Genomic DNA, 53260 nt, shown 5'->3' with positions numbered 1-53260 from the left:
GTTGTCGGCCTCTTCCAGCAGTTCCGGCACGCCGCGGCGGAAACCGGAGACGCCCACGGGCAGAACCTGGCCATACTCGGCCAGCAGGCCGCGGGCCTGGTTGATGACTTCGGTGCGCTGTTTCTTGACCTGCTCGCGCACCCGATGCAGCGCTTGAATATCCTGTTGCTCGAAGCTTTTGATCGCCACCGGGCGAATCTTGGCCTGGGTGCCAGCCACGGCGATGGCCAATGCGTCGTTGGCATCGTTCTTGTTGCCGGTGTTGAACGGCTTGACCTGATGCGGCGCCAGCAACGTTACCGACCGGTTCTCGCGCTGCAGCTGGCGCGCCCAGTGGTGGCTGCTGCCACAGGCTTCGATATAGATGCGCTTGGCGTCGAGATTAAGCACCGTGACCAGAAACTGACGCCGGCGCACCCGTTTGCGGTAGACGACCTCATGGGCAGCGTTGAGACCGCACAGCTCGAAGACGTTCTTTGCGATGTCGATACCCAGTTCCGTAATCTGTTGCATGGATCCGCTCCTTTTCGACTGTTGTCAGAATCATCAGTCTGGCGCATTGACGCCGATTAGGAGGAGCGGATCCATCTCATCCACCTACAAGACTACAGGACCTGGATCCGGCGTAGGTTGGATTAGCGAAGCGTAATCCAACAAGGAACGACGCCCGGTGAACCAATGCGGTGAACGCGCATTGCAATCGCGTCGGTCGAAGCAGGGCGGCGCCCGCACCCTCAATCATCGACGAGCCGATCGACCTTGGCGGCGAAAATGAAATCGTTGTCGGACAGGCCGTCGATGGCGTGGGTGGTGAGCTCGACTATGCAGTGGTTGTAGCCGAAGGCGATCTCCGGGTGGTGCATCTCGCGGTGGGCGATATAGGCCACCGCGTTCACGAACGCCTGGGTTTTGCCGTAATTCTTGAACTTGAATACGGCAGCGATATGTTTGCCGTCGCGGACCGCCCATCGGTCGGCCAGCTGTGACAATGCCTTGGCGATCGCATCCTCGTCGAGGCGGGGCGTATTGCCGTCGCAGGCCTGGCAATGTTGTGCGCTGAGCTGGGGCATGACATCGGTTCCTATCGCAAATAACGCGTTTCAGGCTATCAGTTCGAACGCGCATCGCGGGGCTTTTGCGCTTGTGGGCGACGCCCCGCACAATGGCGCTTTGTCCGGAATACGCCGCTGCAATGAACTACGCTGACGACAACCTCATCTGGATCGATCTGGAGATGACCGGTCTCGATCCGCAGGCTGATCGCATTATCGAAATCGCCACGCTCGTGACCGATAAGGATCTCAACGTGCTGGCGGAGGGGCCGGTGCGCGCGGTTCACCAGAACGACGCGTTGTTGGACAGCATGGATGCCTGGAATACACGCCAGCATAATCAGTCCGGTCTGGTGGAGCGCGTGCGCAACAGCACCGTCGACGAGGCTGCCGCCCAGCAGGAAACCCTGGACTTTCTGGCGGAATACGTTCCGGCCGGTGCGTCGCCGATGTGCGGCAACAGCATCTGTCAGGATCGGCGCTTTCTTGCCCGCTATATGCCTGAACTGGAAGCCTTCTTCCACTATCGACATATCGATGTGAGCACCCTCAAGGAGCTGGCCAAACGCTGGGCGCCGGAGGTCGCGAAGGGTTTCAAGAAACAGGCGACCCATCTGGCGATGGACGATATTCGTGATTCGCTGGCCGAACTGGCGTACTACCGCGAAACGCTGCTCAAGATCTAGCAGATGGTGGTTGCGTCACCTGAATGCGTCGTCAGTAGTTGACGCGGCCATCAGCTGCGTGTACAAAGAATGCAAGGAAACGAATTGCACGCCAGCCCTCAAGGGCATCGAAAATAACAGGCGGCAGGCGCTTTCGGAGGCAGAACCACGGTCCCAGACCCGACGATTACTAAAACAATTTTCCCGCCGATGTCCGCTTAGACGGGCAACCAACAATCACAATGTGCGGGGATGACGACTAGAGGCTCCTTCGGGAGCCTTTTTTTTGGTGCGCGCCAGGACTATCGGCTGTCGTTCTTGATTTCGTCGAAGGCGGCGAGGGCTTCGCGCCGCGAGGCTTTCAGGTCCACGATGGGTTGCGGATAGTCCTCGCCCAAGGTGACGTTCGCCGCTTTGAGCGCCTTGGCAGGTGCGTTCCAGGGTTCGTGGATGTGGCGGTTTTCCAGCTCGGCCAGTTCCGGCACCCAGCGGCGCACGTAGTCGCCCTTCGCATCGAAGCGCTCGCCCTGGCGAGCCGGATTGAAGATCCGGAAAAACGGTGCGGCATCCGCACCGCAGCCGGCCGCCCATTGCCAGCCGAGGGTGTTGTTGGCCAGATCCGCGTCGACGAGCGTATCCCAGAACCAGCGCTCGCCGTGCTGCCAGGCCACGCGCAGATTCTTGGTCAGAAATGACGCCACCGTCATGCGCAGGCGATTGTGCATATAGCCGGTTTCCCATAACTCGCGCATGCCCGCATCGACCATGGGAATACCGGTACGCCCTTGCTGCCAGCACGCCAGCCCCTCGTCATCGCCGGACCAGGGGAACGCCTTGAAGCGTGGGTCGAGCGGCTCATCGGGTGTGGTCGGAAAGTGATAGAGCACATGGTGCGAAAACTCGCGCCAACCGATTTCGCTCAAGAAGCTGTCGGCGTGGGCACGCAGCGTTTTCGTCTCGCGGTGGTCGTCGATCCATTCTTCCACCCGATGCACAATCTGGCGCGGGCCGATTTCGCCCCAGTGCAGATGCGGCGAAAGATAGGATGTGCCGTAGCGTGCGGGCGCGTCGCGCGTCTCGTCATATTCGCCCAATACATCTTTAACGAATGTTTCGAGCCGTTCGTGGGCGCCGTTTTCGCCGGGCGACCAGGTCGCGCGGATACCGCGATCCCATTCGATCTTCGGACGCAGCCCAAGCGCGGCCACCGATTCCGAGCCGATGCGCGACCACACCGCGGGCAGGGTGTCGGGCGCGGCCAATGGGGTGTCCACGGGCCGGTTCTTGATGGCTTTCCAGAACGGCGTGAAGACCTTGTACGGGCCGCCCTGTTTTGTCTCCACCGTCCACGGCTCGTGGAGCAGATGCGCCTTGAAGCTCGCCGTTTGAATATCGCGGTCTTCCAGATGCTGCTTCACCTGTTTATCGCGGGCGATGGTGTGCGGGTCATAAAGGCGGTTCCAGTACACCGCCGTCGCGCCGCTTTCGGCGATGAGCGTATCGAGCACCTCGGTCGTATCGCCGCTGCGAATCACCAGCCGCGAACCCAGCGCCTCCAAAGCATCGGCAAGCGCGGTGAGCGATTCATGCAGCCAGACACGTTGCGCAGCACCCGGCGCCCAGTCGCCGAGCTCGTGCGGCGCATGGATATAAACCGGCACGATCGAATCGAACTCGCCGTCGAGCGCGGCGCGCAGGGCCGGATTGTCGGCCAGACGCAAATCGCGCCGAAACCAGAGGATCACCCGTTCTTTCATAGTCTTGCTCGATTCGAATAGCAAAGTGCGCCGAGGCACGTGCGCCGATAGTACGGTAGCCAAGCAACATACGATGCGCCGGTCGGTCGCAGCGAATACCCAAGCGCCACCATCAGCCTAGTAGGGTGGCTTAGGTCGCAGGCCGTCAGCCAACATGGCACATGCACCGCGGCCGTTTGAAGGCTGGCGGGTACGCGCGGGAACACGGGCTTCGTTCTTTGTTGGGTTACGCTGCGCTAACCCAACCTACGGGCGAGTGGTTCCGCCGAAGCCACAAACAATGTAATACCGCGAAAAGCTCAATCGGGCGATAGACGCGCCGATATCGAGCGTAGAGCCTCGAGCGCTACGGGCTATGCGCTATCGTCGCAACTATCAAACGGGTGGCTGCTTTTTCTTCACCGTTGTAACCGCGGAACGCCGGCCGTGGCTGGCCGAGCCCGTCGATATCGGCGTGCTGCGCCAGGCCATGCGACGCATAAAAATGCGGTACCCGTTCGCGATCGACGCTATCGTCATTCTGCCCGATCACCTGCATACGGTATGGACGCTCCCACCCGACGATGCCGACTTTTCGCTACGCTGGCGTTTGATCAAAAGTGATGTGGCACGCCACAGCCGGCACCCCAAGCCGCTATGGCAACGGCGTTTCTGGGAACACACCATCCGCGATGCCGACGATTATGCGCAGCATCTGGATTACATTCATTACAACCCGGTCAAGCATGGATATGTCGATACGCCCGGCGCATGGCCGTATTCGAGCTTCCACCGGGCCGTGCGGCAAGGGCGTTATCCGCCGGATTGGGGGCAGACACCGCCGGCCGTGTCGCCGGCCATCGGCCATGAATGAGAGGGGCCGTGCAACGCGCGGTGGCGTCGCCTCGTGTTGGCCAGGCTTCGTTCTTTGTTGGGTTACGCTTCGCTAACCCAACCTACGGGTCTACGGGGCGCGAGGCGGCGCGGGAGCCGCGTAGGTTGGCTTAGGCCGCCAGGCCGTAAGCCAACATGGACGGGGCGGTGTGGCCGTTTGAAGTCTGGCAGGTATGCCTGGGCACATAGGCTCCGTTCTGTTGGGTTACGCTGCGCTAACCCAACCTACGGGCTACGCGGCTGCGCGATCAGCGTTTTACGTTGGCTCAAACGCGTTCGCCTTTTTCGATTCTCGCCTTCAAAGCCTTCGCCTGATCGCGAATGGCGGTCATGAGCTCGGCATCCTGGCGTTTTTTCTCGAGGTTTTTTATCTGGAAGACCATGCGGTGATTGTCTTCGAAAACATCGGCATGGCGGTCGAGAAAATCCCAATACAGCGTGGTGACGGGGCAGGCGTCGTCGCCGGTGGCCTTACGATAATCGAACCGGCAATTCTTGCAGTAATTGCTCATTTTGTTGATGTAATTGCCCGACGCGCAATAGGGTTTTGTGCCGAGTACGCCACCGTCGCCGAACTGGCTCATGCCGAGCGCGTTGGGCAGGCTGACCCAATCGATGGCGTCCAGATACATCGCCATATGCCAGTCGTGAAAGGCGTGCGGATGCACGCCGGCGTTGAGCGCGAACAGCCCCAATACCATCAGCCGCTGAATGTGGTGGGCATAGCCGTTTTCCAGAACGTTGGCCATGGCATCGGCCACACAGGCCATATCGGTATCGCCGTCCCAGTAGCTTTGCGGCACGGGCAGCTGGGCGCGTAGGACATTGCGTCGGATATAGCCGGGCATCTGTTGCCAGTACACGCCACGCACGAATTCGCGCCACCCCAGAATCTGGCGTACGAAGCCTTCCACGCTTTCGATTGGCGCATCGCCGTCGTGATATGCCGAGACGGCGGCCTCCACGCATTCACGCGGGCCGATCAAATGCAGGTTCAAGGCCGCGGACAGGCGCGAGTGGTAGCCAAAACGCAGGTCGGTCCATAGCGCATCCTGATAGGCGCCAAAGCGAGCCAGGCGATGGTCGACGAAATCGCGCAGGGCGGTGCGTGCTTCGGCATGCGTCACGGGTAGATCGAAGCCATCGATATCGCCGGGGTGATCGGCATAGCGTGCCTCGACCATATCGATCACTGCCTGCGTGGTGTCGTCGGGCCGAAAGCCGCGTACATGGGGGAGCTCGCCTGGGCCATTCCGGCCGAAGGATTGGCGGTTGCTTTTGTCGAAATTCCAGTCGCCGCCGGCGGGTTTGCCGTTGACCATGAGCACGTCGTGCGTACGTCGCATTTCGCGATAGAAATCTTCAAGCACCAGCGACGAGCGCGAGCCCGCCCACTCATCGAATGTATCGAGCGAACAATAAAAGTGGCGATCGGGGCGCACCTGCAGATTGAGCCCGTGTGTCTCGGCGCATTCCGAGAGCATGTCGTGGACGCGGTAATCGCCGCATTCGGTCATCACCAGCCGCTCGGGCGCGAGTTCGCGAATACGCGCGGTGAGGATGGCCGCGAAATCCGGCCCGCTGTCGTGCCGACGATCGGCAGCGAGCGCGTGGTAATACACCGGCCATTCCCGTTCGCGCAACGCATCCCGGAAATGGCGCATGGCGGCAAAGAAGAGCACCAGGCGCTTCTTGTGGCACCACACGTGGGTAGCCTCGGTGTCGTTTTCCGCCATCCAGATCGCATCGCGTTCCGGGTCGAAACCATCGAAGGCGGACAGGTCGAGATCGAGCTGATCGCCGAGCACGAGGATGAGGTTTCGGAGTTTGGCCATGGCAGCAGCGCGTTGGAAAATGGGCGGCGACCGCCGCAGCGGTTTGCTCGGTCTACGTGCGCAATGCACGCACGGATGAAAATGGCCGGGCGACCGGTGTCGGATATCGGCGGATTCGCACGGTTCTTTGTTGGATTACGCTGCGCTAACCCTATATGGCTTAGGCCTCCAGGTACGCGCGTCACACCGGCTATGTTGGATTGCGCTCCGCTCATCGAACCTATGCGGATGGTGTAAGCGACGAACCATGCTTGCTGGACCCAATATGGCAAAGGCGTCGTTGTTGCTTTTGGTCACGAAGGGTAAGTCGCGGTCGATTTAAAAATGCCATAATCGATCCATGACCTACTCCACCGATCACACGCTTCGCGATATTGGCGCTTATTTAGCGCAGCAGCGCGATATTCGGTTGGGTCTGGTTTTTGGCTCCCTTGCAAGCGGTCGGGCGACCGAAAGCAGCGACCTCGATCTGGCGGTACTCGCGGACCGGCCATTGGATAGCACACGCCGTAGCACGATGATGAGCGAGCTGAGCCAACGTTTTGGGCGGCCGGTCGACTTGGTTGACCTGGCAAGTGCAGGCGTGCCAAGCGTGCGCAGCGCGATTTTGGGCGGCAAGGTGGTATACGCGGTCGACGATGACGTCTACCCCAGCCAGATCACCCGGATGCTGTTCGATAGCGCCGATTTCTTGCCATATCGAGAACGCATTTTGAAGGCGCGTAGAGACGAATGGCTGGGCATATCCTGAACGAAAAGCTCGAATCCCTGCGGCGCTGTGTAGCGCGTATTGAAGAAAAACGTGCGCCTAGCGTCGAGGCGTTGTTATTCGACGCTGATCGGCAGGACATCCTGGCGATCAACATTACTCGGGCCGTACAGATATGCGTGGACATGGCGGCGCACGTCGTCGCCTGCAACGACGAGCCTGCGCCGGCGACGATGGGTGAGGCGTTTGATGGCTTGCACCATCTGGGCATCATTGACGCCGCCTCATGCAGCACCCTAAAGGCGGCCGTGGGCTTTCGCAATGTGGCTGTCCATAGCTATCAGGCGATTGATTGGGAAATCGTGCACGCAATCGCTTGGCATCGGCTCGAAGAATTTCGTGCTTTTGCTATAGCGATACGCAACTATCTCGAATCGGCCCGCGACTTTGACGAGCGCTGATGTGAGCTTGGGCGACGTCGGCATCCAAGTCGATATGGGCCTAACTTTCGCTGTCGGATCACGCGCCGCTAATCCACCCACGGGCGCGCGGATCGGTGCAAGCCTCGGCGCTTGGCCATTGGGCGAATGTCGCGCCTGCGGCACAATACGGCCTCACCCTCATTCGAATGCGCCTTCGGGCCGCGCCGCGGGAGACAGGCCAACGTGTACAGCCGAACCGATACCGACGAAATGCAACAGGCCGCCGCCATGCTCGGCCAGGCGCGGCGGGTGCTCGTGATCACCGGCGCCGGTATGTCGGCAGATTCGGGCCTGCCCACCTATCGCGGCGTGGGTGGGCTGTACGATCGCGAACTCACCGCGGATGGGATCTCGATCGAGCAGGCGCTGTCGGGGGATACTTTCGAGCGTGACCCCGGTTTGTCCTGGAAATATATCGCCGAGATCGAACGTGCCTGCCGCGGGGCGCGGCCCAACGACGGCCATCGCGCGCTGGCAGCCATGGCGCGGCGCTTCGAACGTTTTTGTGTGCTCACGCAGAATGTGGATGGCTTTCATCAAAGCGCGGGAAGTCGTGACGTCATTGAAATGCATGGCGCGATCCACCGCCTGAAATGCACCCGTTGTCACTGGCACACAGCGGTCGAAGACTACGCCCGGCTCGATACCTTGCCGCCGGCCTGTCCGGACTGTGGCGCCGTGGTGCGACCGGACGTTGTGCTCTTTGGCGAAATGCTGCCCGAGCGCGCCGTGGCCCGCTATGACCAGGCCCTGGGCGAAGGCTTCGATCTGGTCATGGTCGTGGGCACGAGCGCGGTGTTTCCCTATATCGCCGCGCCGGTGCAACAGGCGGCCATGGAACGCCGCGCCACCCTGGAAATCAACCCGCAGCGCACGGATATTTCCGACTATTGCGATGTCCGCCTGCAGACCGGCGCGGCCGCGACCCTCGTAGCGCTCGAACAGGCGCTGCAGGCCGCCGCATGAGGCATGCGTGTCGCCTCATCCGCACGTTTGTCTGAAACCGGGCATTTTTGAATCCATCGTTCCGTGCCCACCGCATGCCCGTCGCAATACACGGCGACAACGTGCCGGCGGCGCCCGCTGTGCCGTACGTGTTGATTTGCGTTACGTTACGCAGGGCCGGGTAAGGCATGGGGATGTATGTTTTGTGCGACACGCGACGATAAAAGCCCGCTTGTCGCACGCCGCAGCCAGCAATCAGGACATCCAATGACGCAAAGCAAAAGCTCGAACATCGTTTGGCACGAAGGTACGGTCAGCCGTAAGCACCGCGAACTGCTCAATCAGCACCGGGGCTTTACCATTTGGTTTACGGGCCTGTCCGGCTCCGGCAAGTCCACGCTCTCGGTCGCGCTCGAAGAACGGCTGTATCAGATGGGCTGTCGCACGTACCGCCTGGACGGCGACAACGTACGCACCGGCCTTAACCGGGACCTGGCATTCAGCCCCGAAGATCGTATCGAGAATATTCGCCGCATTGGCGAGGTCGCCAAGCTCTTTCGCGATGCCGGCATTATCAACCTCACCGCGTTCATCTCGCCCTACCGGCAAGACCGGGACATGGCGCGCAACCTCTCCCAGCGCGACGAAAACGATTTTCTGGAAGTATTCGTCGACGCGCCGCTGGATGTGTGCGAACAGCGCGACCCCAAGGGCCTGTACAAGAAAGCCCGCGCCGGCAGCATCCCCAACTTTACCGGCATTAGCGCCCCGTACGAAGCGCCCGAATACCCGGAAATTCATGTGCGCACGGACGAAACCAGCATAGCGCAGGGCGTCGAACAGATCGTGGCGTACCTGATCGAACACGGCTATATCGAAGCCGGCCTCGCCGACACAGCGCGCGCTACATAGCCCCGTAGCCGTAGGTTGGGTTAGCGCAGCGTAACCCAACAAAGAACGAAGCCTCGTGAGCCGATCCCAACCCGCAAAGCATCAACCGGCCACAACGGCGGCACCATGTTGGCTTACGGCCTTCGGCCTAAGCCAATCGAAGCGGCTGTATGCCGGACCGGCACCCGCGATGGTAACCTAGCTAAATGGCGCGCTTTGATTGGAATGTCGAAAAGAACGAATGGCTGGTGAAGTGTCGCGGTATCTCTTTCGAGAGAGTGGTTTTCTTGATTGAGCAGGGCGGTCTGCTCGATGTCGTGGCGCATCACAATCCGGCGAAATATCCGGCCCAAAAAATTTTCATCGTAGAAATAGACGACTACGCTTGGCTGGTGCCGTTTGTCGAGTCGAGTGAAGGTTGTTTTCTGAAAACGATCATCCCGAGTCGGAAAGCGACCAAGCAGTATCTAGAGGTGTCTGATGAATAACGAATCGGCCCTGACGGACGAAGAAAAGCAAATACTCGAATCTTACGAGCGAGGCGAGTTCGAGTCGGTATTGACCGCTGAAATGCGGCAAGGCTATGTGAGTGCAGCACGGCGCGCGTTTAAAAAAGACAAGCGTGTGAATATACGAATGTCTGGAAAAGATCTTGAGTTATTACAAGCGCGCGCGCTTCGCGAGGGCGTCCCCTACCAGACACTCATATCGAGCATCGTTCATAAGTTCGTTACCGGCCGCCTCACCGACCAAGACGCGCCCTAACAGGGGCATGTGACGTGGCCGTAGGTTGGTTAGCGCCGCGTAACCCAACAAAGAACGAAGCCCCGTGAGCCGGTTCCAACCCGCAAAGTGTCAACCGGCCACAACGCGGCCCCACGTTGGCTTACGGCCTTCGGCCGAAGCCAACCTACGCGGCCAACGCAAACGAAGGCGGTCAACGCCGTCAGGTAACATCTGAGACATCGGCTCGACATGATCTGTTGTCGTAAATAACGCGAACCAAGAGAGCGCATGCGTCTGACTGATGACCAGCGAAACGCTATTCGCGAAGAAGTAACGCGGGTATTCGGGCCGAACGCCCGCGTTCGGCTGTTCGGTTCGCGCGTAGACGACGCGGCCCGCGGCGGGGACATTGATCTGTACATCGAAAGTGAGGGCAACGCGGCTGACCTGCTTGACCAGGAATTACGGCTTCACGCGCGTTTGCTAAGACGGCTGGGCGAACGGCGAATCGATATCGTCGTCCATGATGGCCGCCATCCCTTACGTTCTATCGATGCCGAAGCACGTCGAACCGGGGTACCGCTGTAAACCCAGACAGACGGCTCCGGCTGGCACAATTCATCGCGCTCGTGGACAAAGAAGATCATCACCTGGTCGGCGTGCGGCAGCGTTTACTCGGCGATGACTGCGCCGTGGGGACGGCGCGCTTGAAGGAACTGCTGACATCGGAATAGGGGGTAGGTGGATTAGCGCAGCATAATCCAACAAGGAACGCAGCCCGCAAAGGCAATCGGGCTACCGCGATTAGAATTGCCCATGCGGCGCGCCCACGTTGGCTCACGGCCTGCCGGCACTTTATTTGGTGCGGCGCACGGCATCCAGGGCTAAGTACGTGAGAAACCCGGCGCCTGCGACTAGGACTATCGCCATTAAAACTTCCATAGCTATAACTCCGAAATTTCTCTGATTTTGACTCCAATCTGGCGGTGAAGCGCAGTGCATCCGGCGGCAATTGACGCCAGTGCTATGAAGCCACCGAGCAATAAGAACCAGCTTGCTGTATGTGCGCTCGTCAGAAGCCAGCCGATCAAGCTAATGCCTGTAACGATCATGATCCCGAGCCATAGCTTGAGATAGGCGAGCTCTTCTTTAAGGCCGTCTAGCTTAGACATGTCGCAAGAACCTATGTTTGCAATTACATACTAGCAGTTGAGGGTGACTATCAAGCCGAACCCGAGGATGGGTTAGCCAAGAGTAACGCAACAAAGAATCCAGCCCGCAGAATTCCCTCCAATCCACGCGCCAAAGAACCGCACAGCCGCCGCTTCGCGCACCCCAAACCCGAACAACGCCACCCCCCCCGCTAGGGAAGCTCTGCATGACCTCTCGCGGTACGCGTGCGAGTCCTCACGGACGGTGCGGCAAGGCGTCCAAGCGCAGCGCCTGCCTGGTTGGCAGGTCAAGCTTGGCAACGAAGCCGCGGCGTCTGTGAGGCCGAACCCCCTCGGGGCCTGGGCTTTGCGCGCGCTTGATCGGCGTCAGTGTTCGCTACCGTGCAACTTTTTATTGGTTTGGGCACGCTACGCGCTCACTTGTCTGTCAATCGCGCGCAAAGCACGCTGGCGCGACCGTGACAGGTTGTGCAGTGCTTCCCTAACCCACCCACCCGAAACTTTCCCATACATCGGCCGATACCCACGCTGCGTTCATATCCGCATGCGGGCGCGTCGTGCTAGGCTTCGCCGCTATCGAAATCCGCTGCAATCGATCAACCGAATGTTCCCAACCATGATGCGATCGCTGTTTTCCGGTCTGCTTGTGTTCGTGCTTGCCGGCTGTGCGCTCGGCCCGGGCCGGGGCGGCCCCAAGGTGGACGTGATTGGCGAAAGCCAGTATTGCGGAACCACCTCGCAAGACTCCGACGCGCTGTATTTCGGCAACGCCAACGCCTTCGGTAACTGGATCGACTATCGCAGCATCGGCGAATTCAGCCCGGACATGGCAGCGCCCAACGGCGTGATCGTCGTGGAAATGGGCCAGCGCCCGACTGGTGGTTATACGGTCTCGCTCGACAGGAGCCGCACGGCCATCGAAAACGATACCCTCACCATCGGCATGGACTGGAAGGCCCCGCGTCTGGACGCGGCGGTTAGCCAGGCGCTCGTCGCCTCCTGTGTGGCCCTTCGCCCGCCGGCCGGCGACTACAACAAGGTGCGTGTGGTCGACCAGCTCGGCAACCTGCGCGGCGAGGCGCGCGTCAGCCGCTAACGCACATGCGTATCGTATAGCCGGCCCAGGCTACGTTGACGGCATAAACGAGCCACAGGCACCGCAACCGCCAGCCGTCTACCCCGCGCAGTCACCACCGAAAGCAGTCGAGTATGCAAATCCAGAGCGTTCTTTGTGTGTGCACCGGTAACATCTGCCGCAGCCCGCTCGCGGAAGGGCTGATTCGGCGCGATGCCCCGGCGATGAAGGTCGCCTCGGCGGGCATCGGCGCGGTCGTCGGCGGCAAGATGCCGGAAGCCGCGGCCGCGATTGCCACGCGCGAAGGCCTGGCGCTGGATGCCCATCGGGGCCAGCAGGTCACCCGTCCCATGCTGCAGGCCTTCGAACTGGTGCTGGTCATGGAGGCTGCTCAGAAAGACTGGCTTTGCGGCCAGTTCCCGGAAAGCCGGGGGCGCGTGTTTCTCACATCGCATTGGACCGGCGGCGAGGACATTATTGACCCCTATCGTCTAAGTGACGATGTATTCGAAAGCGCCTATGCTGAAATCGAAAAAGGGGTTTCGGCATGGCTGGCGCGGCTGCAGCCAGCAACGGCCGCGAACCATGGTGCGGGCTAGCCCCGTATTGAACGGTTCGCCGTCGAAAAGCCGATCGCAAAGATGCCGAATTTTTTGGGGTGGAATTACCATAGATCGCGTAAACTGCCACGGTCGGGCCCGTACGGCAGCGTGCACGCTGTCGACGGTATAACGAATTCAGGGGAATGAGCATGACGAACTTGGGTAAGGGGGGCGTGTTGCAGCACGCGCGTCATGGCGTGGCACGCTGCGCGGTCGTCGGCCTGCTGATGGCCGGTGTGCTGGGCGTGGGCGGTTGCGCGCTGCCCGGCTATAGCTCCGATGCCATGGACAGCGGCAGCTGGTACGACTTCGGCGGCAACGACAACGCCGCCACCTACGACGAAGAGCTATCCAAGCAGGATATCGACTACGAGCCGCGTGTGCTGCAAATCACGCCCTGGCTCATTCGCCACCAGCAGGAAATCGCGGCTTCGCGCCCGCTCGGCGAAGCGCAGCAACGCGTATCCGCCGCGCCGGAAGAAACCGTCAATTACACCATCGGCCCCGGTGACGTGCTGCAGGTGATCGTCTTCGGCCATCCGGAACTCACCAACCCCGCCGGCGTCACCAATAACGAAGGCATCCAGGGCCAGCTGGTCAGCGCCGACGGCAATATCTTCTACCCCTATGTAGGCGAAGTGAACGTCGAAGGCATGACGCTCAAGCAGTTGCGCCAGCGTATCGCCAAGGGCCTGTCGCAATACATTCGCGAGCCGCAGGTGGACGTGCGTGTGCGCGAATATCGCAGCCAGCGGATTTATATTTCCGGCGATATCGCCAAGCCCTGCACCGTGCCGTTTACCGACGTCACCATCACCGTGCTCGAAGCACTGGATCAATGCGACTCGCTGGCCACGAAAGAGGGCGGCGGCGTGGGCGTGCAGAACGTCATCCTCATTCGTGATGGCGAATCCACGCCCCTGGATTTGAACGAAATCTACGCCAGCGGCCGGCCCGTGCCCCTGCGCCCGGGCGATCGCCTGCTCATCGACGACAGCGCCAACCGCATCTTCATGGTGGGCGAATTCAGCAAGCAGACAGCTCTGCCGTACTCTACTGGCGGGATGTCACTCAGCGACGCCATTGCCGATGCGGGCGGTGTAAGCCTGAATAGCGCTGATACCAGCGCCATTTATGTCATCCGCGGCTTTGTCGATAGTCAGCCCACGCGCGACGGCGGCGTGCAAACGGTGCTGCGCCCGAACGTCTACAAGCTGGATGCCAGTAACGTCAGTGGGCTGTTACTCGCCAACCAGTTCAAGCTGCAACCGCGGGACGTGGTCTTCGCCGCGCCGGCGAACTTCGTGAACTTCAACCGCGCGCTGGCGCTCATTCTTCCCTCGATTAACGCGCTGTCGCAGAGTTACTACCTCTATGACCGCATTAGTCGGGACAACAACTAGACGAGAAGATTTTGGTATCAGCAGAGGATAAGCAGGGCAGTAAGTCCGCCGACGACGAAAAAGAGATCGATCTGCGTGAATATATCGGCATCGTCCTCGATGGCTGGCCGTGGATCGCCGCGTTCGCCATTCTCGGTCTGCTGATTGCCACGTACTTCGCCTGGAAAACACCACCGGTGTATCAGGCCACGTCGCTCATGCGTGTCGAGCAAAGCCAGAACATGGCGCCGCAGGCGTTCATGGAACAGCAGATCACCGGCGGCCGTTCCAATATCAGGGCCGTAAGCGCCGAGGCGGCCGTCATCCGCTCGCGCTCGGTCGTGGGCGATGCGGTGGACGATCTGCATCTGCGTGTGCGGGCCGCGCCGGACTATTTCCCCGTCATTGGCGAGCCGATCGCCCGGTTTGTAACAGCCAACTTCAAGGGCCGTTTCGAGATCCCGTTTGCCAGCGGCTATGCCTGGGGCAACGAATCCGTCAACGTCACGCGTATCGAGATGCCGGATGCTGTCAATTCAGCATCGTTTCAACTCGTGGCGAACGGCGAGAACCAGTTCACGCTGTACAACCGCGATGGGCAGCAGGTACTCAAGGGCCGCGTCGGCACGACCGCCTCGGGCCAGGCGCCGGGCATCGGCCCGATCAAGATCTTCGTGGAGGCGCTGAACGCCCGGCCCGGCACGCATTTTAGTGTCCGGTACGTGCCGCGCCCGGCCGCGATTGGCAGCCTTCAGTCCAAGTTGACCATCTCGGAACAGCCGCAGGGCTCCGGCCTGCTCAACCTCACGCTGTTAGGCAGTTCGCCGGCCGAGGCGGAGCGCCGGCTGGATTCGGTCATGACCTCCTACATTGAACAGAATGTGGAAAAGCAGTCGGAACAAGCCCAGCGCCGTCTGGACTTTCTCAAGGAGCAACTGCCGCAGCTCAAGGAAGAACGCGACCTCGCAGAAAACAAGCTGCGCGACTACCAGACGGAAAGTGGCACGCTTGACTTGAGCGCCGAGGCCCAGTCCGTATTTCAGCGCCTGACCAATCTGGACCAGCAGATCGCGCAAACGGAACTGCAGCGCCAGGAACTGCTGCAGGAATACACCCAGCGCGCTCCGCAGGTCCAGGCCGCCAACGACAAGCGCGCCAGCCTCGTGCGTCAGCGCAACGAACTCCAGCAACAGCTAAAGACCCTGCCCAAAGCCGAGTCTCAGCTGCTGCAGCTGCGCCGCGATGTGGAGGTCAATAACCAGCTCTACACACAGCTACTGAATACTTCCCAGGGCCTTGAAATTACCAAGGCCGGTATCACCGGCGTGTCCCATATCGTCGATAGTGCATACGCCAGCAATGGTAAGATCGCACCGAAGCGGCAGCTATGGCTGCTTATCGGCCTTCTGGCCGGTATCGTCGTCGCAATCCTCCTGGTACTTACGCGGGCACTACTACGCGTAACTGTGGACGACCCGACCGAGATCGAGTCCAAATACGGGCTGCCGGTCTACGCCACGGTACCGTTCTCCAGTTGGGAGTCGACGATCAAACGCCGCAAGCGCGGCTTCAATTTATTGGCCGTACACCGCCCGGACGACCCCACTGTAGAAAGCATCCGCAGCCTGCGCACCAGTCTGCAATTCGCCATGATCGAGGGGGACACCAAGTACATCGCCATAACCGGCCCGACGCCGGCCTGCGGCAAGAGCTTTATCGCCGCCAACACAGCCGCGCTCATTGCCCAGGCCGGAGCGCGTGTACTCCTGGTGGATGGCGATCTACGCCGCGGCCAGCTGTTCCGCGCGTTTGGCCTGGAGCAGGGGCCGGGCTTTTCGGAAGTGCTTTCGGGCGACATGACCGTCGACGGTGCAATCCAGAAGTCCGAGGTCGAGAATCTTGATGTTCTCACGACAGGTAAACGCCCGCCGAACCCGGCGGAACTGCTCATCTCGCGCCATTTCGACGAGATGAAAACAAAGCTGGAAAGCAAGTACGACTACGTGCTGTTCGACTTGCCGCCGGTGCTCAACGTCACGGACGCTAACATCGTAGCCAATCACGTTGCAGCGACCTTCCTCGTCGTCCGTAGCGAACACAGCACGGGCCACGAAGTCGACCAGGCGGTTCGTCGTATGCATCGCGACGATTTGAAACTTACGGGCGCTATCTTCAACGGTCTGCGGATTGATCGACGTCGATATGGTTACAGTAAGTATGGTTACTACGCCTATCAATACTAGCGCTAAGGGTTTGCACTCCGCTTAAGTAGGTCGGTTTAGGCTAAAGCCGTAAACTGACATGCTGATAACTGCCGCGAACTGACCGTTCATCCAATCCAAAAAGCTCCATCCAAAACCGCATGTTTCGACCCCTCCGCCAAATGCTAGCCTTGTTCTCGCCCGCCGAACGCGTGCGCTTCGCCGGCGTGCTGGCGGCCATGTTCACCATGGGCATCATGCAAATGGCCGGCGTCGGCGTGATCCTGCCTTTCGTCTCGTTGCTGTCGAACCCGGAACACGTTCACACCAACGCCGCGCTCGACTGGCTCTATACCGTGCTGGGTTTCGCGTCGGTCAATGGCTTTCTAATCCTCATCGGCAGCGTACTACTCGCGATCCTTGTTCTTAGTAATGTTGTCACTGCGCTTACCATCTGGTTGATGACGCGTTTTTCCTGGGGCGTACAGCGACGTATCTCGGCGCGCCTGCTGGAAGGCTACCTGAACCAGCCCTACGAGACTTTCCTCAACCGCAATTCCGCGGAGACCGGCAAGAACATCCTCATCGAATCCCAGCAGTTCGCTAACGGCGTCCTCATGCCAGCGCTTAAGGCGCTGGCCTTTGGTATCACCGCGGCGATGATCGTCGGTTTTCTCTTCTGGCTGGAACCGCTACTGGCGTTAGCCGTAACACTCATCTTCGGCTGCGCTTATCTGCTGGTTTATCTTACTATTCGACGCGTGTTGCTGCGTACCGGACGAACACGAATGGCAGCGAACACCGAGCGGTTCAAGGCCGTGGGTGAGGCGTTTGGCAGCGTCAAGGAAGTGAAGGTGCTTAATCGGGAAGCCCACTTCATCCATCGCTACGACCCTGCCGCAAGGACATTTGCCAACGCCATGGCCAAAAGTCAAGTGTTGGCTCAAGTCCCGCGCTATGCCATCGAAGGCTTGGCGTTCGGCATTGTCATGGCTGCCATGCTTTACCTGCTGGCCAGTGGCCAGGGGCTGCAATCAGCACTACCGCTGGCCAGCGCGTTTGTTGTGGCCGGCTATCGCCTGTTGCCGGCGCTGCAGAATATCTATCAAGGCTTTGCGCAGTGGCGGTTCAATCAATCCGTGCTGGACACTCTGCAGAAGGACTTGACCGCGCATCAGCCGCCTGCGCAAGCGGCTAGCGGACCTTCGCAGACGCTGCCCGAATCCAATGTCGCTACCAGCCCTCACGAACCGGTAAAACTGGTCTTCGACCAAACAATCCAGTTGCGTAATCTTACTTATCACTATCCCAATACCAGCGCGCCGTCGCTCGACGCCATCACCCTGACTATCCCGTGCAACAGTTTTGTCGCGCTCACTGGCCAAACCGGCGCCGGCAAGACAACCCTGGCCGATATCATTCTGGGCCTGCTTGAACCCAGCGCCGGCGAAATACTTATCGACGGCACCGTGCTGACTGGAAAAAATCGCAGCCAGTGGCAGGCCAATCTCGGCTATGTCCCGCAAGATATTTACCTGACCGATAGCACCATCTCCAGCAACATTGCCTATGGTCTTGCGGAAGCCGAAATCGACCATAGCGCCGTCGAACGCGCCGCGCGCATCGCAAATATCCACGAGTTTATTACTAACAAGTTGCCGGACGGCTACGACACCATCGTCGGAGAACGCGGGGTTCGCGTTTCCGGCGGTCAACGTCAGCGCATCGGTATTGCCCGCGCGTTGTATCACGATCCGGCCGTTATCGTGCTGGATGAGGCCACGTCCGCGCTGGACAACGAAACCGAGCTTCGTATCGTCAACGAACTCGATGCCATGCGCGGCGGTCGTACGCTCATTGTCATTGCCCATCGCCTGACCACGGTTCAGAAATGTCACGAAGTATTCATGCTCCACGACGGCCGAATCGCCGCCCGCGGCAGTTACGACGAGCTTATTCGGCAGAGCGCGGAATTCGGGAATCTTGCGCAGGCTGATAATTCTGCAGCAGTGGCTCGTTAGAATCTTCGGCGTGATTGATTCATGCACAATGCAAGACCTGACCCCGTCGGTTTCTGACCCCGTCGGTTTCCGCGGAAAGTGGCTTAGACACGGGGCGAACGAGAATTAGCGAGCAGGTTTATTGATGCCTATTTTTACGAAAGGTAATAAAAGCGTTCTTTTTATTCACATACCTAAGTCGGCAGGATCGAGTGTTGAAAAAATCGCGGCTTATGCCGGCTGGACTGAGAGCTTCTCGATTCGTGGGCGGTCGCTGCGAGAGATACCATATTGCAGAGCTAGCTTTCAGCATTTGCATGCGGCACCGTTAGGCGAACTATTCAGATTCGATAAATTCGACGCTGTTTTTACAATAGTTAGAAATCCTTTCGACCGCGTTAAGTCGGAATACTACTGGCAGCGAGTTCAAGGGTTGACACACCTCAGTGTTGCGGAGTGGGTTGGTGATAGGTTTTCAAGGTATCAGGATAATCCCTTTCTATGCGACAACCATATCCGGCCACAGATTGAGTTTGTACCCAACGGGGTACATGTAGATATTTTCAAACTTGAAGATAAAGGGGTGGAAGGCGCGTGCCAAATCTTCGGTTCGCGTCGTGCCGGCGGCCTGGGTAATTTGAAAAATCTCAAGCACGCTTTGACACGTCGTCGGCCGAGAGAGACCTTCGAGAAAAAGTCTTGCAAGAACTCGGCGACTGAGGCTGATTTTGAAAAATGCTATAAGGACATAGTCAAGTTTTACCGGTCAGACTTTGATGCGTTTTCATATCAAGTTCGGGAGATTTAGTACGAAACTAATCAAGCGATAAGTGCAATGACTAGTTGCGCCCGAGAGTGTCTAACTCGTCGCTTTGGGTCACCCTTGCTGCTTGCGAACGACTACTACTCACGGACCAAAGAATACTATGCGATTGTGGTTTCGACTCGCCGCTTGGTTCTGAAGTCGTTAAGTTTCTTAATCTAACCTATTATGTTTGTGCGGCCTCGCCTAAGCTCTGGCTGAGCCGCGTTTGCTACGAAACGATCTTCTCGGCGGTAGAAAAAAGAAGTGCTGTTGTGGTGAACCGTTCAGTTTTGACCGATCCGCACAAGAATAACGCTCTTTTTCGTTTTTCGGAGTAAGTTTAACTGCGGCGAGTTTGTTGGCCTCGTGCCAAGCACTTGCCTTACGGAGGGCATGTCTCAGCCGTCGGCCTCTCGAAATCATCGGCCGAGCCGCTTCGGCCAGCGAGTAACGTTGTGAATATTCTGATGGTCATTATAGGTGGCACAAGTCGGCAGATCGTCACTTAAACATCTAGGCGGATTATCTAGGATCTAGGTGACCGAATCCCGCGTAATCTGTATTCTGAGCTAATCTGGTCAAAGACGTCTGTAATTTTATAAATAATAGTTGGTTGTTTATCACAGTTCTGGAATGAGCAGCATGATATCGATCGCGATGGCAACTTTTAACGGGCAACGCTATCTCTATAACCAGTTGGATAGTCTCGCTCGACAGACTTTGAAGCCGAAGGAGGTAGTAATCTGCGATGATGGCTCAACCGACCGCACATTAGAAATCGTAGAAGATTTTAAGAGGAAATCGGAATTTAAGGTTCGTGTATATCAAAATGAAAAACGTCTTGGTTACGCGGATAATTTCCTTAAGGCGGCAAGTCTGTGTACAGGGGACTGGATCGGGTTTTGCGATCAAGATGACGTTTGGGCGCTAGAGAAACTGGAAATCGTTTCCGAGTACATTCGGAAAAACCCGTCGGCAGTGCTGATCGCACATCCGGCCGAGTTGGTCAACTACGATTTGACGCGCACAGGAGATTTTGCCTGGGCATCGGAGTATGTTGTTTACCCACGATTGACAATGCCGTTTTTTCAGAGCGGTATGGGGTGTGGTCAGGTTTTCAGGGCGTTTTTAGTCAAGGATGTGCCGTACAGCCGTCGTTTTCCAGCTAGCCGCAAAACTAACGATGTTGTACCTCACGACGATTGGATATTGAGGCTGTCGCAGTGTATTGGCTCGGCTTGCTATATTCCTGAGGCGCTGGTCAAAAGGCGCCGTCATTCAGAATCGGCGACAGCAGAGAATAAGCCGCCGGCGTCGGCTCAACCCGGAAAAGGTTATTTAAAAGGGAGGCTTCGGAAGAGAATCTCCGCTGACGTCTTGCTCTACCACTCGAAGTTTTTGCAGAACCGAGCTATCGCCCTTGGTCTGCTTTTAGATGCGTCTTCTCCGGCACTTCTCGAGGAGCTGCGTTCGGCGAAATGCTATTACGAGAGATCAGCGACTATTATGGCGGAGCGCGCTAATCTACGCCGCTCGAAACTTCATCGGCGAGTCGCCATACTCCTACGACTCGTATTGAGTCGTGAGTACTGGCGAGCTGGGACGGCTATCGGGGGGTGGCGATCCGCCGGACGCGATGCACTTGAGGTGTTCACGTGGCGAAGGTAACGCGGGATCACTTATGTAAATTACTTTTGGCCGCCAAGGGGTTATGACAACAGGTGCTTTTTGGCGTCAAGTTCGTCGGGGCAATTACGATTGAGGAAATAGCGTGTTGCCGAGGGCGTGATGGTCAAGCCTAGGTAATTAGTTGGGCTCACTGCCGAGTGAAGTTTGTAGAGGTTAGCGATGCTATTTCGCTGCTGAAAAAAACGATACGGTTCAAGCGCGAACGTCACGTCGGCATGTCGTTGTCTGAGCGCTGCGGCGTCGAGCCCAAGGCCGCGTACTCGTGTTTCGGCCTGCTAGAGATGACCGAAGCGCTAAGTCCACGAGGCCGCGATCTTCCAGGCCTGCTGGACTTGGGTTGCTCTCACAATTGGGCCTGCTGGAATCTCGATCGCGATGAGCTAAATGTATATTAGCAACATGGGGACGTGCACAGCCGTATAGATAGTTGCGCAGTCGGGCGGGTGCGAAGTCTCGTCAACCGAGTTGCCGCGTTGTCTTGACGCGGTCCACGATGAGCTAGAGGCTCGGCGCGTGGGCCGGCCCCAGTACCAGAGCGCGCTAAAAGCGTATTGTCGAGAACACGTAAGAGCAAGCGTTACCTGCTGGTGTCTCGGTCGCGGTGATTCACGATTATGTGCTTTAGTGTGCTTTTCTTAATATTTGTCAAGAGTGGAATATAGTTACCACGATGATCCATAACAAGCTAGTTAGCGTGATTATACCGACGTATAACAGAGCAGCTTTGCTCCGGCGGGCATTAAACTCCGTTTTCAATCAAACTTATCGGCCGATCGAGGTCGTAATTGTAGATGACGGTTCTACTGACGATACGACTCGCATCGTCGAAGATTGGCGGCTTGGTAAAGAAAATAGTGATTTCACCGTAATATTCATTTCCCAGCGCAATAAAGGCGCTCCAGCAGCGCGAAACTTAGGTTATACGAGTTCGCGCGGCGATTATATCCAATTTTTCGATTCCGATGACGTCCTGGTAGAGGAGAAAATTGAAGCCCAAGTGCTCGCTTTGCAATTACATAAAAGTGCTTCTTTTGCGTGGTCGGGATGTGTCACTCAGCGCGGGGCGCCGCGTACGCATTTGTTTCGCGTGGGCCCTGAGAGATGGAAATTTTCGCGAACGAAGCCTACTGAGGGTTTCCGTGTTCCGATTGCTACTGGGATTTTTAGACGAGGTGCGTGTGATCAAATTGGCTTATGGACAGAGTCGTTACGGCGTCACCAGGATTGGGAGTATGGTGTACGGTACTTAGCCTCGGGCGCTAAATCGGTTTCTAGCGATCAGGTTGGTTATATCACTATGGCGCATAACGGCGGCCGAATTGATGATCTGGATTCTAATACATTTGACAGAATTGGATATCTAGAGGCCGCGTGCTCTTCGGCCGAGGAGAAGTCAAATGGGCCGGGGTGTTCGGCGGCAAAAATTAGAATTGCTCAATATTATTCTGTTGCGATGATTCAATCGCTTCTATCAGGCCACCGGTTATCTGCCCGCCGGTTTCTCACTAAGATACGACGACTGCTGCCCGTAAAAACAGTGGTTCGAGCGAAAAACGAGCTGCTATATATTGGAGTTGTATTGCTCGGGGCCAGATTCTGCCGCTTTGTCGTGCGACATTTTGTTTCTAACGGTAGCCGCATTTTCCTTAAAAAGTTCGACAGTTAGGTTGTCGTTCTTTTTAACGTACCGAATGAACGGGTCAAACTCGTATTCCAACTTCGCTTTAGTGACACCCGACGGGCGTTAGATGCGTGATTGCCGTCAGATCTTTGTTTTTGTGCGCGAGTAAGGTCGTTATGGATACGCGGTTAGACTTTAGATTAAAAGTCACTTCGATAAGAGTTCCAGTATTTTGATGCGACCCTTTTCCTCTGAAGAAGTTATCAGGTCATGTTTAACCCTCTAGGTTTGCACGTATTCAGGGAATTACGCTGATGTCGAGACGTGATGATGCGCCTGATGGCGTGGTAATTCATGTGCTTACGTCACTCCATTTTGGGGGTGTTGAGAAGCATATGGAAATACTGGCGCGAAATGCGTTCTTGAGTGTGTATGATCATCGATTCTGCGCAATTGGGGAGGGGAGCCACGTAGCAGCTAGATTAGAAAGCATTCCGGTTCGAGTGACTTGCCTCAGGCTTTCATGCAAGATCCCCAACCCGCGCGCGGTATATCAGCTATGGCGAATGTTTAAACGGGAGAGTCCCTTAATAGTGCATACGCACGGTGCCGAAGCGAATTTCCACGCCCTTATTGCGGCATGGTTCGCCAAGGTTCCGGTTCGGGTTGGAGAAGAGATTGGTATCCCGAGGCATGGAAGGCGTGCTAGATGGGTATTTAAACAGGTATTTCGCTGTGCACACAGAGTCGTAGGTATATCAAACGCGGTGGTCAACTGGCTGGTAGTTCATGATGAGGTTCCCAGTGAGAAGGCTGTGCGTATTTATAACCCAGTTGAATTCCCTCCTCATATGCCTGGCCAATCTAACCATAGAGATGGACGCTTTCGTTTAGGTTACGTAGGGCGTCTTGAATCGGTTAAAAATCCAGAAGCCCTTATTCGGGCGACGGGGATTCTTCGAGATCGCGGGATACCAGCGGAAGCATGGCTGGTTGGGGATGGAAGTTTGGCGTCAAGTCTCACTGAATTAGCGAATGACTTAGAGATTGCTGACTACATTCATTTTTTAGGTTACCAAGAAAGCCCATTCGCAAAAATTTCGATGTGCCATCTGTATGTGCAGCCGTCGATTTCAGAGGGTTTCGGACTCGCCCTCGTAGAGGCGATGGGCTGTGCAGTGCCTGTGCTCGCTACATCGGCGGGCGGGGCGCCAGAGATTATTACGCATGATCGTACAGGTTGGTTGATCGAAAAGACCGACGCGAGTGCGCTAGCAGCGGAGCTCCAGCGGATTTGGGCCAACCGCGCTGTATTGCCTGACATAGGGCATGCCGGTCGCGACGCAGTGCTTAGTCGTTTTTTGCCTGAGAACTATGTGCGTGATTTAGACCGCTTTTACTCGGCAATCTCGCACGAGTCGCTAGATCAATGATTGGGCTTTCTAATCGTGATATCGAATTCGCTGCTCCGCTTTGGGTGGATAAAATTGTGCGATCTGTCATTCGAGCGAAAAATCCGCTTACTACGCAAAATCGTGCTGAGCGTGTTATCTTTATCCGTATCGTTAAAACGCGGGTCGATCAATATGGAAGGCGGTTTTGGGTGAGCGTGGCCGCCATATTCCGCTGCGTAGGTATTTCCGCATACGAACCACAATTGACTGAAGAGTGCTTTGAGTTTGCGGGCGTTAGAAATCTAGTCGACCGATTTGTGTCTGCGTTTAATGGACTCAAGGGGTCTGCTCGCTATTCCGACGACTATAGCAAGTTCGTACGGCGGCAGATCGGCCCGCTTTTGTCGGCAGAAGACTTCGGCCAATGGATCGCAAGCTCGCCCTTGAATACACGTAAGTTCTTAGTTGGTTGCATTTTTGGTCCAGTATAAATTGGTGAGTGTCCAAAAGGTCGAACTTGACGAAGTCTTATACTTCGAAACCCTGCCGTATGATTGGCCAAGGTTTGTTGAACGTCACAGCTTGCCTCGCGATTTGCCGCTCATTGGCAAAAGAGTGTCCGACTCCGCTCAGAATTCGGATTCCTTGAACTCATCCTTGTACTACATCTATCATAAGAATTTCGATCGTTTTGAAATACAGGGGCACGACATGAGGGCGAAGCATGTCGACTTTAAAGGTTTTAGCGAATTCTGATGGGCAAGATTCGCGTCCTGCATTGCCTCGAGACCGTGGGGTCCGGGGGGGTCGAACAAACTAGGTTATCTTTGGCGCAGAATCTCGATCCAACAATCTATGAGCAACAACTTGTATGTACCAAAGCCGTCGGGTCACTGCCCGAGCTGTTTTCGTACGTTGGATGCGAGATTCATCAAGTTGGCGAATTTAGAGGGATTTTTGATCTTAGGCCATATAAAGCGACGCTAGGGATTGTCCGCAAATTTCGGCCTCATATTATTCATGGCGCAGTGTTTGAAGGTTTAGCTCAAGCGGCCGTGACGGGCGTTCTTGGCCGAGTACCGGTGATTATCGGCGAAGAAACTAGCGATCCACAGAATCGGAGGTGGACCGGGCGGTTATTGAATCGCGCGTTCGCTGGGCTCTGCCACCATATGGTAGGTGTTTCTCCTGCTGTTGTTGACTATTTAGAGAAAAAGATTTTTGTCCCGAAGAATAAAGTCACACTAATTAATAATGGGGTTGCTCAGAGGCCGGGCGTTAGTCTCACAGATCTCGGCGCGATTCGACAACGATTAATGTTGCCGGCCGATGCCTTCGTAATAGGGACGGTGGGTCGATTGTTCGATAGCCACAAACGTACCAGTGATCTGATCAAAGCAATGCCTTTAATTGTTCACGAGGCTCCTGGCGCGAAGCTTCTTATTGTTGGTTCTGGCCCGGACGAAGAGGCTTTGCACAATCTGGCTAGCAAGCTAGGTGTGGAGCAGAGCGTGATCTTCGCCGGTTATCAAGGAGATCCACAGGCTTTCTATCAGTTAATGGACGTGTTCGCGTTGGCGTCCGTCCGTGAGGCCTTCGGGCTGGTTCTGGTCGAGGCGATGTTTGCCGAGCTTCCTGTTGTGGCGACGCATGTGGGCGGTATTCCAGACGTGGTTAAAGATGGTGATACAGGGTACCTGGTTGAGCCTAGCCGGCCGGACGACCTAGCAAGCGCAATACTTAATCTAGTCCACGATACGAAGAAGAGGCGTTCGATGGGCCAGAACGGGCGCAAACGTGCGATGGCGCGGTTTAGCGCTAAGCGCTACGTCGATGAGGTTGATCGGCTTTACCGACGTTTGCTTTTCGAGCGCAAAGTTATATGAATATTTTATTTGTTAGTTGGGACGGCCCGCAAGTCTCATATTTAGAGGGGTTATTTTTGCCCATATTCGGCTGTCTAGCGGCTGAAGGTTGGAAATTCCACGTCGTGCAGTTTACTTGGAGCAGCCCTGAACGTCTCCAGAAAACTCGTGACGCATGCGAAGTAATGAATATACCGTATCGTTCAATTGGCGTGTGGCGTAGGCCAGTGTCGCTTGGGTCGTTGCTTACAGCGCTATACGGAATCAAGTTTATTCGTAAAGCGATTCGAGACTGGCAGATTGATGTAGTCATGCCGCGCAGTACGCTACCAGCGCTTTCCTGTATGTGGGCGTTAAAGAGTACGGCGTTGCCGATGCTGTTCGACGCTGACGGTTTACCGTTGGATGAGAGGGTTGATTTCGCCGGGCTGTCTTCGAATGGTATGGTTTATCGTTTTTTGCGGGATGTCGAGGCTCAGGCTGTGCGCCAGTCCGAATCAGTGCTGACTCGTACCCGCGCAGCAGCCGATATCCTTTTAGCAAGGGCGGGGCCAGGTACACCTGTTGAGCGGTTCCATGTTGTGGGGAATGGTCGGGATACACAGCGGTTTACTCTCATTGAATCGGGTGTTAGGTCCGAAGTTCGTGCCGAGTTGGGAGTAAGAGAGGATTCACCGCTGATCTTATATGTTGGTTCTCTTGGAGATCAATATTGCTTAGAGGAAATGATATCGGTATTTCACGATATTTTTCAAAGGCGATCGGATGCTTATTTTTTGATTCTAACTGAGTCGGTAGAGATAGCTTGCTCGGCGGTGGCAAAGCACTCGGAGGTGGCGCATCGGATAGTTGTTCGGTCGGCGTCTCCCGCCGATGTTCCTATGTATATCTCGAGTGCTGATTTGGGGCTTGCTTTTCGTCGCCCCACATTTTCAATGCAAGGCGTTGCGCCTGTTAAATTAGGGGAATATCTGCTGTGCGGCGTGCCGGTACTAGCTACGGCGGGAGTAGGAGATACGTCTGGGATTTCCCCTGACGTAGGGTTGCTGCTTCACGAATTCGGTTTTGAAACGCGTCAGGCGGCGGCAGTCTGGTTCACGGACCAAGTACTGCCATCTCGAGAGCGGTTTCGCTCACGGTGCCGAGAGATTGGCATTAAGCACCACTCGTTGGAATCAACGGTGAATTTGTATTCCCATGCACTACAGGGTCTGCGCCGTTGAAGGTGACGTTACTTTCTAAATACAGTCGCTTGGGCGCCAGCAGTAGATTGCGCTCGCTCCAGTTTTGCGGATTTCTTCACGACGTGGGGCTCGAGATAACAGTGCGTCCTCTCTTTAGTAATTTTTATCTGGAAAACTTGTATGCGGGGAAGGGTCGCTCGATCTCTGCGGTGGCGCGCTGTTATGCCGCGCGTGCTAGGTGTTTACGCGAAGCGTCCGGTTCCGATCTGCTATGGGTAGAGAAGGAAGCTCTTCCGTTTATACCCTATAGGCTCGAGCGGGCACTAATGCCGAAAAATGTGCCCTACGTCGTCGATTACGATGACGCGGTGTTCCACAACTACGATAGTTCGCGACATGCGCTAGTCCGGAAGTCGCTGGGCCACAAGATAGATCGCGTTATGGCCGGTGCTGCGACTGTGATTTGCGGCAACCGGTATCTAGCGGCGCGCGCCACCCGTGCAGGCGCCAGGCATATCCGGCATATACCGACAGTGGTGGATGCCGCCCGATACATGCCGGTACCCAATGCGGGAAATGTCCGCCCCGTGATCGGTTGGATCGGTTCCCCCTCGACTCAGAAATACGTCTTAGCGCTGCGGGCAGTATTCGAAAGACTGTACCAGACTCATCCTATCCGCTTGGTTTTAGTGGGCGCTCGCCCGGAGCTGGCGCAACAGTTCGGACCAGTGCCTGTTGAGGTGTTGCCATGGGCCGAGGATACGGAAGCTCACCACGTTGCTAGCTTCGATATCGGAATCATGCCGCTGCCGGACAAGCCGTGGGAGCGCGGCAAGTGCGGCTATAAACTAATTCAGTATATGGCCTGCGCCAAACCGGTGGTGGCCTCGCCGGTCGGTGTGAATACCGAGATCGTGGAAGGTTGGGATTGCGGGCTGTTGGCGGAAGGCGATAATCAGTGGTTCGTTGCGCTTGATCGCCTGCTGAGTCAGACGGGGGGGCGTGTCGAGTTTGGCAGGCGTGGGCGGCTAGCGGTGGAAAGCCACTACTCTCTGCAGGCGCAGGCGCCAAATTTGGCTTGTATCCTCCGTAATGCTGCCGGGATGGTGGAGTAGCCTCCATCCGTCTTGCAAAGAAATTGAAGGTAGACTTTCCTTCAATTCCCGCTGTGAATATGGGCGAAAACCGTTTTTATGATCGCTTACTGGATTGTATATTTTAGTGCAGTATTGCTTGCGCTCACGAGGTTGCGTGTTTCGCAGCTTGGATGGGCGCTGATCGGTGCCGCCCTGGCGTGTTTTGTTGGACTGCGCTATCAGGTGGGTGCCGACTGGTATAGATATCTCTTCTATCTGGAAAATGTGAACGGGCTTCCGTTCTATCGGGCGCTTGAGTTGAAGGACCCGGGTTACCAAGCTCTCAACTGGGTGTCTGCGTTGCTCGGGCTGGACGTCTGGTTCGTTAACCTCGTCGCAGCCGGCGTTTTCGTATACGGCCTTATCCGCTTTGTTCAGTTGTTGCCGGACCCGCGAATAGCTCTGGCTGTTTCCATCCCTTACATGATAACCGTGATGGCGATGGGGTATACGCGACAGGCCATGGCCTTTGGTTTTGTGCTTTGGGGGCTAACATATCTGATACGGCGGCGGCTTGTTCGGTTTGTTGTGTTGCTCGCGATCGGGGCGACAATTCATAAGTCGGCCGTTATCCTGGTTCCACTAGCCGTCTTGGCGAACACCAAGGACCGGACATGGTCGATCGTATGGGTCGGTGCGACTGGCCTGATATTGTTCGCGCTGCTGTTGCAGGAACACGTCGATGCGCTCTACCAGCAGTATGTGATCTCCGATTACGCTGAAGCCGCCCAGGGCGGTCCGATTCGCGCGATGATGAACGCGTTGCCGGCGGCAACGTTCATTCTGTTCCGTAAGCGCTTTGTTATGAGACCGGAGGAACGCGCGCTCTGGTTTTGGGTCTCGGTACTGTGCCTCGCTTGTGTACCACTCTTGGCAGTATCGGCGACCGCCGTCGATCGGGTTGCACTCTATCTAATGCCGATTCAGCTCGTTGTAGCGAGTTACTTGCCCGAATTCTTTAGCCGAAAGGATCGAATACTTCCTCGTATCGGTTTGCTCGGACTATATGGCGCCGTTATGTTCGTGTGGCTCAACTACGCGGGACACAGTGATGCGTGGCTACCTTATCAGTTCTGGCCGACAGCTTGATTGTGGTGGGCAAAGATCACACGTTTTGCTTGGTCGATTTTTAGTCGTTGTAGCACGCGAGCGTACGGTTGTTGATTTCGGTGTCGCTGAACCGCTCGATCGCAATCTGCCTGGAGCGCTCCTGCAACTCATAGAGTGTTTCCCATGAGCTATCTAGGATCTTTCGCAAGGCGCCGGCTAATTGGTCAGGATTGCTTGGCTTGATGTAGTAGCCGTTGCTGCCGTTCTCGACAATGTCTTCACAGGCCGGAATTGTCGTCGTGATCAAAGCGCAACCAGCCGCTGCCGCTTCGATTAAAACCTTCGGCGTGCCCTCTCGATAATAGGTCGGCAACACGACTATGTCTGTCGCCGCTAACAGTTCAGGCATGTCATCCTGATGACCTAGATACCGGTGTAGAGTACTGACTGATAAGTCTGCGACTTCTTGTTCGCTAAGTGAAGACGGGTTGCCGGGGTAAGGTTTGCCGGCAATACGACTATCGAATTTGTATCCTTGTTCTCGAAGCGTGGCCGTAGCTTGCAGATAATCGCGAATGCCCTTTTCCGCGATCAGACGACCGCAGAATAGAAGGCGGCGCTTATCATTCGTGGATGGCTTGCGGTTCATTGGATGGAAAGCTTCGCAATCCACACCGGAGCCGCGAATCACGCGGGTGCGCTCGCGGGGTATTAAGCCATTGTCTATGAACTCGGTGCGGTCAAACTCGTTCTGGAATATCAGTTGGGCTTTGGACACCTTCAAGCCCAGCTTAAGAGCAATCAGCACAAGATTTTTGAGTAGGCGTACGGTGGCGCGCTGTGAGGTGAACAGATAGCCCATGCCGGTAAGCGCGCCCACTATACGAGCACGCGGAACGAACGGCGCCGCCAAACAGCCGTAGAGCACACATTTGAGCGTGAACAAGTGGATGACGTCGGGCCGGACTTTGCGACATTCTCGGATCAGTCGGTAAAGCGCCCAGGCTTCCCGGAACGGATTCGCGCCTTTCGTGCTCAAGGGCAGCGTTTTAACGGGCCACTTATGGGATCGCAGGCGTTCGGTGTAGCCGCTGTCGCTACATGCCAGATACGGTATCCAGCCACGTCTTTCAGCTTCCTTGATCAAGTTGAGCCGAAAGTTGAACAGATACCAGTCGGTATTCGCGACATAGAGCACGCGTCGGTCCCGAGACGGCTCTTCCACTGTGCTCATAAATCCGGCTCAGCCCTGCCATCCAGCTCTCGCCTGAGCGCTGTCTTCCAATGTGGAGGTATGTCTACAATGGTGAAAATGCGTTGACAGTTCAGAACGCTATACGCCGGTCGCTTTGCCGGGGTCGGGAAGCCTGCTGTGTCGGTAGGCTCCAGAGCCGACAAGCGCGCTTCAGGTTGTTGTTCTACTAAGTGGCGGCGGATTTCTACAGCGAACTCGTACCAGCTCGCGTCGCCTTTGTTCGTGAAATGGTAGATGCCGCCATTCGCGTTTTTATCGACCACAGCCCAAAGTGCGCTGGCGAGATCGCTTGCGGTGGTCGGCGTGCCGCGTTGGTCATCGACGATATTTAAAGCGTCCCGTTCACGCATCAGACGTTGCATGTTGGTTAGGAAGTTTTTACCGGCTCGACTGTATACCCATGCTGTCCTTACAACGATGGCCTCGCCTTGGGTCGCTTCCATCGCTGCTCGTTCACCTGCGAGCTTGGTTCGGCCATACACGTTGAGTGGATTTGTGTCATCGTCCGGCCGATAGGGACGATTGGCGGTGCCATCGAAAACAAAGTCGGTCGACACATGTAGTAACCGCGCGCCGTTAATATCCGCGGCTTCGGCGAGATGCCGTACTGCGGTTTCATTGACGGCCTTGGCCTGTTCCGGCTCTTCTTCGGCCTTATCCACTGCGGTATAAGCAGCGGCGTTGACTATCCACGCTGGCTGCGACGCGGCCACCGTTTCTTGTACGCGCTTAGGATCGGTTATATCGAGGTCGCGGCTACTCAGTGCGGTGATATGCGCCCAGCTCGGCGGATTTGCCTGCAACGCCTGACCGAGCTGACCGTTGGCGCCGGTGATCAGTATGCGCATGTTTTACTCGAACAAATCGGCGGACGACAATGCCGGTGCATCTCGATCCTTCGGAGAAACGAGGGGCGGCTGTTGCAGGCTGGGCCATTCGATGCCGATCGTGGTGTCGTTCCAAGCGATGCTGCGCTCGCATTCCGGAGCATAGGGCGCATCGACTTTGTAGATCACTTCGGCGGTTTCCGACGTGACTAAAAAGCCGTGGGCAAAGCCTGCCGGCACCCAAAGTTGTCGCGCGTTTTCGGCCGATAAGCGTGTGCCGGTCCATAGGCCGAACGTGGGCGAATTTCGGCGTATATCCACGGCTACGTCGAAGACCTCGCCTTGCACCGCGCGCACAAGCTTGCTTTGTGCGTGGGGGGGCATTTGGTAATGCAGGCCACGCAGCACGCCCTCTGTGGATCGGGAGTGGTTGTCCTGGATGAATTCGATGTCCAGACCAGTAGCCTTTGCAAACGTCGATCGGTTGTAACTTTCCATGAAGAAGCCGCGATCATCGCCATAGCGCTTGGGCGTGAGTATGAGCACGCCTTCCAGGGCGGTGGTCTCTACTTCCATTTTCAGATTGCTCCGCCTTTAGAAGATGCGTTCTTCGAGTATGCGCAACAGGTATTGCCCATATCCATTCTTTTTAAGCGGTTCGGCGAGCTCGCGAACTTGTGCTTCGGAAATATAGCCCGCCCGATACGCCACTTCTTCGGGGCAGGCGATTTTGAGGCCTTGTCGTTTCTCGAGCGTTTCGATGAACGTTGCGGCTTCGAGCAGGCTCTCATGCGTTCCGGTATCGAGCCATGCCATGCCGCGACCCATACGCTGTACACGTAAATCGCCTGCTTCCAGATAAAGACGGTTGAGATCCGTTATTTCGAGTTCGCCTCGATGACTGGGCTCGATCTGCTTGGCCAGATCGACAACACGATTGTCGTAGAAATACAGGCCGGTAATCGCATAACGGGACTTGGGGCGTTCGGGCTTTTCCTCGATCGATCGCGCAGTGCCATTATCGTCAAATTCTACGACGCCGTAGCGGCTGGCATCGTTTACGGGATAAGCAAATACAGTGGCGCCACTGGTTTGATTCGCTGCGTTCCGTAGTAGTGGCTCGAGGTCGTGCCCATAGAAAATATTGTCGCCAAGAACGAGGGCACAGGAGTCGTTCGCAATAAAATCTTCAGCAATGATGAACGCCTGTGCGAGTCCTTCCGGTTCGGGTTGCACCGCGTATGTAAGCTGTAGACCCCATTGGCTGCCGTCGCCAAGCAGCTGTTCAAAGCGTGGCGTATCTTGGGGTGTGGAGATGATCAGGATTTCATCGATGCCGGCGAGCATGAGCGCCGTCAACGGATAGTAGATCATCGGCTTGTCGTAAACCGGCAGTAGCTGTTTCGACACCGCCATCGTGATCGGGTAGAGCCGCGTGCCGCTACCGCCAGCGAGAATAATACCTTTCATTAACTATCCCTTTGCGAGACCCAATCGCTGGCCGTCGTAACCTCGGTCGCGAGCAGTTTTCGCCCATTCGGGGTGGTCGAGGATCCAGCGAATCGTTCGCTTCAGCCCGGATTCCAGCGTTTCTATCGGTCGCCAGCCGAGCTCGTGTTCGATCTTGGATGCGTCGATCGCGTAGCGCTGATCGTGCCCTTTACGATCGTCGACGAATGAAATGAGTGCTTCGCGCGGGCCGATGTTGGCGTCCGGCGCGATAGCGTTCAGTTCGTGGCATATGGTGCGCACGAGTTCGAGATTGGTTCGCTCGTTAAGCCCGCCGATATTGTAGTGTTCTCCGGTTTTGCCTTGTTCGAACACGAGCGCGAGCGCGCGGGCGTGGTCTTCAACGTATAGCCAGTCGCGCACGTTCTGGCCGTCGCCGTACACGGGGAGGGCGCGACCATTCAGCGCATTGAGCACCATGAGCGGAATGAGCTTTTCCGGGAACTGCCAGGGGCCGTAATTGTTGGAGCAGTTCGTGAGTACGGTCGGCACACCGTAGGTGTGTTGCCAGGCGCGTACGAGATGGTCCGACCCTGCCTTGCTGGCGGAATAAGGTGAGTTGGGCGCGTATGGGGTTTTTTCCGTAAATAAGCCTTCGTCGCCTAGCGAGCCGTAAACTTCATCGGTCGAGACGTGATGGAAGCGAAAGCTCTTCTTGCGATTCGACTCAAGCTGTTCGTAGTAAGCCCTTGCTGCTTCGAGCAAATTGAATGTGCCGACGATGTTCGTTTGAATGAAATCTGCCGGCCCGTCGATTGAACGGTCCACATGCGATTCTGCGGCTAGATGAATAATCCCGTCGGGTTGATACTCATTCATCACTCGGTTTATTGCTTCGGCATCGCGGATGTCGACATGTTCAAACGCGTAGCGCGGGCTTTCGGATGCGGCTTCGAGAGCGTCGAGATTGGCGGCGTAGGTCAGGGCATCGATATTGACGACTTCATGTTCTGTTTCTGCGATGAGATGGCGAATGAGCGCCGAGCCGATGAAACCGGCGCCGCCGGTGACGAGTATTTTCATGCGCATTATCGACTGTGTTTTACGAGGCCCGCTTGATTAGCGGCTGACGAGCGTTGCTGTCGACCATTCGTGCTGGCAACGAGGCGCGAGTTTATCAGAGTGCGGATTGACTTGTGGGTTGGCCGAAGCTGGGCGGCCGCGGTATGTCTCCCCGGATTTACGATGATTATTGGGATATCAGGCCCGGCTAGCGGTGGCGTGTCCGTTCATTGCCGCTGGTTGAAACGACGTCCCGGCGCTGGGTCTTGCACACCGGTTTTGTTCGTAAGGCGCGTTTTCTGCCCCAAGGGATATATGCGATGGGTAGCATTCGAATGTAATTGGGAATAGCGGCTAATTCCGCTAGCATCGCGTTCGCATCTGTTCACAAGGGGCTTTGTGGTCCGTTCGAACCGGCTCTTCGTTTTAGGGATAACGCATGGCTGCGGTTGATCATTTCGACGGTTCGGTATCGATTGCCGTCATCGGCTTGGGATATGTGGGCTTGCCCCTGGCCGTCGCCTTCGGCCGGCATTACGACACGCTGGGTTTCGATATCGATGGGCGTCGTATCGAGCAGCTTGCGGACGGCTACGATTTTACGCGCGAGGTCAGCGCGGAGGATCTGCGCAGTTCCGGCGTGCGGTTTTCGGCCGACGCCGAGGCGCTTGCCGACGCGAGTATTTATATCGTGACGGTGCCAACCCCCGTAACGGACTCTAACGTGCCGGACTTTGGCCCATTGATTGCCGCGTCTCGCACGATCGGGCCGTATCTGAAGGCCGGGGATATCGTGGTGTATGAATCCACGGTCTACCCGGGCGCGACCGAAGAGCGCTGTGTGCCGATTCTGGCTTCGCTGTCCGGCCTTGTATTCAACGAGGGCTTTTTCGTGGGTTATAGCCCGGAGCGGGCGAACCCCGGGGATGCGGCGCACGGCTTGGCGAATATCACCAAGGTGGTCTCGGGCTCGACCGATGACGTGGCGGATCGTCTGGTCGCGCTTTACGGCACGATCGTGCCCGCCGGTATTCATCGCGCTTCCAGTATTGCGGTGGCCGAAGCGGCGAAGGTGATCGAGAACGTGCAGCGCGATATCAACGTGGCGCTGGTCAACGAGCTGTCGATGATCTTTACGCGCCTCGGGATCGATACCGAGGAAGTGCTCAAGGCCGCGGGCACCAAGTGGAATTTCCTTCCGTTTCGGCCGGGGCTGGTGGGCGGCCATTGTATTGGCGTGGATCCCTATTATCTGACCTTCAAGGCGCAGTCCGCGGGCTATCACCCGGAGATGATTCTGGCCGGACGGCGGATCAACGACGGCATGGGGCGTTACATCACGAACGAGGTCGTTCGCTTGATGCTTCGCCGCAAGATCCAGGTCCATGGGGCGCGGGTGCTGATGATGGGTATCACCTTCAAGGAGAACTGTCCGGATATTCGCAATACCCGCGTGGTGGATATCGTCCACGAGCTGCAGGCGATGGATGTCGCGGTGGATATCTATGATCCATGGGCGGATGCCGAGAAGGTGGCGCACGAGTATGGCTTGCGTACCGTGGATTCGCCGGCCGCTGGAACGTATGACGCCGCGGTTGTCGCCGTCGCCCACCGCGATTTCCAATCGATGGGGATCGATGCTATCCGTGGCCTGTGCAAGCCGGAGCACATCGTTTACGACGTGAAGTATGCGTTTGGTGCGGATGAGACGGATGGGCGGCTTTAGGTGCGTGGCCTGAGTGACGTCGAAATCGTGCGACGCACCGGCTGTTGCGGTGATTAGCAAAGCAACATAGATGAGCATCAACGATTTCTTGGCTCTTGAGCTGTAGTCACAACGAGACTACTATGAGCCTGGAGCTATTTTTGAGGTGATGCCATGAGTAATGCAAACACATACGTTCGCGCCCGAATTGACGAAGAGACGAAAGCGCGCGCTGCCGCTGCACTGGAGGCGATGGGGCTTTCTGTTTCGGATGCCATTCGTTTGTTGATGTTGCGTGTGGCCGAAGAGCGTCGTTTGCCTTTCGATGTGAAGGTGCCGGCCGCCACAACACGCCGGGCCATGGCCGATCTTGAAGCCGGTAAAGGAAAGCGATTCGATACGGTCGATGATCTGATGGCCGATCTGCATGCGGACGATTGAACGATCCTCGGCATTCAAGCGCGACTACAAGCGCGAAGTCAAAGCAAGACACCGGTCGACGCTCGATGGCATGCTCAAGCCGTTACTCACAGCACTGGCAACCGATCAACCGTTGGCCACTCGATATCGCGATCACGACTTGAGTGGCAACTGGTCTGGCTATCGCGAATGTCATATCAAACCCGATTTGCTACTGATTTACCGGAAAGCCGATGGTGTAACCCTTCGGCTCGCACGGCTCGGCTCACATAGCGCGCTTTTCGGATGATTAAGTTATCGCTGCCGTGCCCGACCGTAGGCGCGCCGCTGGTTTTTTTTATCGGCAGATTGATTTTATGAAGGTACTTATCACCGGCGCGGCCGGTTTTATCGGTTCGCACGTTGCGCATTTGTTGCTGGATCGTGGGGAGACGGTGGTCGGGGTCGATAACCTGGACCCGTACTACGACCCCGCGCTCAAGCAGGCGCGGCTGGATCGGCTGATTGCGCGCGATGGGTTCGAGTCCGTTTATATGAACATAGCCGACCGCGAGGCGATGCCGGCGTTGTTCGAAAAACACGGATTCGATGGCGTGGTGCATCTCGCAGCCCAGGCCGGCGTGCGGCATTCGATTACGCATCCGCATGACTATATCGACAGCAATGTCACCGGCACGTTGAATGTGCTCGAGGGCTGTCGGCATACCGAAGTGGGGCATCTGGTGTATGCCTCGACGAGTTCGGCGTACGGCTTGTCGACCGATATGCCGTTCTCGCCGCAGGGCACGGCCGATCATCCGGCGGCGATCTATGCCGCCTCCAAGCGTGCCACCGAGTTGATGGCACATTCCTATTCGCATCTGTATGGATTGCCGACCACGGGCTTGCGCTTTTTTACCGTGTACGGGCCGTGGGGCCGGCCGGATATGGCGCTGTTTTTGTTTACACGCAAGATGCTCGCCAGGGAACCCATCCCGGTTTTCAACCACGGCCAGCATCGGCGCGATTTCACCTATGTGGACGATATCGCCGAGGGCGTGGTGCGAATTCTCTATAAACCGGCCGAGCCGGACCCGGATTGGTCCAGCGATGCACCGACGCTGGGCACGAGTTGTGCGCCGTGGCGGATCTATAACATCGGCAATGGCGATCCGGTGCCGTTGATGGATTACATCCACCGGTTGGAGGAATGCCTGGGTATCGAGGCGGAGAAGGAGATGTTACCCATGCAGGCCGGGGATATCGAGGCGACCAGCGCGGATGTGACCGGGCTTTTCGAGGCGGTGGGGTACCGGCCGAAGGTGCGTGTCCACGAGGGGGTTAAGAATTTCGTGGATTGGTATCGGGGGTATTATGAGGTTTGATGTTGAGCTTTGGGTTTGGCTCGTAATTGGTTGATCGGTATTTAAAATCGTTTTTCACTGGCTTCGTTCTTTGTTGGATTACGCTGCGCTAATCCAACCTACGGGGCGGCGTGAGCTTGCGTTGGGCTAGGTTGGTGCGTGACAGCTTTCTTCGTTGACTTAAGTCTTTGTTTTAAGTTGTTGAATTTTAGTGGTCGGGTTGGGATATCGGCTTTCTTTCCTTGTTGGATTACGTTTCGCTAATCCAACCTGCGCTTTGCACCCGGCGTTCGCTTGGTGAGGCAGTTTGGGTGTGCCGGGTTGTTTGACGCGTCCTGATTCTGGTTGAGGAATCGATTGTAAGTTATGGAATAGTCTGGAACTTCGTTTCCTTAGAGCTTTGTTCTTTGTTGGATTACGCTTCGCTAATCCAACCTACGGGGTGTGGGCCAGGCTGGTTTCGTGGGCGTAGGCTGGCGTCGGTGGATCAGTTGTGTTGGCGCGGGTCTTGCTTCGTTGGGGGCGGGCGGATTTCTCGGCTTGTTCAGGTGCGGTTCAAGCAGCTGTCACAATTCTCGTTGTAATATAGCGGCCGTGAAAGCGAGCAGACTGGTTTCTCCGAGGGCCTAACGGCGGATATTTCGTGATCTTGAATCTCATGCTTGGTCTGGTCGCGTTCGTCTTGAGCGCCTTTGCCATCCTGGTGTTGCAGCCGTTGTGCCACAAGATTGGCCATGTCGACCACCCGGGCGGTCGCAAGGCCCATGTGCTCGCCACGCCGCTTTGCGGCGGTATGGCCATTGCTTTGACGGTAGTGTTGCTGGGCATGGGTACCGTGCCGTCGCGCCAGTTCGCGGGCTTTGCATTCGGTATTACCGTGCTGCTGGTGCTCGGCGCCCTGGATGATCGCAAGCATGTGCCGGCCCCCGTTCGTCTTGCGTTGCAGACGCTGGCGGTGGGCGCAGGGATGTGCTTTTTCGGCGAAGTCTATCTTCAGAATCTGGGCGCGATATTCAGTTCCGTGGACTACGAGCTGGGTGGCCATGCGATCTGGTTCACCATTTTTGCCGCGGTGGGCATGATTAACGCGGTGAATATGGTCGATGGCATGGATGGCCTGGCCGGTGGCTTCGCGGTGATGATCGTGGGCACCATTCTCGCGCTGGCCGTCGGCACGAGCGCTGTGAGCGTTGTTCTGCTGTGCGTGACGCTCGGCAGCGTGCTGGGCTTTCTGGCCTTCAATCTGCGGATGCCGTGGCAGAAGCACGCGCGTATTTTTCTGGGCGATGCCGGTTCGCTGGTGCTTGGGTTCATCCTCACCTGGTTCGCTATTCAGGCGGCCCAGGGCCCTCATGCGGTCATCGAGCCGATTACCGCCGTCTGGCTGTTCGGCCTGCCGTTGGCGGATACGGTGTATCTCATGGTTTCGCGTGTGCTGCGGGGCAAGAGCCCGCTCGCGGCGGACAGCTATCATTTCCATCATCTGCTGCAGCGGCTTGGGTTGAGCCCGGGTTGGGCGCTGTACGTCTGGCTGGCGTTCGCCGGCATGTTCATGGCGACCGGGCTTGTGACCGAAGCCTTGGGCGTAAGCGAGTCGGCGCGGTGTGTGGGCTTTGTGGGCGTGTTCGCGGTCTATTGCGTGGTCGCCAACCTGCTGTGGACGCGCGTGCGACACCGCCTTGTGAAGCAGGCTGCGGCTTAAAGGCTACTTCGAGCGCGCTGCGCGACGTTCCCCGGCGAGGCTATTGACTCGCGGCGCTCTTAACGCCGGTTAGCCGTGCATCATTCTGCTTGGCTATACCGGATAGGGCGGTCGTGCCAGGGCGTTCGGCTTTTGCCGTGTCGGTTCGCGATCCTTTGCCGCGTTTCCTGCGGCTACGCTTGCCGCGAATTCGCCGCGCGATATAGCGCACAGGCGCCTGAATCGCTCGCTGGTTAGCTCGATGTCGGCGCAGGTCGACTGCCCCCTAAGGCGCTCCTGGGGTACTGATCGCAAATAAATTATTCTCAAAAGCGGAATTTTTGATTTGCGCACTTCGTTTCGTGCTAGATTGTTTAGCGTTTGGTATTGCCGGTAACCGGCAAGCCGGGGGACAGCGCAAAGGGAGAAACGATGGCGCAAGATCATGGCGCCGGGCTTGTAGTGGACGGCAGCGCCGCTGCCGGAAGCTCGTTTGCCGTTTTGACGGGGCTCGTGCCGGGCTCGCGCGTCACGAACTACGCTGGTGTTTTCTCGCGGGTATCTCCAGAAGCGTATTTGCCACTCAGCGCGCGCGAGCATGTGCGTCGCCTGCATGATCTTTTTAGACCGTTGGTTACTGCGGTTATGCCTGTTACGTTTGTGCGCGGCGGGCGGTCTGATCTGCGCGCCTTATCGGCGCAGCGTTTGCGGGCGGGCGCTTTCATTTGCGCGGGATTCGCGCGCCAAAGTTTTTGTGAAGGAGTCCGTGCGTGACTATTTTTCGCCCGGCGTTCGATCCAACGTGCGCGCCAAGCGACCGCTTGCCCGCATGGCTGCGCTTTAGTCTGGCCCTGATGGTGGCTGTCGTGGCGGCGTTCAGCGTGAGTGCGCATGCCGACGTGGGCGACCAGCCCAGCGTGGCGGTTTACTACGGCAATGATGTGCCGGTATCCATGCTCGACCAGTTCGACTGGGCCGTGGTCGAGGCTGAGCACATGGGCGAGGGCCAGCTCGATAAGCTCGAGCAGTACGGCACCCAGGCATTTGCCTATGTCAGCCTCGGCGAGGCCGAGCACTGGCGCGCTGGCGACGAGCTGCCGAGTGATTCCCTCAAGGCGCGTAACGAGGGCTGGAACAGCCAGGCCGCGGACCTCACCGACCAGGCCTGGGGCGACTATATTATTAATGAGCGTATTCGCCCGCTCTGGGCAGCCGGTTATCGCGCGCTGTTTCTCGATACCCTCGATAGCTACCGCCTGTTCGCGAGCGAGGATGCCGATGTCGCCGCGCAGCAGCAGGCGCTGGTTGGGCTGATCAAACGCATTCGCAATACTTTTCCGGGCGTCAAGCTGCTGCTCAACCGCGGCTTCGAGGTGCTCGACCAGGTGCAGGGCGATATCGTTGGCGTGGCGGCCGAATCCTTGTATCAATCCTGGGACGTGCGCACCCAGAGCTATCGCGACGTGAAGCCCGAAGATACGCAGTACGTGCTCGACCAGCTAAGCAAGGTACGCAACGACTACGGCCTGCCCGCGATCGCCATCGACTATGTCGACCCGGCTGACCGTGACCTGGCTCGCCAGACCGCGCAGCGTATCGCCGATAACGGCATCGTGCCTTGGGTGAGCAACGGCGCGCTGAATCAGGTGGGCGTGGGCTCGATCGAGCCGATGCCGCGCAAGGTGCTGGTGCTGTACGACGCCTCGGAAACCGACTATGGCGAACTGGCGTATTCGAACGCGCACCTCAATATGGCGATGCCGCTCGAGTATCTCGGTTACGGTGCGGTGTACAAGGATGTGGACGGCGCGCTGCCCGACGACACGCTGCGCGGACGCTACGCCGGGGTGGTGACTTGGTTCTCGGCGCGTGTGGGTGCACAGTCTGCCTACCGGGACTGGCTGCTCAAGCAGATGCGTGACGGCCTGCCGGTCGCGATGTTGGGCGACCCCGGTATTCCGGTGACCGGCGAGCTTTCCGATCGCATGGGCTTGCAGGTCGTGCCGTCGATTTCGGATAAAGGCCTGGAAGTCCTCGATCACGACGATTTCATGGGCTTCGAGGGGATGCCGAGTACACCGGCGATCAACGAGTCCGGCTACGAGGTGATCAACGACAAAACCACCGCCCATCTGAAAATGCGCGATGGCAACGGCGCGGAGTTCGTGCCCGTGGCGACGGGCGACTGGGGCGGCGTGGCCCTGTCACCGTGGCTGACCCAGCAGGGCATGGCCGATCAGGCGCGCTGGATTCTCGACCCCTTCAAGTTCGTGAAGGCTGCACTTAAGTTGCCGGAGATCCCGGTCGCCGATGCCACCACGGAAAACGGTTCGCGCTACTGGATGACGGAAGTCGACGGCGACGCCTTCATGAACCGTGCGGCGTTCCCGGGCAACCCGTTCACCAGCCAGGTAATGCTGGATCGCATCTTCAAGCGCTATCGCGTACCGACGACGGTATCGATTATCGAAGGCGAGCTATCGCCCGACGGGATGTATCCGGAGCTCACCAGTCAGCTGGAGCCGATCGCACGCGAGATCTTCAAGCTGCCCTGGGTGGAAATCGGCACCCATACGTTTAGTCATCCTTTTGACTGGCCGGAACTCAAGGAAGGTGATCTCGCAGGCCGGGGTCAGACCCAGGCGGGTTTCGCTTATAACCTGCCGATCAAGGGCTATCGCTTTTCGCTGGAAAAGGAAGTCGCGGGTTCCACGCGCTATATCAACGAAAACCTCGCGCCGCCCGGAAAGAAGGTGAAAGCCGTGCTGTGGAGCGGTAACGCCTTGCCGCCGGAGAAGGCGCTGGATATCGCCGACCGGCTGGGGATCGTCAATATCAACGGTGGCAATACCCATGTGATGTCGGACAACCCCACGTTGACCGACGTGACGCCCATGCTGCGCCCGATTGGTGATCGTCTCCAGGTCTATGCGCCGGTGATCAACGAAAACATCTACACCAACGATATGACCGGCCCGTACTGGGGCTTCCGGCGCGTGATCGAAACCTACAAGCTTACCGACGAGCCGCGCCGCCTCAAGCCGATTGATATCTATTATCACTTTTACTCGGCGGGCCAGCCCGCGTCCTTGAACGCACTCCAGGACGTCTACGCCTATGCGCTGAGCCAGCGCACGTTGCCGATCTTTGCCAGCCAGTACAGCGAGATCGCGACCAACTGGTACGACATGGGAATCGCGCGTCGCCTGGATGGTGGCTGGCAAATCACCGGGGCCACCCAGATGCGCACGCTGCGGCTGCCCGAAACGCTCGGCTGGCCGGATATCGCGGACTCGAATGGCGTGGTGGGCGTGAGCGATCTGCGTCAGGGACGTTATGTGGCGCTTTCCGGCGAGCCGCGCGTCACCTTGCGTTTGGACGACAGTGCACCCTCGCATCCCTATGTGCGCCGCTCGAATGGGCGGATTACACAGTGGCGAAATACAGGTGGCGGTGTATCGCTGGAAATGGCGTCTGAATATGTGCCGCTCGAGATCGAGCTGGCTGGGGTAGGCGGTTGTCGTGTTTCCGCCGACGGGGCGTCGCGCCGCGGCGGCGGTAACACGGTCACGCTGCGTTACAAGGCCAGCACATCCGGGCCGGTAAGGATCGACTGTGGCTGAAAACAACGAACAGAAAGACCAGCCGAAACGCACACGCTTCGTTCGGCCGCTTACCCTGCTGATCATCACCGGCGTGCTCGTGCTCGCCCTGGTGCTGCTGTTTCCCGCACGACGCTTTCTGTCGTTGAGCCAGGGCAAGGCGGATCAGGATAAGCCCAGCAGCGTTTCCATCACCTATCTGGAGGCATTGCTCGAAGCCAATCCGGATGACGAGCAGCTGCGTTTGAAACTGGCCCGCCAGCTGGCCGAGGCCGGGAATATTCCCAAGGCGCTCGAGGTCATGCAGCCGCTGGCCGACAGCGACGATGCCAATGCGCGCTGGTTGTATTACCAGATTTCCTGGCAGGCATTTAACGCGCTCGAGGCGAATGATCCGCGCCGTGACGCCCAGCGCGGTGAATTGCTGGCACAGATGAACCGGCTGGAACAGAACCCGGATCTGAGTGCCGATCAGCTCGAACTGCTGGCCCAGCGCTGGCTCGAGGTGGGCGAGCCGGCGCGTGCGGCGAGCCTGTATGAACGGTTGGCCGAACAGAATCCCGATCGTGCCTATGCATGGTATGGGGAAGCCGCGCGCTGGTGGCTGGCGGCCGACGCGCCGCAACGGGCCGCCGAGGCGTGGCAGTCGGCCTTCGAGATCGCCGAGGACGAAGACCGGCGTCGCGACGCCGCGCTCGCCGCACTCGATGCCGCCCAGCAGACCAACGACGGCAGCAGCCTGCGCATGGCGGGCGAGTTCATCGATGCCTATCCGGACGATCCGACGTTCCTGGATATCGGTATCGAAATGGCGCTGGCGAACAATCGCCTGGCGCAGGCCCAGATTTGGTCGCGCCGCTACGTGCAACTGCGGCCCGACGATGAAAAGGGCCTGGAACGCAATGCCCAGATCGCGCTGGCGAACAACCAGCTCGACGAAGCGCTGGCCGGCCTGCAGCGTCTGGTGGATCGTAATCCGAACAACGTCAGCCTGCGGGCGCAGTTGGCCCAGGTTCAGGTGTGGGCTGGCCAGCCCGCTGCCGCACTGGCTAACTACAAGTGGCTGGCACGCCAGAGCGGCAACGACGAATACGATAACCAGATCATCGATATCGGCACCGATCTCAACGATACGGCTGCCGTACTGGCCGCGCTCAACCGGATTCAGTCGCGGCATCCGCTCAATAGCAGTCAACGCCGTCTGCTCGTCGATGTGCTCAACAGCGAGGGCGATCCGGATCGGGCGATCGCGCTGTTGTCGAACTGGGTCCATGGCGGTTCTCCGGATCGCGAGTTGTGGGTCCGGCTGGCGTCGCTGCAGGAGCTGAACGGCGATGTGCAGGGGTCGTTGGATACCTGGAACGAGATTGCCTCGCGCTTTGGCCGCGGTGTGGAAGAAAGCCAGGCCCGTGGCCGGCTGCTGACTCGCGACTGGCGGCTCGACGAAGCGCTGGCGGTGATGAACTCGTTGCCGAACAAACCGGGTACGGCCACTGAGCAGCAGGTCTATTACTGGGAAACCATCGGCGAGTTGGCCTGGAACCAGAACCGACCGGCGATCGCACGCGACGCTTACTATCAGCTGTATCTGGGGCGCAAGCTCACCCCGAACGGCTATCTGCGCCTGGTACAGAGCGCGGAGGCTACTGGCCGTATGGATATGGCGATGGAAGTCGCACGTACGGACTGGCGCGAAAATCAGCATGTCGACATGATCGTGTCCATGCTCGGTGCTGCGCAGCGTGAGCAACGTCCGGACCTCACCCGCGAACTGATCGCCATGGCCGAGACGCGGCCGGAGCTGTTTGCCCAGTCCGCCGATTACTGGCAGCTCTACGGCGATTATCAGTTCGATCAGCGCCATCTCGACCGGGCGCGGGTGGCGTATCTGAAGTCGCTGTCGCTGGCGCCGGACGATGCCGGCGTGCGCTCGGCGCTGTTGTACACGCTTGCCGAGGGCGGGTATACGGACGAACTGGCACGCTACGTCAACGCCTGGTCCGACGATGCCAAGAACGATGTCCGCCAGTGGCCGGTGTTCGCGATGGCGTACAGCCGCCTGGGCCAGACCCGTATGGCGCTGCCGTGGTTCGACCGTGCGGTTGAGCACGATCCGGACAACTATCTGCTCGTGCTCGATTATGCCGATGCGCTCGAGCGCGGGCGCCGTTTCGACTCGGCACGTCGCATGCGCGAGTACGCGTTGCTCGAACTGCGTCCGCGTCTGATGGCGAATCTGCAGTCGCAGGGCAAGCTAACGCGCGAGCAGCGCGAGGAAGACGGCCGCATTCTTGCCGTGCAGGCCACGATGCTGGGCGCCGACGACGATCGCGCCTGGTTGCGGCGCGCGCTCGATGGTCGTCGCGGCGATGAACTCACGCCCACCGATGTGGAACTGCTCTTTGGCTATTACCTGAGCCAGGAAGAGCCGGCCTATTCGCGTTACTGGCTCCTGCAGGCGCACCGTCGCCGCGTCGCCACCGAGGACTGGCAGGAACTGGCGGTGGCCTTGCAGGCCAACGACCAAGTGGCCATGCAGCGTATCCTCGCGCGATCGCGTCCGGACGGGGATATCGGTATCGCTGATCGTATTAGTGCGCTGCGCCAGCTCGATTACCGTGCGCGGGCGCTCACGCTGGCGCTGGACCACGAGCGTCCGGGCGAGCCCTATGTCACGGGTATCGACGTCGTGCCGCGCTATGCCGCCGAGCTTTATCAGGAAATGCCGCAGAACTTCGGCACCGAACTGATCGTGCGCAGCATCAGCGATCTGGATATCAATTCCGAAAGCGTGTTTCTGCGCCTGAGCGGCGAAAAGCTCTCCACGCGTGTAGAGGTCGGTACCCGCCAGCTCTCCGCGGACGACGATCTGGTGGATCTCGACGGGCTCGAGGACGAGCAGTTCGCTAATCTGGTGCTCAACTGGCGCGAGCGGCGCGGCCTGACCACCGTACGTGTGGGCGCGGTATCGACCGATGCCAAGGATGTCGCCCAGTTCGGCGTGCGCCAGGATTGGGAAATCACCAGCAACCTCGGCGCCTCGGTGTTCCTTGACATCAATTCGCTGCCCGACGAAACCGGTCAACTGCGTGCGCTGGGTCTTCGCGACGATCTTGGCCTCGGCCTGGAATGGGTGTTGAACTCGCGCGACAGCTTCTCGCTGACAGCGCGTTATTCGCAGTTCAACTCGCGCGAGGATCGTAACGACCTGGGCGACGGTTACGGCGTGGAGGCATCCTTTGCGCATTCCTTGATGGTGGGGCCGACCCATCAGGTACAGGCGCGGATTTTTGCCGATACCGAGCAGAATTTCCTCGAAGACGACCTGCCGGCGGATATGGCTGCGCGCCTGCCGGCGGGTACCAACCTCAACGATGTCGTGCCCACGCGCTATACCTTCCTCGGCGCCGGGCTGTCCTTCGCCCGCGGTATTCCGGGCGAGGAGTATCCGCTGGTGGCATCGCCGCGCTATCAGTTGAATATCGACACCGGCTATGCGCTACCGGATAACGACTTCGGTATCAGCGCCAACTTCGCGATCGGTACCCGGATTCTGGGCAGCGACGAGCTGAGTCTGAATTTCGGGGTCGATCAGACAGGCAGCCAGACGCAGGACAATTCCTACACCGGCTCGATCAAGTACCAGTATTTCCTCGGCCGGTAAACGCGCCGACTACATGAACGCTCAACACAACGTCACTCGCAGGCAGGGAGAAACCACCACCATGAAACGTACTACTCTTATCGCAAGTCTGTTCGCGCTTGCCATCGCCATGCTCTCCGGCTGTGCGGTCACCGATGTGCACCGCAGCCAGCAGCTGGACAGCTCGGCACGCTGGGCCTTGTTGCCGATCGCCAACTATGCGGAAACGCCGCAGGCCGGCGAGCGTGCCGCCTCCATTTTAACCACGCTGTTGCACCAGAAAGGCGTGAACATGCTCACGGCTGCTCCGCGCAGCGATAACGGCGGTCTGCCGGAATTCGACCAGAACGCGGCGCTGGATCAGGCGCTGAGCTGGGCGCGTAGCCAGGGTTATCAGTACGGCGTGACCGGTGCGGTCGAGGAATGGCAGTACAAGACTGGCCTCGACGGCGAGCCGGCCGTGGGCATCAGCCTGCGCGTAATCAACGTCAACACCGGCGAGACCGTGTGGAGTGGTTCCGGTGCGAAGGCCGGCTGGGGCTATGCCACGGTCAGCGGTACCGCCCAGAAGCTGATGAGTGATCTCGTCGGCGACATGCCGCTTTAAGTTACGTAAAAGCCGGCACGACAGTACGAAAGGTAGCCTATGGTCACCCAAATTGAAGACGTGAACTACCAGGTGCCACCGATCTGGGTGCGCATGCTGGAAACGGCGGTACTTACGCTACTCGTGCCGGTCGTCGGCTGGTTGTTCAACGCCGACGATCCGCTGTTCTATGGGAGTTCGTTCGCCTGGCTGATCCTGGGTCCGCTACTGGCGGGGCTGCGCTACGGCTTTCTGTTCGGCTTTGCCTCGGCGTTGCTGACGGTGGCGATCATGATGGTGGCCGCCGGCGCGGGCTGGACGACCGATGCGTTGCCGATCGAGTATGCAATCGGTGTGTTGCTCACGGGCATGGTGGCCGGCGAGTTCACCGATATCTGGCGTCGGCGCATCACGCAGATGAAGATCATCAACGACTATCAGGGCACCCGCCTTGAAGAGTTCGTGCGTAATTTTCATGTACTGCGTGTTTCCCATGACCAGCTCGCCGAGCGCCTGGCGGCCAACCCGCATAATCTGCGCGACGTATTGCTGGCTTTGGCCGAGCGTTTCGACGTGGTCGAGCCGGGCGACGACATTCTTACCGAGCGTGCGACGGACCTGTTGAGCTTCATCTCGCATGAAGGACGCGTGGAGCAGGGCGCGATCTATCGCGTCGATGAGCGTGAGCGCGTCGAACGCGAGCCGCTGGCCTTTATTGGTGGGCGACCGATCGATCGTGATATCGCGACCGATCCGATGGTGCAGGCCTGTCTTGAGCATCGCAGCATGATCAGTCTCAAGAGCGAGATGGAAGAAGAGCTGCAGGATCGGACGCAGCCGTTGCTCGCGGTGATTCCGCTGATCGACGTCAACGACAAGATCTGGGCGATCGTGACGGTCACCGAGATGCCGTTCGTCGAGTTCGAACGTGGCAATCTGCATCTGCTGTCGGTGCTGGGCGGTAACCTCGGCGATATCATCACCGAGGCCTATGCGCGTACGCCGGCGGATGCCGAGCTGGCACGCTTCCAGTTCGAGCAGCGGCTCAAACGCTGGTCGCGCTACGCCTCGCGTTACAAGCTCAATTCGTTGCTGGTGGCCTACGAGGTGCCCGGGCATATCGATAACGTCAGCAGCGAAACGCTCATCGATCTGATCTACGAGCAGCTACGTGCACTCGACTATGCCTGGACCACGGACCTGGGCCACGACGCCAAGCTGATCTTCGTGCTCATGCCGTTGACGCCGGCACGCGGTTCGGCGGCCTATCGCGAGCGTATGACATTGCTGCTCAACGAGCGTTTCGGCATCGATGTCGCGGAAAGCGGTCTGGTGTTCCACCAGCGCAATGTCGACGGCAAGCAGTCGGCGGCCAATCTGGTCGCCGGTATCCGCCGTCAGGCCGAGCAAAATGCGCCTGCTTAGTCTCATCCTCATTCCGCTGGGCCTGCTGATCGAAGCGCTGGCCACGTGGGCGTTCGTCATCGGCTGGCACGCGCCGGTCGGCTTGATCACCATTTTGCTGGTGCATCTGGTGGCCTGTGCGGTGTTGATCGTGGGCTTGTACCTGGCCCTGCCGCCAATCTATAAACGCCCGGTCGGCGGCGGCTTTGCATTTCTGGCCACGGCCAGCGTGTTCACCCCGCCGCTGGGCGCGATCGGCTTGACCGTAGGCATGCTCGCCGGGCTGTATTTCGCGTATCGCGAGAAACCCAAGGCCTGGGACGCACTGGCGATTCCGGATCTGCCGTTTCAGCCGGTGAGCGTAGACCCCAACGACGTATTCATGCGTGACGGGCTGTCGTCGGTGTTGACGCATTTCGATGATCGTAACCGGCGTCAGCAGGCGATTCTGGCCTGTCGGCATCTGCCGCGCCGCGACGCGGTGCCGATTTTACGCTCCGCGCTGAGCGACTCCGCCGACGAAGTGCGGTTGCTGGCCTATGCCATGCTCAATTCGATCGAGCGTGATCTGGAAGGCCAGCTCAACCAGGTGCGCGACGCGATCGCGGCCAGTGGCGACCCGGATGGCGAACTACACGAAGAGCGTGCGCTGTTGTTCTGGGAGTTTTCCTATCTGGAACTGGCCAAGGGCAGCGTGAAGGATCTGATGCTGACCAAATCGCGGGATGCGGTCGACACCGCCATCGAGCGCCACGATACGGCCCAGCGGTCGCTGCTGCGTGCGCGTATCTGTATGGAATTACGCGACTACGACGAAGCCGAGGACGCGCTGCGGCGCGCCGAACGGCTTGGACTTTCCGGCGATGATGTCGCGCCGCGCTGGGCAGAGCTTGCATTCGTGCGCGGCGACTATCGCGATGTCGCCCCGGCGCTGGCGCGCATGAGCGCGCGCGCGGCGAACAACCCCGTTATGCGGCCGGTAATGGAGTACTGGTTATGAAATGGCCCACCCTGCGACCCAACGACCCGCCGGCGGATGTCACCCTGCTGCTCGAAGGCACCTACCCGATGGTGCGCGGCGGCGTGGCCAGCTGGGTGGAGCAGATGATTCGCGGCTTGCCCCACCGGCGTTTTGCGATTGTCTTCATGGGCGGCAGCGAAGCCGCCTATAACGGCATCCTCTACGACAAGCCCGATAACGTGGTGCATCTGGAATGCCACTACTTGATGGATGCCGGGCGCGGCGTCGATGAACCGCGTCAGTTCGAAGGCAACCGCAAGGCGTTCAAGGCCAGCGACAACCTGCACCAGTATTTCAAGGATCCGCGCAGCTCGGACCCGAACACCCAGTTGTGTGAAGTCGCGCAGCTGCTGGGCAAGAAGGGCGGTCTGGCCCACGAGGATTTCCTCTACAGCCGGCAGGCCTGGGAACAGATCGTCGAGTACTACCGCAAGTACTGTACCGACCCGTCGTTCCTGGATTATTTCTGGTCGGTGCGCAACATGCATTCGCCGTTGTTCATGCTCGCGCGCATTGCCCGCAATCTGCCGCCAACGCGTTGTCTGCACTCGATTTCGACCGGCTATGCGGGCTTTCTGGGCGCGTTGGCGCGGCACATGCACGACCTGCCGTTCATCGTGACCGAGCATGGCATCTACACCAAGGAACGCCAGATCGATCTGACCGAGGCGGATTGGATTCGTACCTATGACGACGTGCTTACGCACGGATTTCGTCATGACGTGAGTTATATCCGCCGGCTGTGGATTCGCTTTTTCGATGGGATCGGCCGGCTGACCTATGCCGCAGCCAACCCGATCACCACGCTCTACGAGGGCAATCGCGAACGCCAGATCATCGACGGCGCGCCGGCCGAGCATACCCGGGTGATTCCCAACGGCATCAACATCAGCCGGTTTGCACCGCTGCGCGAACAAACCGGTCAGAACACCGCGCCGATTATTGCGCTGATCGGGCGCGTGGCGCCGATCAAGGAAATCAAGACGTTCGTGCGCGCCATGCGTATCGTGGCCTCGCGTCTGCCGGGCGCCCAGGGCTGGATTGTGGGTCCGGAATCGGAAGATCCGGAATACGCACAGGAATGCCGTGATCTGGCCGCCCAGCTGGACCTGGGTGGGATCGTGCAGTTTCGCGGTTTCCAGAAAGCCGAAGATGTCTTCGCCCGTATTCGTGTGGCTACGCTGACGTCCATCAGCGAAGCCCAGCCGCTGGTTGCCCTCGAGGCGATGGCCTCGGGTATCCCGGTGGTATGTACCGACGTCGGTTCCTGCTATGAACTGGTACACGGTCATCCCAAGGAGCGCGCTACATCGCTGACCACGCCGCCGGATCCAGAGCATGCCGCCGGGCGGATCGTGCCGATTGCCGACCCGGGCGAAACCGCGGCCGCCATTCTCGATCTATTGACCGATCGCGAGGCCTGGGAAGCGGCGCGAGAAGTCGGCATGAAGCGCGTGGACGAACACTATTCCGAGCAGCTCATGCTCGAACGTTATGAACATCTGTATGCGGAAGCGGGCGATCAACGCGCGCGGCCGATAGCGGCCGCAGGGGAGTAGGGCATGGCCGGTATCGGTTTCGAGCTGCGCAAGCTGCTACGCAAGGACAGCTATTTCGGCCTGCTGCGTGCCTATGGCTACGCGGGCATCATCAGTTCCGGCCCGTGGGTGCTGTCGATTCTGGTGATCATGGCCATCGGCCTGCTCACGCTGGCCCTGTTGCCGGATCGATCGCAACAGATCTGGCAGTTTCTGGTATCGGTGACCTACCTGGTTGCCTCGTCACTGAGTCTGTCGGGCATCGCGCAGCTGCTGTTTACCCGGTTCGTAGCCGATCGGCTATTCGAAAAGAAGGATGGCACCATCCTGCCCAACCTCATCGGCCTGCTGACGATGATGAACCTGCTGGCCGCCGCCATCGGGCTGACGGTGCTCTATACGCTGTTCGGTGGCACGCCGCTGCTATATCGCGTCGAGATGTTTGTGGGCTTCGTGCTGCTGACCAATATCTGGTGCATCACGGTGTTCATCACCGGCATGAAGGCCTATCGCCAGGTCCTGTGGGCATTTTTCATCGGCTACAGCATCACGTTCATACTCGGTATGGCGCTGCGCCGTTACGACCTCGAAGGCCTGCTCGGCGGCTTCGTGATCGGCCAGGGGATTCTGTTCTATATCCTGCTGTTTCTCGTGCTGCGCTATTACCCAGGCGACCGGATCGCGGCGTTCGATCTTCGTCACGCGAAGATGACCTATCGCTCGCTGGCCTTTACCGGACTGTTCTATAACCTCGGTCTCTGGGCGGACAAGTTCCTGTTCTGGTACAACCCGGCGACCTCGGAGCAGGTGATCGGGCCGCTGCGTGCCTCGCCGATCTACGATTTCCCGATCTTTCTGGCCTATCTGTCGATCGTGCCGGGCATGGCCGTGTTCCTGATTCGTCTGGAAACCGATTTCGCCGAACGCTACGACGCCTATTACGATGCGGTACGCGGTGGCGATACGCTTGCCCATATCGAACTGCGCCTGGATCGCATGGTCGAGACGGTGCAGCAGGGTGTTTACGATATCTTCAAGATCCAGGGCATTACCGTCGTGGCGCTGTTGCTGATTGCGCCGTCGCTGATCGACTGGCTGGGCTTTTCCCAGTACTACGTGCCGCTGTTCAATATCGATATCGTCGCGGTGGGCATGCAGGTGTTGTTCATGGCGATTCTCAACGTGATCTTCTATCTGGATAAACTCAAGATCGCGCTCGGCCTATGCCTGTTGTTCTTCGTTAGTAACGTGCTGCTGACGTTATTGAGTATGTATCTCGGGGCGATCTTCTACGGCTACGGCTTTGCGATCTCGCTGATGATCTCGTCGCTGGCGGGCCTGGCCTTCCTCGACCGCGAGTTCCAGAAGCTCACCTATCAGACGTTCATGCTGCAGCGTCAGGGGTGAACCGCCCACGGCTACGCAACCCCGCCGGCGACTCTAGCCGGCGGGCGAGTAGCCCGTTCTGTGTCGGCGGCGCTAATCCGACCTTCGCCCAAGCCCGCAGCTTCGCCGAAGCCACGCAGGTTGGCTTAGGCCGAAGGCCGTAAGCCAACGCGGGACCGCTCCATGGCTGGATGCGAGCACTTCGGCTGCAAGCGCGGTGGTGGTGTGACTCCGCCGCGTTAGATGATCCTTCGTAACCCAGCGCGCGATGCTATGGTTGGCCATCGTCCACGGGAATCTCATCGCTGTCCGGCACGTCGGGTGTCTTGGTGCGGCAGCTGGCCGGGGCCTTCGTGAACCCGGCGGTCGTGGTACAGCGCCAGGTCAAGGCGTCGCCAGATGGTATGGGGCGTAGCGTCATCGTTTCGCCGGCAAGCGCACTATCGCCACTAAATCGCGCCGTGATGATGCCGTCCGCGACCACGACGCTGGAGACGTAGGTGCCGCTGATATCGGCGGCCGGCGGAATGCTGCCGGTGCCGTTATCGATACCCGTCAATTGATGGCGCGCCTGATACGCGTTCGCGACCGCAGTTTTCAGGCCGCTTGCAAGGCTCAACCCTTCGGAAAATTGCGCGCGTGCCACGTAGCCGTAGTAGGAGGGCACGGCAATAGCCGCGAGTATGCCGATGATCGCCACCGCGATCATGAGTTCGATCAGCGTGAAGCCGGGTGTGGGGTGGCGATGCAACAGCACAGGGCGCTGCGCCGGGGGATCGGCATAGGGTAGTGATTTTGGCGCAACCACGGGTCGGTTTCGCGGGTTGGGCACATCATGCCGTTGCGCCACGCGTGCGCTCGGATTTCGCGCCCCAAGCGTCGGCGGGTTTTGCGGAAATGATTGACAGATCAATGGCATAAGCCCGGACGCGTACCGCGGTCGCGATATTTCGTTGGTATAGCCTTGCGATTATGCGCCTTTTGTTATTTTTTCGTGAGCCAGCGGCGCGGGTTGTGGGGTGAGGGGTTTCGTGGCCGATGAAGCCTTCGCGGCTGCGGTCGATAATTGGCTTTATAGCCGCATGGCGCGAGTCGGCCCGCGGTCGCAAGCCCCATCCACGTCGGATACGTTGTTGAAGCAGCCGCCTCGCGTTTCGTTGGCAATGCGGGCTTTGTTTTTCTTGATTAGCCCCGAAACTCAGCAGGGTCAGTATCTGACCCACCGGA

48 protein-coding genes are annotated in these 53260 nt (G+C 58.2%); 37 read left to right on the top strand and 11 right to left on the bottom strand.

What is annotated here, in order from left to right; genetic code table 11:
* Positions 1-513: IS110 family RNA-guided transposase (locus T5B8_RS17645; protein ID WP_353180684.1), on the bottom strand; the 513-nt coding region annotated here is incomplete at its 3' end.
* A 221-nt stretch (positions 514-734) separates the two neighbouring features.
* Positions 735-1070 carry a 4a-hydroxytetrahydrobiopterin dehydratase gene (locus tag T5B8_RS17640; RefSeq protein ID WP_353180683.1) on the bottom strand — a complete coding sequence of 112 codons (336 nt, stop codon included), beginning with the start codon at positions 1068-1070 and terminating at the stop codon, positions 735-737.
* Between the two features lie 122 nt (positions 1071-1192).
* Between T5B8_RS17640 and orn the strand changes: the two genes are divergently transcribed.
* Entirely contained in the window at positions 1193-1738 is a 546-nt protein-coding gene (gene orn, locus T5B8_RS17635) for an oligoribonuclease (RefSeq protein ID WP_353180682.1), read from the top strand.
* Between the two features lie 281 nt (positions 1739-2019).
* On the opposite strand, the gene T5B8_RS17630 is transcribed toward orn, so the two are convergent.
* Positions 2020-3474 (bottom strand): cryptochrome/photolyase family protein, encoded by a 1455-nt coding sequence (locus T5B8_RS17630; protein WP_353180681.1) that lies wholly within the window; start codon positions 3472-3474, stop codon positions 2020-2022.
* A 355-nt stretch (positions 3475-3829) separates the two neighbouring features.
* Here T5B8_RS17630 and T5B8_RS17625 point away from each other — a divergent pair, with 355 nt between their 5' ends.
* The gene (locus T5B8_RS17625) at positions 3830-4327 is read left to right on the top strand and encodes an REP-associated tyrosine transposase (RefSeq protein ID WP_353180680.1); all 498 of its coding nucleotides are present in this window, start codon (positions 3830-3832) and stop codon (positions 4325-4327) included.
* 286 nt (positions 4328-4613) lie between these two features.
* Here the strand turns inward: T5B8_RS17625 and T5B8_RS17620 are convergent, their stop codons facing one another.
* Positions 4614-6182: a cryptochrome/photolyase family protein gene (locus T5B8_RS17620; RefSeq protein WP_353180679.1), complete on the bottom strand. Its 1569-nt coding sequence runs from the start codon at positions 6180-6182 to the stop codon at positions 4614-4616.
* Between the two features lie 340 nt (positions 6183-6522).
* Here T5B8_RS17620 and mntA point away from each other — a divergent pair, with 340 nt between their 5' ends.
* The 7 genes from mntA (at position 6523) to T5B8_RS17585 (ending at position 10523) form a co-directional block, all read left to right on the top strand.
* Positions 6523-6933 carry a type VII toxin-antitoxin system MntA family adenylyltransferase antitoxin gene (gene mntA, locus T5B8_RS17615; RefSeq protein WP_353180678.1) on the top strand — a complete coding sequence of 137 codons (411 nt, stop codon included), beginning with the start codon at positions 6523-6525 and terminating at the stop codon, positions 6931-6933.
* On the top strand, positions 6915-7352 hold the full coding sequence (gene hepT / locus T5B8_RS17610) for a type VII toxin-antitoxin system HepT family RNase toxin (RefSeq protein WP_353180677.1): 438 nt from the start codon (positions 6915-6917) through the stop codon (positions 7350-7352). The genes mntA and hepT overlap by 19 nt, the downstream gene beginning before the upstream one ends.
* A 231-nt stretch (positions 7353-7583) precedes the next feature.
* A complete protein-coding gene (locus T5B8_RS17605) occupies positions 7584-8339 on the top strand; it encodes an SIR2 family NAD-dependent protein deacylase (RefSeq protein ID WP_502950812.1) in 756 nt (251 codons plus the stop codon).
* A gap of 246 nt (positions 8340-8585) precedes the next feature.
* Positions 8586-9230, top strand: a complete 645-nt coding sequence (gene cysC / locus T5B8_RS17600; protein WP_353180675.1) for an adenylyl-sulfate kinase — start codon at positions 8586-8588, stop codon at positions 9228-9230.
* A gap of 185 nt (positions 9231-9415) precedes the next feature.
* On the top strand, positions 9416-9697 hold the full coding sequence (locus T5B8_RS17595) for a toxin (protein WP_353180674.1): 282 nt from the start codon (positions 9416-9418) through the stop codon (positions 9695-9697).
* A complete protein-coding gene (locus T5B8_RS17590; RefSeq protein WP_353180673.1) occupies positions 9690-9974 on the top strand; it encodes an antitoxin in 285 nt (94 codons plus the stop codon). The genes T5B8_RS17595 and T5B8_RS17590 overlap by 8 nt, the downstream gene beginning before the upstream one ends.
* A gap of 249 nt (positions 9975-10223) precedes the next feature.
* Positions 10224-10523: a nucleotidyltransferase domain-containing protein gene (locus tag T5B8_RS17585; RefSeq protein WP_353180672.1), complete on the top strand. Its 300-nt coding sequence runs from the start codon at positions 10224-10226 to the stop codon at positions 10521-10523.
* Between the two features lie 356 nt (positions 10524-10879).
* On the opposite strand, the gene T5B8_RS17580 is transcribed toward T5B8_RS17585, so the two are convergent.
* Positions 10880-11107, bottom strand: coding sequence for a hypothetical protein (locus T5B8_RS17580; protein ID WP_353180671.1), 228 nt, complete (start codon positions 11105-11107; stop codon positions 10880-10882).
* A 616-nt stretch (positions 11108-11723) separates the two neighbouring features.
* On the opposite strand from T5B8_RS17580, the gene T5B8_RS17575 reads away from it, so the two are divergent.
* From T5B8_RS17575 to T5B8_RS17510, 14 genes are all read left to right on the top strand, one after another.
* On the top strand, positions 11724-12203 hold the full coding sequence (locus tag T5B8_RS17575) for a protease complex subunit PrcB family protein (RefSeq protein WP_353180670.1): 480 nt from the start codon (positions 11724-11726) through the stop codon (positions 12201-12203).
* Between the two features lie 113 nt (positions 12204-12316).
* A complete protein-coding gene (locus T5B8_RS17570) occupies positions 12317-12781 on the top strand; it encodes a low molecular weight protein-tyrosine-phosphatase (protein WP_353180669.1) in 465 nt (154 codons plus the stop codon).
* A gap of 152 nt (positions 12782-12933) precedes the next feature.
* Positions 12934-14187, top strand: coding sequence for a polysaccharide biosynthesis/export family protein (locus T5B8_RS17565; RefSeq protein ID WP_353180668.1), 1254 nt, complete (start codon positions 12934-12936; stop codon positions 14185-14187).
* An 11-nt stretch (positions 14188-14198) separates the two neighbouring features.
* Positions 14199-16409, top strand: coding sequence for a polysaccharide biosynthesis tyrosine autokinase (locus T5B8_RS17560; protein ID WP_353180667.1), 2211 nt, complete (start codon positions 14199-14201; stop codon positions 16407-16409).
* Between the two features lie 149 nt (positions 16410-16558).
* Complete coding sequence (locus T5B8_RS17555) at positions 16559-18388, top strand: ABC transporter ATP-binding protein (protein ID WP_353180666.1); 1830 nt, start codon at positions 16559-16561, stop codon at positions 18386-18388.
* 124 nt (positions 18389-18512) lie between these two features.
* Positions 18513-19175 carry a sulfotransferase family 2 domain-containing protein gene (locus T5B8_RS17550; protein ID WP_353180665.1) on the top strand — a complete coding sequence of 221 codons (663 nt, stop codon included), beginning with the start codon at positions 18513-18515 and terminating at the stop codon, positions 19173-19175.
* Between the two features lie 630 nt (positions 19176-19805).
* Complete coding sequence (locus tag T5B8_RS17545) at positions 19806-20840, top strand: glycosyltransferase (RefSeq protein WP_353180664.1); 1035 nt, start codon at positions 19806-19808, stop codon at positions 20838-20840.
* Positions 20841-21555: 715 nt separating this feature from the next.
* A complete protein-coding gene (locus T5B8_RS17540; RefSeq protein WP_353180663.1) occupies positions 21556-22527 on the top strand; it encodes a glycosyltransferase family A protein in 972 nt (323 codons plus the stop codon).
* Positions 22528-22796: 269 nt separating this feature from the next.
* Positions 22797-23915, top strand: coding sequence for a glycosyltransferase (locus T5B8_RS17535; RefSeq protein ID WP_353180662.1), 1119 nt, complete (start codon positions 22797-22799; stop codon positions 23913-23915).
* Complete coding sequence (locus tag T5B8_RS17530; protein WP_353180661.1) at positions 23912-24367, top strand: hypothetical protein; 456 nt, start codon at positions 23912-23914, stop codon at positions 24365-24367. Before T5B8_RS17535 ends, T5B8_RS17530 begins: the two co-directional genes overlap by 4 nt.
* A gap of 264 nt (positions 24368-24631) precedes the next feature.
* Positions 24632-25762, top strand: coding sequence for a glycosyltransferase (locus T5B8_RS17525; protein ID WP_353180660.1), 1131 nt, complete (start codon positions 24632-24634; stop codon positions 25760-25762).
* The gene (locus T5B8_RS17520; RefSeq protein WP_353180659.1) at positions 25759-26964 is read left to right on the top strand and encodes a glycosyltransferase family 4 protein; all 1206 of its coding nucleotides are present in this window, start codon (positions 25759-25761) and stop codon (positions 26962-26964) included. The genes T5B8_RS17525 and T5B8_RS17520 overlap by 4 nt, the downstream gene beginning before the upstream one ends.
* Positions 26965-27065: 101 nt before the next feature.
* Positions 27066-28040: a glycosyltransferase family 4 protein gene (locus T5B8_RS17515; protein WP_353180658.1), complete on the top strand. Its 975-nt coding sequence runs from the start codon at positions 27066-27068 to the stop codon at positions 28038-28040.
* Positions 28041-28118: 78 nt separating this feature from the next.
* The gene (locus T5B8_RS17510; protein ID WP_353180657.1) at positions 28119-29150 is read left to right on the top strand and encodes an EpsG family protein; all 1032 of its coding nucleotides are present in this window, start codon (positions 28119-28121) and stop codon (positions 29148-29150) included.
* Between the two features lie 40 nt (positions 29151-29190).
* Here the strand turns inward: T5B8_RS17510 and T5B8_RS17505 are convergent, their stop codons facing one another.
* The 5 genes from T5B8_RS17505 to rfbB are packed head-to-tail and all read right to left on the bottom strand — an operon-like array spanning position 29191 to position 33725.
* Positions 29191-30345 (bottom strand): glycosyltransferase family 4 protein, encoded by a 1155-nt coding sequence (locus T5B8_RS17505; protein WP_353180656.1) that lies wholly within the window; start codon positions 30343-30345, stop codon positions 29191-29193.
* Positions 30342-31214 (bottom strand): dTDP-4-dehydrorhamnose reductase, encoded by an 873-nt coding sequence (rfbD, locus tag T5B8_RS17500; protein ID WP_353180655.1) that lies wholly within the window; start codon positions 31212-31214, stop codon positions 30342-30344. The genes T5B8_RS17505 and rfbD overlap by 4 nt, the downstream gene beginning before the upstream one ends.
* Before the next feature lie 3 nt (positions 31215-31217).
* Positions 31218-31769: a dTDP-4-dehydrorhamnose 3,5-epimerase gene (rfbC, locus tag T5B8_RS17495; protein ID WP_353180654.1), complete on the bottom strand. Its 552-nt coding sequence runs from the start codon at positions 31767-31769 to the stop codon at positions 31218-31220.
* Positions 31770-31787: 18 nt separating this feature from the next.
* Positions 31788-32663, bottom strand: coding sequence for a glucose-1-phosphate thymidylyltransferase RfbA (gene rfbA, locus T5B8_RS17490; RefSeq protein ID WP_353180653.1), 876 nt, complete (start codon positions 32661-32663; stop codon positions 31788-31790).
* Positions 32664-32666: 3 nt separating this feature from the next.
* A complete protein-coding gene (gene rfbB / locus T5B8_RS17485; protein ID WP_353180652.1) occupies positions 32667-33725 on the bottom strand; it encodes a dTDP-glucose 4,6-dehydratase in 1059 nt (352 codons plus the stop codon).
* Positions 33726-34143: 418 nt separating this feature from the next.
* Here rfbB and T5B8_RS17480 point away from each other — a divergent pair, with 418 nt between their 5' ends.
* From T5B8_RS17480 to pelG, 13 genes are all read left to right on the top strand, one after another.
* On the top strand, positions 34144-35430 hold the full coding sequence (locus T5B8_RS17480; protein ID WP_353180651.1) for a nucleotide sugar dehydrogenase: 1287 nt from the start codon (positions 34144-34146) through the stop codon (positions 35428-35430).
* A 153-nt stretch (positions 35431-35583) separates the two neighbouring features.
* Positions 35584-35850 carry a type II toxin-antitoxin system RelB/DinJ family antitoxin gene (locus T5B8_RS17475; protein WP_353180650.1) on the top strand — a complete coding sequence of 89 codons (267 nt, stop codon included), beginning with the start codon at positions 35584-35586 and terminating at the stop codon, positions 35848-35850.
* A complete protein-coding gene (locus T5B8_RS17470; RefSeq protein ID WP_353180649.1) occupies positions 35837-36118 on the top strand; it encodes a type II toxin-antitoxin system YafQ family toxin in 282 nt (93 codons plus the stop codon). The genes T5B8_RS17475 and T5B8_RS17470 overlap by 14 nt, the downstream gene beginning before the upstream one ends.
* Positions 36119-36185: 67 nt before the next feature.
* Positions 36186-37193: an NAD-dependent epimerase gene (locus T5B8_RS17465; protein ID WP_353180648.1), complete on the top strand. Its 1008-nt coding sequence runs from the start codon at positions 36186-36188 to the stop codon at positions 37191-37193.
* Positions 37194-37815: 622 nt separating this feature from the next.
* Positions 37816-38874, top strand: coding sequence for an MraY family glycosyltransferase (locus T5B8_RS17460; RefSeq protein WP_353180647.1), 1059 nt, complete (start codon positions 37816-37818; stop codon positions 38872-38874).
* A 411-nt stretch (positions 38875-39285) separates the two neighbouring features.
* Positions 39286-39627: a hypothetical protein gene (locus tag T5B8_RS17455; protein WP_353180646.1), complete on the top strand. Its 342-nt coding sequence runs from the start codon at positions 39286-39288 to the stop codon at positions 39625-39627.
* 47 nt (positions 39628-39674) lie between these two features.
* Positions 39675-42476, top strand: a complete 2802-nt coding sequence (locus T5B8_RS17450) for a bifunctional glycoside hydrolase/polysaccharide deacetylase family protein (protein WP_353180645.1) — start codon at positions 39675-39677, stop codon at positions 42474-42476.
* Positions 42469-46119 (top strand): tetratricopeptide repeat protein, encoded by a 3651-nt coding sequence (locus tag T5B8_RS17445; protein ID WP_353180644.1) that lies wholly within the window; start codon positions 42469-42471, stop codon positions 46117-46119. The genes T5B8_RS17450 and T5B8_RS17445 overlap by 8 nt, the downstream gene beginning before the upstream one ends.
* Before the next feature lie 61 nt (positions 46120-46180).
* The gene (locus T5B8_RS17440; RefSeq protein WP_353180643.1) at positions 46181-46705 is read left to right on the top strand and encodes a hypothetical protein; all 525 of its coding nucleotides are present in this window, start codon (positions 46181-46183) and stop codon (positions 46703-46705) included.
* Positions 46706-46744: 39 nt separating this feature from the next.
* Positions 46745-48109: a PelD GGDEF domain-containing protein gene (locus tag T5B8_RS17435; RefSeq protein ID WP_353180642.1), complete on the top strand. Its 1365-nt coding sequence runs from the start codon at positions 46745-46747 to the stop codon at positions 48107-48109.
* Positions 48096-49088, top strand: a complete 993-nt coding sequence (locus tag T5B8_RS17430; protein WP_353180641.1) for a HEAT repeat domain-containing protein — start codon at positions 48096-48098, stop codon at positions 49086-49088. Before T5B8_RS17435 ends, T5B8_RS17430 begins: the two co-directional genes overlap by 14 nt.
* Complete coding sequence (gene pelF / locus T5B8_RS17425) at positions 49085-50668, top strand: GT4 family glycosyltransferase PelF (RefSeq protein WP_353180640.1); 1584 nt, start codon at positions 49085-49087, stop codon at positions 50666-50668. The genes T5B8_RS17430 and pelF overlap by 4 nt, the downstream gene beginning before the upstream one ends.
* Before the next feature lie 3 nt (positions 50669-50671).
* Positions 50672-52054, top strand: coding sequence for an exopolysaccharide Pel transporter PelG (gene pelG, locus T5B8_RS17420; RefSeq protein WP_353180639.1), 1383 nt, complete (start codon positions 50672-50674; stop codon positions 52052-52054).
* A gap of 250 nt (positions 52055-52304) precedes the next feature.
* On the opposite strand, the gene T5B8_RS17415 is transcribed toward pelG, so the two are convergent.
* Positions 52305-52790, bottom strand: coding sequence for a pilin (locus T5B8_RS17415; RefSeq protein WP_353180638.1), 486 nt, complete (start codon positions 52788-52790; stop codon positions 52305-52307).
* Between the two features lie 274 nt (positions 52791-53064).
* Here T5B8_RS17415 and T5B8_RS17410 point away from each other — a divergent pair.
* A partial coding sequence (locus tag T5B8_RS17410; protein WP_353180637.1) for a hypothetical protein occupies positions 53065-53260 on the top strand: 196 nt, incomplete at its 3' end.

Origin of the sequence: Salinisphaera sp. T5B8 (assembly GCF_040361255.1) — a bacterium.
GTDB lineage: Bacteria > Pseudomonadota > Gammaproteobacteria > Nevskiales > Salinisphaeraceae > Salinisphaera.
This window is presented reverse-complemented; position numbering and strand designations above follow the sequence as displayed.

Bases quoted from the DNA above. Each gene is read 5' to 3' on its own strand.
- T5B8_RS17620 (WP_353180679.1), bottom strand. From the start codon at position 6,182: ATGGCCAAACTCCGAAACCTCATCCTCGTGCTCGGCGATCAGCTCGAT.
- T5B8_RS17550 (WP_353180665.1), top strand. From the start codon at position 18,513: ATGCCTATTTTTACGAAAGGTAATAAAAGCGTTCTTTTTATTCACATA.
- T5B8_RS17575 (WP_353180670.1), top strand. From the start codon at position 11,724: ATGATGCGATCGCTGTTTTCCGGTCTGCTTGTGTTCGTGCTTGCCGGC.
- T5B8_RS17565 (WP_353180668.1), top strand. From the start codon at position 12,934: ATGACGAACTTGGGTAAGGGGGGCGTGTTGCAGCACGCGCGTCATGGC.
- rfbB (WP_353180652.1), bottom strand. From the start codon at position 33,725: ATGAAAATACTCGTCACCGGCGGCGCCGGTTTCATCGGCTCGGCGCTC.
- cysC (WP_353180675.1), top strand. From the start codon at position 8,586: ATGACGCAAAGCAAAAGCTCGAACATCGTTTGGCACGAAGGTACGGTC.
- T5B8_RS17595 (WP_353180674.1), top strand. From the start codon at position 9,416: ATGGCGCGCTTTGATTGGAATGTCGAAAAGAACGAATGGCTGGTGAAG.
- T5B8_RS17505 (WP_353180656.1), bottom strand. From the start codon at position 30,345: ATGAGCACAGTGGAAGAGCCGTCTCGGGACCGACGCGTGCTCTATGTC.
- T5B8_RS17525 (WP_353180660.1), top strand. From the start codon at position 24,632: ATGGGCAAGATTCGCGTCCTGCATTGCCTCGAGACCGTGGGGTCCGGG.
- T5B8_RS17630 (WP_353180681.1), bottom strand. From the start codon at position 3,474: ATGAAAGAACGGGTGATCCTCTGGTTTCGGCGCGATTTGCGTCTGGCC.
- T5B8_RS17470 (WP_353180649.1), top strand. From the start codon at position 35,837: ATGCGGACGATTGAACGATCCTCGGCATTCAAGCGCGACTACAAGCGC.
- T5B8_RS17430 (WP_353180641.1), top strand. From the start codon at position 48,096: ATGCGCCTGCTTAGTCTCATCCTCATTCCGCTGGGCCTGCTGATCGAA.
- T5B8_RS17475 (WP_353180650.1), top strand. From the start codon at position 35,584: ATGAGTAATGCAAACACATACGTTCGCGCCCGAATTGACGAAGAGACG.
- T5B8_RS17625 (WP_353180680.1), top strand. From the start codon at position 3,830: ATGCGCTATCGTCGCAACTATCAAACGGGTGGCTGCTTTTTCTTCACC.
- pelG (WP_353180639.1), top strand. From the start codon at position 50,672: ATGGCCGGTATCGGTTTCGAGCTGCGCAAGCTGCTACGCAAGGACAGC.
- T5B8_RS17590 (WP_353180673.1), top strand. From the start codon at position 9,690: ATGAATAACGAATCGGCCCTGACGGACGAAGAAAAGCAAATACTCGAA.
- T5B8_RS17535 (WP_353180662.1), top strand. From the start codon at position 22,797: ATGTCGAGACGTGATGATGCGCCTGATGGCGTGGTAATTCATGTGCTT.
- rfbC (WP_353180654.1), bottom strand. From the start codon at position 31,769: ATGGAAGTAGAGACCACCGCCCTGGAAGGCGTGCTCATACTCACGCCC.
- T5B8_RS17585 (WP_353180672.1), top strand. From the start codon at position 10,224: ATGCGTCTGACTGATGACCAGCGAAACGCTATTCGCGAAGAAGTAACG.
- orn (WP_353180682.1), top strand. From the start codon at position 1,193: ATGAACTACGCTGACGACAACCTCATCTGGATCGATCTGGAGATGACC.
- T5B8_RS17640 (WP_353180683.1), bottom strand. From the start codon at position 1,070: ATGCCCCAGCTCAGCGCACAACATTGCCAGGCCTGCGACGGCAATACG.
- T5B8_RS17545 (WP_353180664.1), top strand. From the start codon at position 19,806: ATGAGCAGCATGATATCGATCGCGATGGCAACTTTTAACGGGCAACGC.
- mntA (WP_353180678.1), top strand. From the start codon at position 6,523: ATGACCTACTCCACCGATCACACGCTTCGCGATATTGGCGCTTATTTA.
- T5B8_RS17465 (WP_353180648.1), top strand. From the start codon at position 36,186: ATGAAGGTACTTATCACCGGCGCGGCCGGTTTTATCGGTTCGCACGTT.
- T5B8_RS17580 (WP_353180671.1), bottom strand. From the start codon at position 11,107: ATGTCTAAGCTAGACGGCCTTAAAGAAGAGCTCGCCTATCTCAAGCTA.
- rfbD (WP_353180655.1), bottom strand. From the start codon at position 31,214: ATGCGCATACTGATCACCGGCGCCAACGGTCAGCTCGGTCAGGCGTTG.
- T5B8_RS17520 (WP_353180659.1), top strand. From the start codon at position 25,759: ATGAATATTTTATTTGTTAGTTGGGACGGCCCGCAAGTCTCATATTTA.
- T5B8_RS17455 (WP_353180646.1), top strand. From the start codon at position 39,286: ATGGCGCAAGATCATGGCGCCGGGCTTGTAGTGGACGGCAGCGCCGCT.
- T5B8_RS17530 (WP_353180661.1), top strand. From the start codon at position 23,912: ATGATTGGGCTTTCTAATCGTGATATCGAATTCGCTGCTCCGCTTTGG.
- T5B8_RS17435 (WP_353180642.1), top strand. From the start codon at position 46,745: ATGGTCACCCAAATTGAAGACGTGAACTACCAGGTGCCACCGATCTGG.
- T5B8_RS17480 (WP_353180651.1), top strand. From the start codon at position 34,144: ATGGCTGCGGTTGATCATTTCGACGGTTCGGTATCGATTGCCGTCATC.
- hepT (WP_353180677.1), top strand. From the start codon at position 6,915: ATGGCTGGGCATATCCTGAACGAAAAGCTCGAATCCCTGCGGCGCTGT.
- T5B8_RS17570 (WP_353180669.1), top strand. From the start codon at position 12,317: ATGCAAATCCAGAGCGTTCTTTGTGTGTGCACCGGTAACATCTGCCGC.
- rfbA (WP_353180653.1), bottom strand. From the start codon at position 32,663: ATGAAAGGTATTATTCTCGCTGGCGGTAGCGGCACGCGGCTCTACCCG.
- T5B8_RS17605 (WP_502950812.1), top strand. From the start codon at position 7,584: ATGCAACAGGCCGCCGCCATGCTCGGCCAGGCGCGGCGGGTGCTCGTG.
- pelF (WP_353180640.1), top strand. From the start codon at position 49,085: ATGAAATGGCCCACCCTGCGACCCAACGACCCGCCGGCGGATGTCACC.
- T5B8_RS17510 (WP_353180657.1), top strand. From the start codon at position 28,119: ATGATCGCTTACTGGATTGTATATTTTAGTGCAGTATTGCTTGCGCTC.
- T5B8_RS17440 (WP_353180643.1), top strand. From the start codon at position 46,181: ATGAAACGTACTACTCTTATCGCAAGTCTGTTCGCGCTTGCCATCGCC.